52 protein-coding genes, 1 tRNA gene and 1 pseudogene (1 of these 54 running past the window's edge) are annotated in these 57,671 nt (G+C 66.4%); 41 read left to right on the top strand and 13 right to left on the bottom strand.

What is annotated here, in order from left to right:
• The 15 genes and pseudogenes from ACK5NO_RS05920 to pyk form a co-directional block, all read left to right on the top strand.
• A pseudogene (locus ACK5NO_RS05920) lies at window positions 1-183 on the top strand (IS30 family transposase); the annotation flags it as partial.
• A 107-nt stretch (window positions 184-290) separates the two neighbouring features.
• Complete coding sequence (locus tag ACK5NO_RS05925; RefSeq protein ID WP_416811739.1) at window positions 291-905, top strand: hypothetical protein; 615 nt, start codon at window positions 291-293, stop codon at window positions 903-905.
• 185 nt (window positions 906-1,090) lie between these two features.
• The gene (locus ACK5NO_RS05930) at window positions 1,091-1,972 is read left to right on the top strand and encodes a hypothetical protein (protein WP_416811740.1); all 882 of its coding nucleotides are present in this window, start codon (window positions 1,091-1,093) and stop codon (window positions 1,970-1,972) included.
• Window positions 1,973-2,105: 133 nt separating this feature from the next.
• Window positions 2,106-2,507, top strand: a complete 402-nt coding sequence (hisI, locus tag ACK5NO_RS05935; RefSeq protein WP_416811741.1) for a phosphoribosyl-AMP cyclohydrolase — start codon at window positions 2,106-2,108, stop codon at window positions 2,505-2,507.
• Window positions 2,504-4,051, top strand: a complete 1,548-nt coding sequence (locus ACK5NO_RS05940; protein WP_416811742.1) for an anthranilate synthase component I — start codon at window positions 2,504-2,506, stop codon at window positions 4,049-4,051. The genes hisI and ACK5NO_RS05940 overlap by 4 nt, the downstream gene beginning before the upstream one ends.
• Window positions 4,052-4,081: 30 nt before the next feature.
• Window positions 4,082-4,318, top strand: coding sequence for an HGxxPAAW family protein (locus tag ACK5NO_RS05945; RefSeq protein WP_416811743.1), 237 nt, complete (start codon window positions 4,082-4,084; stop codon window positions 4,316-4,318).
• 32 nt (window positions 4,319-4,350) lie between these two features.
• Window positions 4,351-4,674 (top strand): DUF4190 domain-containing protein, encoded by a 324-nt coding sequence (locus tag ACK5NO_RS05950; RefSeq protein WP_416811744.1) that lies wholly within the window; start codon window positions 4,351-4,353, stop codon window positions 4,672-4,674.
• Between the two features lie 2 nt (window positions 4,675-4,676).
• A complete protein-coding gene (locus ACK5NO_RS05955) occupies window positions 4,677-5,105 on the top strand; it encodes a DUF2752 domain-containing protein (RefSeq protein WP_416811745.1) in 429 nt (142 codons plus the stop codon).
• Window positions 5,106-5,175: 70 nt separating this feature from the next.
• A complete protein-coding gene (gene trpC / locus ACK5NO_RS05960; protein WP_416811746.1) occupies window positions 5,176-5,985 on the top strand; it encodes an indole-3-glycerol phosphate synthase TrpC in 810 nt (269 codons plus the stop codon).
• Window positions 5,982-7,190 carry a tryptophan synthase subunit beta gene (gene trpB, locus ACK5NO_RS05965; RefSeq protein ID WP_416811747.1) on the top strand — a complete coding sequence of 403 codons (1,209 nt, stop codon included), beginning with the start codon at window positions 5,982-5,984 and terminating at the stop codon, window positions 7,188-7,190. Before trpC ends, trpB begins: the two co-directional genes overlap by 4 nt.
• Window positions 7,187-7,987: a tryptophan synthase subunit alpha gene (gene trpA / locus ACK5NO_RS05970; RefSeq protein WP_416811748.1), complete on the top strand. Its 801-nt coding sequence runs from the start codon at window positions 7,187-7,189 to the stop codon at window positions 7,985-7,987. The genes trpB and trpA overlap by 4 nt, the downstream gene beginning before the upstream one ends.
• Window positions 7,987-9,009 (top strand): prolipoprotein diacylglyceryl transferase, encoded by a 1,023-nt coding sequence (gene lgt / locus ACK5NO_RS05975; RefSeq protein WP_416811749.1) that lies wholly within the window; start codon window positions 7,987-7,989, stop codon window positions 9,007-9,009. The genes trpA and lgt overlap by 1 nt, the downstream gene beginning before the upstream one ends.
• A gap of 118 nt (window positions 9,010-9,127) precedes the next feature.
• Entirely contained in the window at window positions 9,128-13,663 is a 4,536-nt protein-coding gene (gene gltB / locus ACK5NO_RS05980) for a glutamate synthase large subunit (protein WP_416811750.1), read from the top strand.
• Window positions 13,656-15,122, top strand: a complete 1,467-nt coding sequence (locus ACK5NO_RS05985; RefSeq protein ID WP_416811751.1) for a glutamate synthase subunit beta — start codon at window positions 13,656-13,658, stop codon at window positions 15,120-15,122. The genes gltB and ACK5NO_RS05985 overlap by 8 nt, the downstream gene beginning before the upstream one ends.
• A 42-nt stretch (window positions 15,123-15,164) precedes the next feature.
• The gene (gene pyk, locus ACK5NO_RS05990) at window positions 15,165-16,583 is read left to right on the top strand and encodes a pyruvate kinase (RefSeq protein WP_416811752.1); all 1,419 of its coding nucleotides are present in this window, start codon (window positions 15,165-15,167) and stop codon (window positions 16,581-16,583) included.
• Between the two features lie 174 nt (window positions 16,584-16,757).
• Here the strand turns inward: pyk and ACK5NO_RS05995 are convergent, their stop codons facing one another.
• Window positions 16,758-17,213, bottom strand: a complete 456-nt coding sequence (locus ACK5NO_RS05995) for a methylglyoxal synthase (protein WP_416811753.1) — start codon at window positions 17,211-17,213, stop codon at window positions 16,758-16,760.
• Between the two features lie 60 nt (window positions 17,214-17,273).
• A tRNA-Leu gene (locus ACK5NO_RS06000) sits at window positions 17,274-17,346 on the bottom strand.
• 113 nt (window positions 17,347-17,459) lie between these two features.
• On the opposite strand from ACK5NO_RS06000, the gene ACK5NO_RS06005 reads away from it, so the two are divergent.
• Both ACK5NO_RS06005 and ACK5NO_RS06010 read left to right on the top strand, forming a co-directional pair.
• A complete protein-coding gene (locus ACK5NO_RS06005; protein WP_416811754.1) occupies window positions 17,460-18,083 on the top strand; it encodes an ANTAR domain-containing response regulator in 624 nt (207 codons plus the stop codon).
• A gap of 200 nt (window positions 18,084-18,283) precedes the next feature.
• Window positions 18,284-19,558 carry an ABC transporter substrate-binding protein gene (locus ACK5NO_RS06010; RefSeq protein ID WP_416811755.1) on the top strand — a complete coding sequence of 425 codons (1,275 nt, stop codon included), beginning with the start codon at window positions 18,284-18,286 and terminating at the stop codon, window positions 19,556-19,558.
• 144 nt (window positions 19,559-19,702) lie between these two features.
• Here ACK5NO_RS06010 and ACK5NO_RS06015 read toward each other — a convergent pair whose 3' ends face one another.
• The 5 genes from ACK5NO_RS06015 to ACK5NO_RS06035 are packed head-to-tail and all read right to left on the bottom strand — an operon-like array spanning window position 19,703 to window position 23,758.
• Entirely contained in the window at window positions 19,703-20,434 is a 732-nt protein-coding gene (locus ACK5NO_RS06015; protein ID WP_416811756.1) for an ABC transporter ATP-binding protein, read from the bottom strand.
• Window positions 20,434-21,273, bottom strand: coding sequence for an ABC transporter ATP-binding protein (locus tag ACK5NO_RS06020; protein ID WP_416811757.1), 840 nt, complete (start codon window positions 21,271-21,273; stop codon window positions 20,434-20,436). The genes ACK5NO_RS06015 and ACK5NO_RS06020 overlap by 1 nt, the downstream gene beginning before the upstream one ends.
• Window positions 21,266-22,240 carry a branched-chain amino acid ABC transporter permease gene (locus ACK5NO_RS06025; protein ID WP_416811758.1) on the bottom strand — a complete coding sequence of 325 codons (975 nt, stop codon included), beginning with the start codon at window positions 22,238-22,240 and terminating at the stop codon, window positions 21,266-21,268. The genes ACK5NO_RS06020 and ACK5NO_RS06025 overlap by 8 nt, the downstream gene beginning before the upstream one ends.
• Window position 22,241: 1 nt before the next feature.
• The gene (locus ACK5NO_RS06030) at window positions 22,242-23,309 is read right to left on the bottom strand and encodes a branched-chain amino acid ABC transporter permease (protein ID WP_416811759.1); all 1,068 of its coding nucleotides are present in this window, start codon (window positions 23,307-23,309) and stop codon (window positions 22,242-22,244) included.
• 41 nt (window positions 23,310-23,350) lie between these two features.
• Window positions 23,351-23,758 carry a PaaI family thioesterase gene (locus ACK5NO_RS06035; protein WP_416811760.1) on the bottom strand — a complete coding sequence of 136 codons (408 nt, stop codon included), beginning with the start codon at window positions 23,756-23,758 and terminating at the stop codon, window positions 23,351-23,353.
• An 18-nt stretch (window positions 23,759-23,776) separates the two neighbouring features.
• On the opposite strand from ACK5NO_RS06035, the gene polA reads away from it, so the two are divergent.
• Both polA and ACK5NO_RS06045 read left to right on the top strand, forming a co-directional pair.
• Window positions 23,777-26,443 carry a DNA polymerase I gene (gene polA / locus ACK5NO_RS06040; protein ID WP_416811761.1) on the top strand — a complete coding sequence of 889 codons (2,667 nt, stop codon included), beginning with the start codon at window positions 23,777-23,779 and terminating at the stop codon, window positions 26,441-26,443.
• Between the two features lie 10 nt (window positions 26,444-26,453).
• The gene (locus ACK5NO_RS06045) at window positions 26,454-27,473 is read left to right on the top strand and encodes a 6-phosphofructokinase (RefSeq protein ID WP_416811762.1); all 1,020 of its coding nucleotides are present in this window, start codon (window positions 26,454-26,456) and stop codon (window positions 27,471-27,473) included.
• 90 nt (window positions 27,474-27,563) lie between these two features.
• Here the strand turns inward: ACK5NO_RS06045 and ACK5NO_RS06050 are convergent, their stop codons facing one another.
• On the bottom strand, window positions 27,564-28,841 hold the full coding sequence (locus ACK5NO_RS06050) for a CDP-glycerol glycerophosphotransferase family protein (RefSeq protein ID WP_416811763.1): 1,278 nt from the start codon (window positions 28,839-28,841) through the stop codon (window positions 27,564-27,566).
• Between the two features lie 68 nt (window positions 28,842-28,909).
• Here ACK5NO_RS06050 and ACK5NO_RS06055 point away from each other — a divergent pair, with 68 nt between their 5' ends.
• The 5 genes from ACK5NO_RS06055 (at window position 28,910) to ACK5NO_RS06075 (ending at window position 34,816) form a co-directional block, all read left to right on the top strand.
• The gene (locus ACK5NO_RS06055; RefSeq protein WP_416811764.1) at window positions 28,910-29,308 is read left to right on the top strand and encodes an adenylyltransferase/cytidyltransferase family protein; all 399 of its coding nucleotides are present in this window, start codon (window positions 28,910-28,912) and stop codon (window positions 29,306-29,308) included.
• Window positions 29,309-29,442: 134 nt separating this feature from the next.
• The gene (rpsA, locus tag ACK5NO_RS06060; RefSeq protein WP_416811765.1) at window positions 29,443-30,924 is read left to right on the top strand and encodes a 30S ribosomal protein S1; all 1,482 of its coding nucleotides are present in this window, start codon (window positions 29,443-29,445) and stop codon (window positions 30,922-30,924) included.
• 98 nt (window positions 30,925-31,022) lie between these two features.
• Entirely contained in the window at window positions 31,023-31,622 is a 600-nt protein-coding gene (coaE, locus tag ACK5NO_RS06065) for a dephospho-CoA kinase (protein WP_416811766.1), read from the top strand.
• Window positions 31,623-31,657: 35 nt separating this feature from the next.
• Window positions 31,658-33,730 carry an excinuclease ABC subunit UvrB gene (gene uvrB / locus ACK5NO_RS06070; protein WP_416811767.1) on the top strand — a complete coding sequence of 691 codons (2,073 nt, stop codon included), beginning with the start codon at window positions 31,658-31,660 and terminating at the stop codon, window positions 33,728-33,730.
• A gap of 9 nt (window positions 33,731-33,739) precedes the next feature.
• On the top strand, window positions 33,740-34,816 hold the full coding sequence (locus ACK5NO_RS06075) for a TerC family protein (RefSeq protein ID WP_416811768.1): 1,077 nt from the start codon (window positions 33,740-33,742) through the stop codon (window positions 34,814-34,816).
• A gap of 77 nt (window positions 34,817-34,893) precedes the next feature.
• Here ACK5NO_RS06075 and ACK5NO_RS06080 read toward each other — a convergent pair whose 3' ends face one another.
• Window positions 34,894-35,196 (bottom strand): YciI family protein, encoded by a 303-nt coding sequence (locus tag ACK5NO_RS06080; protein WP_416811769.1) that lies wholly within the window; start codon window positions 35,194-35,196, stop codon window positions 34,894-34,896.
• A gap of 121 nt (window positions 35,197-35,317) precedes the next feature.
• Between ACK5NO_RS06080 and uvrA the strand changes: the two genes are divergently transcribed.
• The 11 genes from uvrA (at window position 35,318) to ACK5NO_RS06135 (ending at window position 47,307) form a co-directional block, all read left to right on the top strand.
• The gene (uvrA, locus tag ACK5NO_RS06085) at window positions 35,318-38,167 is read left to right on the top strand and encodes an excinuclease ABC subunit UvrA (protein ID WP_416811770.1); all 2,850 of its coding nucleotides are present in this window, start codon (window positions 35,318-35,320) and stop codon (window positions 38,165-38,167) included.
• 5 nt (window positions 38,168-38,172) lie between these two features.
• Window positions 38,173-40,056: an excinuclease ABC subunit UvrC gene (gene uvrC, locus ACK5NO_RS06090; RefSeq protein WP_416811771.1), complete on the top strand. Its 1,884-nt coding sequence runs from the start codon at window positions 38,173-38,175 to the stop codon at window positions 40,054-40,056.
• On the top strand, window positions 40,053-40,976 hold the full coding sequence (rapZ, locus tag ACK5NO_RS06095; protein ID WP_416811772.1) for an RNase adapter RapZ: 924 nt from the start codon (window positions 40,053-40,055) through the stop codon (window positions 40,974-40,976). The genes uvrC and rapZ overlap by 4 nt, the downstream gene beginning before the upstream one ends.
• Complete coding sequence (locus ACK5NO_RS06100; RefSeq protein WP_416811773.1) at window positions 40,973-41,959, top strand: gluconeogenesis factor YvcK family protein; 987 nt, start codon at window positions 40,973-40,975, stop codon at window positions 41,957-41,959. The genes rapZ and ACK5NO_RS06100 overlap by 4 nt, the downstream gene beginning before the upstream one ends.
• Before the next feature lie 4 nt (window positions 41,960-41,963).
• Window positions 41,964-42,947 carry a DNA-binding protein WhiA gene (gene whiA / locus ACK5NO_RS06105; RefSeq protein WP_416811774.1) on the top strand — a complete coding sequence of 328 codons (984 nt, stop codon included), beginning with the start codon at window positions 41,964-41,966 and terminating at the stop codon, window positions 42,945-42,947.
• A gap of 160 nt (window positions 42,948-43,107) precedes the next feature.
• The gene (gap, locus tag ACK5NO_RS06110) at window positions 43,108-44,112 is read left to right on the top strand and encodes a type I glyceraldehyde-3-phosphate dehydrogenase (protein WP_416811775.1); all 1,005 of its coding nucleotides are present in this window, start codon (window positions 43,108-43,110) and stop codon (window positions 44,110-44,112) included.
• An 83-nt stretch (window positions 44,113-44,195) separates the two neighbouring features.
• Window positions 44,196-45,386, top strand: coding sequence for a phosphoglycerate kinase (locus tag ACK5NO_RS06115; protein WP_416811776.1), 1,191 nt, complete (start codon window positions 44,196-44,198; stop codon window positions 45,384-45,386).
• Between the two features lie 3 nt (window positions 45,387-45,389).
• A complete protein-coding gene (tpiA, locus tag ACK5NO_RS06120; protein WP_416811777.1) occupies window positions 45,390-46,181 on the top strand; it encodes a triose-phosphate isomerase in 792 nt (263 codons plus the stop codon).
• Between the two features lie 84 nt (window positions 46,182-46,265).
• On the top strand, window positions 46,266-46,511 hold the full coding sequence (secG, locus tag ACK5NO_RS06125) for a preprotein translocase subunit SecG (RefSeq protein WP_416811778.1): 246 nt from the start codon (window positions 46,266-46,268) through the stop codon (window positions 46,509-46,511).
• Between the two features lie 19 nt (window positions 46,512-46,530).
• Complete coding sequence (locus ACK5NO_RS06130; protein ID WP_416811779.1) at window positions 46,531-46,902, top strand: RNA polymerase-binding protein RbpA; 372 nt, start codon at window positions 46,531-46,533, stop codon at window positions 46,900-46,902.
• A gap of 180 nt (window positions 46,903-47,082) precedes the next feature.
• On the top strand, window positions 47,083-47,307 hold the full coding sequence (locus ACK5NO_RS06135) for a SelT/SelW/SelH family protein (protein ID WP_416811780.1): 225 nt from the start codon (window positions 47,083-47,085) through the stop codon (window positions 47,305-47,307).
• A 7-nt stretch (window positions 47,308-47,314) separates the two neighbouring features.
• Here ACK5NO_RS06135 and pgl read toward each other — a convergent pair whose 3' ends face one another.
• From pgl to tkt, 4 genes are all read right to left on the bottom strand, one after another.
• Entirely contained in the window at window positions 47,315-48,037 is a 723-nt protein-coding gene (gene pgl, locus ACK5NO_RS06140) for a 6-phosphogluconolactonase (RefSeq protein WP_416811781.1), read from the bottom strand.
• A 29-nt stretch (window positions 48,038-48,066) separates the two neighbouring features.
• Entirely contained in the window at window positions 48,067-48,975 is a 909-nt protein-coding gene (locus ACK5NO_RS06145) for a glucose-6-phosphate dehydrogenase assembly protein OpcA (protein ID WP_416811782.1), read from the bottom strand.
• The gene (gene zwf / locus ACK5NO_RS06150) at window positions 48,972-50,489 is read right to left on the bottom strand and encodes a glucose-6-phosphate dehydrogenase (RefSeq protein ID WP_416811783.1); all 1,518 of its coding nucleotides are present in this window, start codon (window positions 50,487-50,489) and stop codon (window positions 48,972-48,974) included. Before zwf ends, ACK5NO_RS06145 begins: the two co-directional genes overlap by 4 nt.
• A gap of 73 nt (window positions 50,490-50,562) precedes the next feature.
• Entirely contained in the window at window positions 50,563-52,635 is a 2,073-nt protein-coding gene (gene tkt / locus ACK5NO_RS06155; RefSeq protein WP_416811784.1) for a transketolase, read from the bottom strand.
• Window positions 52,636-53,436: 801 nt separating this feature from the next.
• Between tkt and ACK5NO_RS06160 the strand changes: the two genes are divergently transcribed.
• The 6 genes in view from ACK5NO_RS06160 to ACK5NO_RS06185 are tightly spaced (at most 32 nt apart) and all read left to right on the top strand, a layout consistent with a single transcriptional unit that may run on beyond the window.
• Complete coding sequence (locus tag ACK5NO_RS06160; protein WP_416811785.1) at window positions 53,437-54,402, top strand: heme o synthase; 966 nt, start codon at window positions 53,437-53,439, stop codon at window positions 54,400-54,402.
• Between the two features lies 1 nt (window position 54,403).
• Entirely contained in the window at window positions 54,404-55,315 is a 912-nt protein-coding gene (locus ACK5NO_RS06165) for a site-specific tyrosine recombinase XerD (RefSeq protein WP_416811786.1), read from the top strand.
• Window positions 55,316-55,347: 32 nt separating this feature from the next.
• On the top strand, window positions 55,348-56,163 hold the full coding sequence (locus ACK5NO_RS06170; protein ID WP_416811787.1) for a ParA family protein: 816 nt from the start codon (window positions 55,348-55,350) through the stop codon (window positions 56,161-56,163).
• A 5-nt stretch (window positions 56,164-56,168) separates the two neighbouring features.
• Window positions 56,169-57,008, top strand: coding sequence for a segregation and condensation protein A (locus ACK5NO_RS06175; RefSeq protein ID WP_416811788.1), 840 nt, complete (start codon window positions 56,169-56,171; stop codon window positions 57,006-57,008).
• Window positions 57,001-57,546, top strand: coding sequence for an SMC-Scp complex subunit ScpB (gene scpB, locus ACK5NO_RS06180; RefSeq protein WP_416811789.1), 546 nt, complete (start codon window positions 57,001-57,003; stop codon window positions 57,544-57,546). Before ACK5NO_RS06175 ends, scpB begins: the two co-directional genes overlap by 8 nt.
• On the top strand, window positions 57,546-57,671 hold the 5' end (the start) of the coding sequence (locus ACK5NO_RS06185) for a pseudouridine synthase (protein ID WP_416811790.1). The gene runs 624 nt beyond the window's last position; only the first 126 of its 750 coding nucleotides appear in the window; the start codon lies at window positions 57,546-57,548; the stop codon falls past the right edge of the window. The genes scpB and ACK5NO_RS06185 overlap by 1 nt, the downstream gene beginning before the upstream one ends.

The raw sequence follows: 57,671 nt of genomic DNA on the forward strand, positions 1-57,671 counted from the left end.
AACACCAACCGCCTGCTACGCCACTGGTTCACCAAAGGCACCGACCTATCAGTGTGGACACCAGAGCAACTACGCGACGTCGCCGCAAGCCTGAACGCCCGACCCCGACCCACCCTGGACTACCTCACCCCAGCCCAAGCCCTCCAAGCACTCCTCACCAGCACCGACGCAACCACCACTTGACTCCGCCGATCCATTTGGCTTGTGAAGGGCCGATGCGGGTGTGGGGTTTGTCCACAGTGTGGGGGTTTGCTCTGGCGGGGTGGGGGTGGGCTCGCTAGGGTCGCGTCATGACTCGACGCGGGTGGGGCGTGGGAATCGTTGGCGCTTTCGTGTGCCTGGTGGTGGCTGCTTGTGGCGGTGACCCGGAGCCGGTGGTGACACCGAGTCCTTCGGTGACGCCTACTGAAGTGGCGGCGACGGTGTCGCCGTCGCCAAGCCCGACGCCGAGCCCGAGCGCGACGGCGCTAACGGAAGAGGAAGTCCTTGCGGCGATCCCGGAGGATGCCCGGTATGAGGACTACCCGTCATCGGTGGCGTTCGCTGAGTTCTTTCTCGCCAACTACCAGAACTGGGCGGATGAAGACCCGCAACTGTTCAGTGCTCTGTCGGAGCCCAGTTGCGCGTTCTGTGCCAACGTCGTCGACCAGTACGAGGCGGCGAACGCTGCTGGAGAGTCCTACGAGGGTGGGGGTGTGGTTGCCGATATCGGCTCGGCAAGGGGAGGGGTCCAGCTCAACGGAACGTGGGGCGTCGAAATGCTCATCGATGTCGGCCCGGTGGTCCGTCGCTCGAGTGGTGGCACGCTGGTCGATGAGTCGCCAGGGGGCGCAGGTGAAGTGCGTATGGTGATGGCTTTCAGTGGCCACTGGAGAGTGCTTGAGGTTGTGGCAACCCGATCATGATGCCTGTTCTGACCAGCGTGGTGATGTCGGGGGCAATCGCGATGGGTGCTCTGGATGCGGAGCCGACCCCCGCGCCCTCGCCGACGTGTGATGCCGAGCATGGATATGACATCTATGGTCAGACTTGTGGGAGTGTCATCGAGATTGTGACCGCGGGTGCTGGCCCGGGAGAAGGCGGCACTGTGGTGCATACCGGCGCTACGCCGGTGGTTGCTCGCTACCAGCGTCACGACATTTGTGTTGACTGGTTCAGTACGCCTGAGGCCTCAGCCAATGGTCTGTCGTGGGAGTTTGAGATTCCGTCGTGTGAGGAACTTCCTGGGTATCTCGATACCTATTGTCCCGACGGGGCGCAGCCACTTGCTCCGTGGTGGCGTTCGGTCGAGCAGGCGGGTGGTTCGTGGGGTCCTTGGAGGCTCGCTGGTGACTACACCTGCCCCGTTGACCCGCTTCCTCCGGCGATCTTTGCTGCGTGGGAGCAGATGGTCATCGACCCGTCGCATGTGGCGTTCTATCCGGACAACGGGTGGGCGATCGCGGGGTTCGGGATCGTGCCCGAGATTGTTGAGGATCCGCAAGCCGAGCAGGTCACGGTGTTGGGTACCGACGTGATCCTGCGGGCCACGCCCACCGGGTATAGCTGGTCCACCTCGGATGACACTGCACTGTCGATCGGTGCCACGGGCAAGGGCACGGAAGACAATGCACTGAAGTTCGCTCGCAACCAACACCGGGCCACCATCTCCGTCACCACCACCTGGGAAGGCCACTACAGCCTGGATGGTGGCACCACGTGGCGGGAGGCGCCGGGAGAGGCGACCACCGCATCGGCCCCGGTGGAGATTCATGTCCTCGCACCCCGAGTCCGCCTGGTGGACTGTGACCTGGAAGGCCGGTGCGGTTCAGGAAGAGCCGCCCCGAAGTCCACGTTCACGCTGACCGACCCGGATGCTGACGGCATCGACAACCACACGATCCCGTCAGACCAGATCGAGGACTACCTCGACACCAGGGAACGCGACCGCACCTGGCGCAAGAGCGAACGAGTCGACCTCACCGACCGCTAACCGCGAACCGCCAACCCCTTTCACGATGAAAATGGATCCATTTGACCGTCGGCGGCAGCTCCGAGACCGAGCAAATGGATCCATTTGACGGGAAGGGGGAGGGGGATGTGCGCGCATCTGGAAGGATGTGGCCATGCCGCTGAACGACACTGTTGCCGCACGCCTCAAGCGCACCGCCGACGGGCTGGTGTGCGCCGTGGTCCAGGACCGAGACACCAAGGACGTCCTGATGGTCGCGTGGATGAACGACGAGGCTCTTGACCTGACGCTGACCACGGGCCGCGCCGTGTACTGGAGCCGGTCCAGGGGAGAGCTGTGGCGCAAGGGAGATACCTCGGGCCACATTCAGGATGTCCACGCGGTCGAGCTTGACTGCGACGGCGACGCGCTGTTGTTGAGCGTGACGCAGCACGGCCCCGCGTGCCACACGGGCAAGCGTCGTTGCTTTGACGAGGGCGGCGACCTTGGCGCCGTCGATGCGGATACGCTCGCTGCCGATGCCAGCAGCGCCGATGCGCCAGGAGAGCACGCATGAGTGTGGCGGCTTCGGTGCAGTGGGGTCAGACGTGGCCGAGCCTCGAGGACTTTGTTGACATAGGCGCCAGCCGCCGCGTGGTGCCGGTGGTGCGCCGTGTGCTTGCCGACGGGATCACCCCGGTTGCCGTGTACCGCGCCTTGGCTGGCGACCGGCCTGGCACCTTCATTCTTGAGTCCGCGGAGCCCGACGGTTCGCGGGGCCGGTACTCGTTTGTCGGCGTCCATTCGCGTGCCGCTCTCACGGTGGACGGCGATGAGGCGCGCTGGTCTGGCGACGTTCCCGTCGGGCTTGCCGATGGCGCCCCTCTCGAGGTCATCCGTGCGGCGCTGAAGGAGTTGCAGTCTGAGCCGATCGCGGGCCTGCCGCCGCTCACGGGCGGCCTGGTGGGCGTGATTGGGTGGGACATTGTGCGGCAGTGGGAGCCCACCCTCGCGCAGAAGGCCCCGCGAGACATTGACGTGCCAGACGCGCACCTGCTGCTCGCGACGGACATCGCCGCTATTGACCATCACGACGGTTCGGTGTGGTTGATCGCCAATGCTGTCAACGCCAACGCCCAGGCCAGCGGCATCGAGGCCGCCTACGCCGATGCGGTGGCACGCGTGGACGCGATGCAGACTGCCCTGGTCCACGCACCCGTGGGTGAGGTCTCCGGGATCGACGACTCGGCAGGGGAGCCGGCGATGCGCCTGCGGTCAGCCCCTGGTGAGTATGAAGAGATGGTGCGGTTCGCCAAGGAAGCCATCCGCGACGGCGAGGTGTTCCAGATGGTGCCAGCCCAGCGCTTCGATCTAGACTGCGACGCCTCGGCGATCGACGTCTATCGGGTGCTGCGCACACTCAACCCCAGCCCGTACATGTATTGCTTCCAGCTCGAAGACGACCTGGGACGGTCGTTTGCGGTGGTGGGCGCGAGCCCCGAGTCACTGGCCGCTGTGCACCGGGGCCGCGTGTCGACGTTCCCGATCGCTGGTTCGCGGCCGCGCGGAGCCACCGACGAGCGTGACAAGGAACTCGAGCTTGATTTGCTGGCAGACCCCAAGGAGATCGCCGAGCACGTCATGCTCGTGGACCTTGCACGCAATGACCTGGTCAAGGTGTGTACGCCGGGCACTGTCGAGGTGCTCGAGTTCATGAAGGTCAACCGCTACTCGCACATCATGCACATCTGCTCGACGGTGGTGGGCGACCTGGAGCCGGCCTACGGTCCCGTAGACGTCTTCGCCGCGACCTTCCCCGCCGGCACGCTGTCGGGAGCGCCCAAGCCCCGCGCGATCGCGCTCATCGACGAGATCGAACCGGCACGGCGTGCCTTCTACGGCGGCGCGGTCGGGTACTTCGACTTCGCGGGCGACATGGATATGGCGATCGCGATCAGAACCTCGCTCATCGAAAACGGTGTGGCGCACGTGCAGGCCGGCGCGGGAGTCGTCGCCGACTCGGTCCCCGCCAAAGAGGAACAAGAGACCCGGGACAAGGCTGCCGCGATGATCCGCGCCATTACCTTGGCCTCACGCTTGAAGCCGCTCGGTCGTCGCTAGACTGACCACCACTGTCATACGAGGAGAGACATGTCGAGCATTGAAATCGCACCGGAGGACCTTCCGGAGGTGGCCCACGCGAACCACGGAAAGACCACGGCCGCGTGGGTGACGAACATCGGCCTGACCATCGCGGCCTTGATCGCGTCTGTTGGTATTGCGGTCACCGCCTGGCCCGTGGTGTGGGTGGGCGTGGGTCTCGCGGTGGTGTCGCTTGCGGCCGGCGCCGCGCTGCGTGCGCTCGGGCACGGCCAGCCACTCCAGTAGTCCACCTATCCCACTCTTGACGAGGAGTCTCGATGAGCGACCTGACCCCACCTCCGCCTCCGCCGCCGCCTGGTGGCCAGTTCTACGGTGCGTATCCGAGCGAAGAGAAGAACTCTCTTGGCGTGTGGGCGCTAGTGCTGGGAATCCTGGCGATCGTGTGTAGCTGCGGCCCGTTCACGGGTATCCCGGCGATCATCCTTGGCAAGAAGGCCAAGGAAGCGCAGGAACAGGCCCTTGCCACTAATGGCTCGCTCGGCACCGTGGGCATGGTCCTCGGCATCGTCGGCACCGCACTGTTCGGTATCGGTCTGGTGTTGTACTTCGCTGTCGGAGGTCTCGCGCTGGCCCAGGCCTGAGCATGAGCCACGACACTTCGACGGTCGCCGCCGCGGCGAGGTCCCGATGGGCCTCGCCCGTGGCCGCGGCCGTCGTCGTGTGTGCGGGGGCGGCTTACACGTGGGCCGCCAATCCCTACGCCGACGACCCGTTTGTGCCGTGCGTTTTCCTGGCATTGACGGGGTCCTACTGTCCCGGATGCGGAGGGACGCGGGCCGTGCACTCACTGCTGCACGGTGACCTTGCGGCGGCGCTGGAGATGAATGTGCTCGCGGTCCTGCTGGTGGTTCCGGGCACGGTTGGCCTACTCATGGCGTGGTTCAGGGCCGCGGCCCGTGGCAAGGTTGCCCCGGCGGTTCCCATGTGGATAGCGATCGGTGTCCCGGTGGCTTTCGCCGCGTTCGGCGTGCTGCGCAACGTCCCTGGGCTCGCCCCGTTCTTGGCTCCCTGAGGGGCCCGGCGGGGCCGTCATTCGGGCTCCGCGGCGGCGGTACGATGGTCGCATTGGACGGGGGTTGTGAATGAGCGTTCTGGAAAGTATCGTCGCCGGCGTGCGCGAAGACCTGGCTGTGCGCCAGACGGGCACGTCGATGGACGCGCTGAAGGAAAGGGCATCCCGTTTGCCGGGAGCGCTCGATGCGCGCGCCATGCTCGCCTCGCCCGAGGTATCGGTGATTGCTGAGGTCAAGCGGTCGAGCCCGTCAAAGGGTGACCTCGCCCCGATTAGCGACCCGGCGTCGCTGGCGACCGAGTACGAGGCCGGCGGTGCGACTGTCATCTCCGTCTTGACGGAGGAGCGCCGCTTTGGCGGATCGCTCACCGATCTCGACGCGGTGCGCGCCAAGGTGGACATTCCCATCCTGCGCAAGGACTTCATCGTCACCCCGTACCAGGTGTGGGAGGCCCGCGCTCACGGCGCCGATGTGGTGCTGCTGATCGTCGCGGCGCTCGACCAGATGGCGCTCGAGAGCCTCGTGGAGCGGGTCCACTCGTTGGGCATGACGGCGCTCGTTGAGGTCCACGACGAGGAGGAGGTTCGCCGCGCGGCCGATGCCGGTGCGAGGGTCATCGGCGTCAACGCACGCAACCTCAAGACTCTCGAAGTCGACCGTCACACCTTTGCCCGCGTCGCGCCACACATTCCTGCGGGCATCGTGCGCATTGCTGAGTCGGGGATCCGCGACTCCCACGATGTGGTCGAGTACGCCCGCATGGGCGCCGATGCGGTGCTCGTGGGCGAGGCGCTCGTCAAGGACAAGGACCCGCGCACCGCGGTCGCCGAGATGGTCGCCGCGGGCGCCCACCCCGCACTGCGAGCGGTGCGCCCGTGACGGAATCGCTCCAGCAGGCACCGGGGCCCTTCTTCGGTGAGTTTGGCGGCCGCTTTGTGCCTGAAGCACTCATGGCGGCGCTCGACGAACTGACCGACGCCTACGACAAGGCCAAGGTCGACCCCGAGTTTGATGCCGAACTCGCCCGACTCGCGCGCGACTACACGGGCCGCCCGAGCATCATCAGTGAGGTTCCCCGGTTCGCTCGTCACGCCGGCGGAGCAACGGTGTTCCTCAAGCGCGAGGACCTTAACCACACCGGCTCTCACAAGATCAACAACGTCCTGGGTCAGGCGCTGCTCACCAAGCGCATCGGCAAGACGCGAGTCATCGCCGAGACGGGAGCGGGCCAGCATGGCGTCGCGACCGCGACGGCCGCCGCTCTCATGGATCTCGAATGCGTGATCTACATGGGCGAAGAGGACACCGAGCGCCAGGCGCTCAACGTCGCCCGCATGAAACTGCTAGGCGCCGAGGTTGTCGCAGTCAAGACCGGGACCCGGACCCTGCGCGACGCCATCAACGAGGCCTTTCGCGACTGGGTCGCGAACGTCGAGACCACCAACTACGTCTTCGGCACTGCCGCCGGCCCCCACCCATTCCCCGCGATGGTGCGTGACCTGCAGCGCGTGATCTCGGTGGAATCCCGCGAGCAGATGCTCGCGCTCGGCGGCCTGCCCGATGCGGTGCTCGCTTGTGTCGGTGGCGGTTCCAACGCCATCGGTTCCTTCGACGCCTACCTGGACGACGCCTCGGTGCGCCTGATTGGCTGCGAGGCGGCAGGCGACGGCGTCGACACGGGTCGCCACGCGGCAACGCTGACGGCCGGCCGTGCGGGAGTGCTGCACGGTTCGCGCTCGTACATCCTTCAGGACGACGAGGGCCAGACCCTGCCGTCCCACTCGATCTCGGCAGGCCTGGACTACCCGGGTGTGGGACCGCAACACTCGCACCTGGCGGAGATCGGCCGCGCCGAGTACTGGCCCATCACGGACGCCGAGGCGATGGAGGCCTTCAGCCTGCTCAGCAGGACCGAGGGCATCCTGCCTGCGATCGAGTCCTCGCATGCCCTTGCGGGTGCGATCAAGCTCGGGAGGGAACTCGGTCCCGGGGCGACCCTGCTGGTGACGCTTTCCGGACGTGGCGACAAGGATGTCGAGCAGGCCGCGAGGTGGTTCGACATGCTTCCGGAGGAGGGTCAGTGAGTGCGCTGAGCGAGCGTCTCGACCAGATCGAGGCAGAAGGGCGCGCGGCACTCATCGGCTATCTGCCCGTGGGATTCCCCGATGTCAATACCTCGATTCGCGCCATGGTCGCCATGGTCGAGGAGGGGATGGACATCGTCGAGGTGGGCCCGCCCTACTCGGATCCCGTACTCGATGGCCCGGTGATCCAACTGGCGGTGGCACGCGCGCTTGAAGGCGGGGTGCGGCTCGCGGACACGTTCCGTGCCGTCAATGCCATCGCCGATGCGGGTGCTGTGCCCGTGGTGATGTCCTACTACAACCCCATGTTGCAGTTTGGGCTTGAGCGCTTTGCCACGGAGATCGCCGCCGCCGGGGGAGCGGGCGTCATCACGCCTGACCTCACGCCCGACGTGGGGCCCGAGTGGATTGACGCGGCGCGCGCCGCGGGCGTCGACACGATCTTCCTGGTCGCCCCGTCGACCACCAAGGAGCGCATGCACCTGACGGTGGGCGCTTCGACTGGCTTTGTCTACGCGACCCCGGTCATGGGTGTCACGGGCGAGCGCGCGACGGTCGGCGAGGCCGCCGAACGCGTGGTCCGCGAGGCGCGCGAAGCAGGCGCCGCTCGCGTGTGCGTCGGCGTAGGTGTTTCGACCCGCGAGCAGGCCGCGCAGATTGGCCGCTTCGCCGACGGCGTGATCGTCGGCACCGCTCTACTACGTTGCCTGACCGAAGCCGCGACCCCCGACGAGGGCATCGAGGCCCTGCGCGTACGCGTGCGTGAGCTCGTTGCAGGAGTGCGAGAGGCACGCTGATGCGAACGTTTATCCCGAGCCCGCCCGCCGAGTGGCAGTCGTTTTCCGTGGGACCGCTCACGATCCACGCCTACGCGCTGTTCATCCTCGCGGGCATCATCTTCGCCCTGTGGCTGACGACGCGCCGCTGGGTTGAGCGCGGGGGAGACCCCGATGTGGTGGGCGAGATTGCCATTTGGGCCATTCCGTTCGGAATCATCGGCGGGCGTCTGTATCACGTGATCTCGACGCCCGGCCCCTACTTTGGGCCGAACGGGGACCCGTGGGCGGCGTTCGCGATTTGGCGCGGCGGGCTGGGCATTTGGGGCGCGATCGCGCTGGGTGCCGTGGGTGCCTACATCGGAGCGCGCCGTAACGGCGCGTCGTTCACCGCTTTTGCCGATGCGGCAGCGCCGGGCATCCTTGTCGCCCAGGCGATCGGCCGGCTGGGCAATTGGTTCAACCAGGAGCTCTTTGGCGGACCCACCGAGGTCGCATGGGCGCTCGAGATTGATCCGGCGTTCCGACCCGAAGGCTACGAGCATTTCGCAACCTTCCACCCGACGTTCCTGTACGAGGCCGTGTGGAACTTGGTCGGCGCCGCGTTGATCGTGTGGCTCGACCGTAAGTACGACTTGCGCGGCGGCCGCACCTTCTGGCTGTACGTGATGGTCTACGTCTCGGGGCGACTGTGGATTGAGATGGTCCGCATCGACACTGCGGTGACCATCGGCGGCCTGCGCATCAACGTGTGGGTGTCCATCGGCGTCCTTGCTCTCGCGATTGCGATGTTTACCTTCATGGGAGTGCGGCAGCGATCAATCGCTCAGCCCGTGCCCCGTCACCTTCTTGCCGCCCCTGCGGCGGCCGCCGAGTCCGACGGGGATGCCCCGCAGGACTCGCTCGATGCTCAGGCGACCTCTGCTGAGCAGCTCGACAGCGCATCGGCCGACGGCGATCCCGTCGTGCCCGTTGCGGACCAGGAACAGGCCGTTGACGGTTCCGCGGACAATGACGCGGACGCTCAGGAGCAGCAGCGCTAGGGCAATTACGTCCTCAGCGCAACACGCGGTAGTCTGTCTACCCGTGTGATAACCGGGCGACGGCGCCCCGCAACCAGGTGTGCTCGGAGAGCTCCGAGCGCCAGCGAAGGACGGTGTGATGGCCGCGCAGATCGGCGTCAGCGAGCCCGGAAATGGGCTCTACAACCCCGCATATGAGCATGACGCGTGTGGAGTGGCATTCGTTGCCACGCTCCGCGGCACGCCCGGTAGGGATATCGTCGATGCGGGCCTGACCGCGCTGAAGAACCTGGAGCACCGTGGCGCCGTTGGCGCAGAGACCGAGACGGGCGACGGCGCAGGTATCCTTACGCAGATTCCCGACCGCTTCCTTCGCTCGGTGGTTGATTTCGACCTTCCGCAGGTGGGCTCGTATGCCGTCGGCATTGCGTTCCTGACCCCTGGTGAGGACGAGGCTCAGGTGCGCGCGTTCGAGGACGCTGCGCGCTCGGAGCACGTGCGGATCTTGGGATGGCGTGACGTTCCGGCGAACCCGGCGTCACTGGGCCCGTCTGCCCGGGCGGCGATGCCGCTCTTCCGGCAGGCGTTCGTCTCGGCGGACGGCTTGTCCGGCCTTGACCTCGACCGCCGTGTCTACAGGGTCCGCAAACGCGCAGAGGGCGCGGGCGGACCCTTTTTTGCGTCACTGTCTAGTCGCACGCTGACGTACAAGGGCATGCTGACCACCTACCAACTCGAGCAGGTCTTTCCCGATCTCAACGACGACCTGTTTGAGTCGGAGCTCGCGCTGGTACACTCGCGCTTCTCCACCAACACCTTCCCGTCGTGGCCGCTCGCGCAGCCCCTGCGCGGCATTGCGCACAACGGCGAGATCAACACCGTGCAGGGCAACCGCAACTGGATCACGGCACGCCAGGGGACCATGTCCTCCGACCTGCTCGGCACCATGGCCGACCTCATGCCGATCTGCACCCCGTCTGCCTCGGACACTGCGTCGTTCGACGAGGTGCTCGAGTTGCTCGTGCTCGCGGGCCGCTCCATGCCGCACGCGGTGCTGATGATGATGCCTGAGGCGTGGCAGAACAACCACGACATGGACCCGGCGCGACGCGCGTTCTACGAGTACCACTCGACCCTCATGGAGGCGTGGGACGGTCCGGCGGCACTGCACTTCACCGACGGCACCCTCATTGGTGCGACGCTCGACCGCAACGGGCTTCGCCCGGGACGTTTCTGGTTGACCGACGACGGCATGGTGATCGCCGGATCCGAGGCAGGCCTGCTCGACATCGACCCTGCCAAGGTCGTGCGGAAGGGCCGCTTGCAGCCGGGCCGCATGCTCCTGGTCGACACGGCCGCAGGCAGGATCATTGAGGACGAGGAGATTAAGTCTCAGCTCGCCTCGGAGCACCCGTACGCCGAGTGGGTGCGTGACAACGCCGTACGCCTGGCCGATGTGCCGGATCGTGAGCATGTGGTGCACTCCCGTGCCTCGGTCAAGCGCCGCCAGCGCGCCTTTGGCTACACCGAGGAGGAGCTGAAGAAGCTCCTCACCCCGATGGCGCGCGACGGCGTTGAGCCGCTGGGTGCCATGGGCTCCGACACTCCGATTGCGGTGTTGTCTGGGCGCCCCCGCCTGCTTTTCGACTACTTCACACAGATGTTCGCGCAGGTGACCAACCCGCCGCTGGACGCGATCCGTGAAGAGATTGTGACGGCCATCGGCGGAGCGATTGGTCCCGAGCCGAACCTGCTGGAAGCCACCCCCGAACACGCACGCAAGATCCTGCTCGAGTTCCCCGTCATCAACAACGACGAACTCGCGAAGATTCTGCATATTGACGCGGACCCGCGCCTCAAGGGCGTGTTCTCGTCGCGCAAGGTCCGGGGCCTTTACCCCGTGCGTGCCGGTCAGGAGGGTCTGCAGACTCGTCTCGAGCAGATCTTCGAGGAGGTCGACGAGGCGATCGCGGAGGGCGTGTCGTTCATCGTCCTGTCCGACCGCGACTCGAACCAGGACCTCGCGCCGATTCCGTCGCTGCTGCTGACCGCGGCGGTACACCACCACTTGGTGCGCAACCACACCCGCACCAAGGCCTCGCTCATTGTCGAGGCGGGCGACGTGCGCGAGGTGCATCACGTGGCGCTGCTCGTGGGCTACGGCTGTGCGGCCGTCAACCCCTACCTCGCGATGGAGACCGTCGAGGACCTCGCGACGCGCGGGTTCCTCGGTGATATCTCCGGCGACAAGGCCGTGCACAACCTCATTAAGGCGCTCGGTAAGGGTGTCCTGAAGATCATGTCGAAGATGGGTATCTCGACCATCGCCTCCTACCGTGGGGCGCAGGTATTTGAGGCGTTGGGCTTGTCTCGCGACCTTGTTGCCCAGCACTTCACGGGGACCCCGAGCCAGATCGACGGCGTGGGCCTGGAGGTGATTGCCGAGGAGGTGGCGCGACGCCACGCTGACGCATATCCCGCCTCGGGCGACCTGCCCTTCCACCAGCGGCTCAACACCGGTGGTGAGTACCAGTGGCGCCGTGATGGCGAGGAGCACCTGTTCGACCCGCAGACGGTCTTCAAACTCCAGCACGCGACTCGCACCCGCCAGTACGACGTGTTTCGCGAGTACACGGACCGCGTCGATGACCAGGCCAAGCGTCTGATGACGCTGCGCGGGCTGCTCGAGTTCTCCTCCGACCGCGACCCGATCGACATCGACGAGGTCGAGTCGGTCAGTGAGATCGTCAAGCGCTTCAACACGGGCGCCATGTCGTACGGCTCGATTTCCGCCGAGGCTCACGAGACGCTCGCGATCGCGATGAACCAGCTCGGTGCGCGCTCGAACACCGGCGAAGGCGGCGAGTCGCCTGATCGGCTCTACGACCCCGAACGTCGCAGCTCGATCAAGCAGGTGGCCTCCGGTCGCTTTGGTGTGACGAGCGAGTACCTGGTCAACGCTGATGACCTGCAGATCAAGCTCGCTCAGGGCGCCAAGCCAGGCGAGGGCGGCCAACTGCCGGGCAACAAGGTCTACCCGTGGGTGGCCGAGACGCGTCACTCGACGCCTGGCGTGGGCCTGATCTCCCCGCCGCCGCACCACGACATCTACTCGATCGAGGATCTCAAGCAGTTGATCCACGACCTGAAGAACGCGAACCCCGTCGCGCGTATCCACACCAAGTTGGTGTCAGAGGTGGGCGTCGGCACCATCGCGGCGGGCGTCGCCAAGTGCAAGTCGGACGTGGTGCTGATCTCGGGTCACGACGGTGGCACCGGTGCAAGCCCCCTCAACTCCCTTAAGCACGCTGGCGCGCCGTGGGAGATCGGACTCGCGGACACCCAGCAGACGCTCGTGCTCAACGACCTGCGCGACCGCATCGTGGTGCAGGTCGACGGCCAGCTCAAGACGGGCCGCGATGTCGTGGTCGCTGCCCTCCTGGGCGCGGAAGAGTTTGGCTTCGCGACGGCTCCGCTTGTGGTCGAGGGCTGCATCATGATGCGCGTGTGTCATCTCGACACGTGCCCCGTGGGCGTCGCCACACAGAACCCTGAGCTGCGTGCGCGCTTCTCCGGCAAGGTCGAGTTCGTCGTGACCTTCTTCGAGTTCATTGCCCAGCAGGTGCGTGAGCACCTCGCCGCGCTTGGTTTCCGCACGATCGCCGAGGCGGTCGGTCATGTTGAGGTGCTGAACGCGCGCTCGGCGATCGACCATTGGAAGGCCAAGGGCCTTGACTTGTCTCCCGTCCTCGCACGCCCCGAGCCCGGACGCGCGATCACCAGCGCGATCGAGCAGGAGCACGGGCTTGAGCACGCGCTCGACCAGGAACTCATCGCCCGTAGCGAGGCCGCGCTCGAGCGCGGCGAGCGCGTGACCTTCGAGGTCCCGGTGCGCAACGTCAACCGCACGGTTGGCACCATGCTCGGCTACGAAGTCACCCGCCGCTACCGAGGCACGGGCCTTCCTGACGACACCATCGACATCACCTTCAACGGCTCGGCTGGTCAGTCGTTCGGAGCCTTCGTTCCACGCGGCATCACGCTGAGGCTCGTGGGCGACGCCAACGACTACGTTGGCAAGGGGCTGTCGGGCGGCAAGGTGATCGTGCGTCCGCACCGCGAGTCGATGATGGATGACTCGAAGGACGTCATCGCCGGCAACGTGATCGGTTACGGCGCCACCGGCGGCGAGATCTACCTGCGAGGGCAGGTGGGCGAGCGGTTCTTCGTGCGCAACTCCGGCGCATCGGCCGTCGTGGCGGGCGTGGGCGACCACGCCCTGGAGTACATGACGGGTGGAACTGCGGTGATCATCGGCCGCACGGGACGCAACCTCGGTGCCGGAATGTCGGGCGGCACGGCGTATGTGCTGGACTTGCGTCACGAGCGCGTCAACGCCCAGGCACTCGCCGCAGGCGAACTGACGCTCGGCCCGCTCGATGCGGAAGATGAGGTGATCGTGCGCTCGCTGCTGGAGCGTCACGTCGAGCACACCGAGTCTCCACGCGGCAAGGAACTCCTCACCCACTGGGACGAGTCCCGCACGCGCTTCACGCGCGTGCTGCCCGCCCAGTACGCCCGTGTCCGTGACGCCCTCGCTGAGCTTGAAGCGAGTGGTGGAGACCTCCGCGCTCCTGGCGCGTGGGCTGACTTCTTGGAGGTGACCCGTGGCTGATCCGCGCGGATTCCTCAAGCACCGGGAGCGCGAGACTCCTTCGTATCGGCCCGTGCCGGTGCGCCTGCTCGACTGGAAGGACGTGCGTGACGAACTCACGCGCGATGAAGCCACCCTCCGTCGCCAGGCGAGCCGATGCATGGATTGCGGTATCCCGTTCTGTCACCAGGGTTGCCCGCTGGGCAACTTGATTCCCGAGTGGAACGACCTCACCCGCGAGGGCCAGTGGTCCGATGCGATTGACCGGCTCCACACCACGAACAACTTCCCCGAGTTCACGGGGCGCATCTGCCCCGCGCCGTGCGAGACGTCGTGTGTGCTCGGTATCAACCAGCCCGCCGTGACCATTAAGTCCATCGAACTGGAGATCATCGACCAGGCCTTCGAACGCGGCGACGTGGTGCCGCAGATTCCTCAGCGTCAGACGGGTCGCACCGTCGCGGTGGTTGGCTCGGGGCCTGCCGGTCTCGCCGCAGCCCAGCAACTGACGCGGGCGGGACACACGGTGCGCGTGTACGAGCGCGACGATCGACTGGGGGGCTTGTTGCGCTACGGCGTCCCGGACTTCAAGCTCGAGAAGATCCACATCGACCGCCGGATCGTCCAGATGGAAGCCGAAGGTACTCGCTTCCACACCGGCTTTGAGGTGGGCAAGGACCTCACGTGGGACCAGTTGCGTGCACGATACGACGCGGTGCTGGTCGCGACGGGTGCCCCGCTTCCTCGTGACTTGCCCATCCCCGGCCGCGACCTCGACGGCATTCACTACGCGATGCCGTACCTGCACCAGGGCAACCAGGCCGCCGCGGGCGACGAGGTTGCGGACCAGATCGACGCGGCCGGCAAGCACGTCATCGTGATCGGTGGCGGCGACACCGGCTCGGACTGCATCGGCACCGCCTTGCGTCAGGGTGCAGCGTCTGTCACGACCCTCGCGATCGGCAAGCAGCCGCCGGTGTCGCGTCCCGACTCGCAGCCGTGGCCTACGGACCCGCGCGTGTTCGAGGTCTCGTCATCCCACGAAGAGGGCGGTACGCGGGACTACCTTGCGTCGACCGTCGAGTTCGTCGGCGATGACAGCGGTCATGTGCGCTCGCTCAAGGTCGCGACCACTCAATACAACGCCGATGGATCCCGCACCCCGACCGCGGGCACGGAGCGTGAGATCCCCGCAGATCTGGTGCTGATCGCGATGGGCTTCACCGGCCCGGACACCACCGATTTGTCCCACCAGGGTGGCGTAGCGGTGACCGACCGGGGCCAGATTCAGCGCGGCGGCGACTATGCGACTAACGTGGATGGCGTGTTCGTGGCAGGCGACGCAGGCCGTGGCGCATCCCTCGTCGTGTGGGCCATCGCCGAAGGGCGTGCGGCCGCCGCTGCCATCGACCAGTACTTGCTCGGACAAACCGAGCTGCCTGCACCAGTATCAGCACACACCCAGGCCATCCGGGCCTAGATACCCAGGCGCAACCCCGCAAGACACACTAAGTTGGAGAACATGCGAAACGCGAAGATCGTCTGCACTATTGGCCCCGCCACGGCCCCCATCGAGAACATGCGCCAGCTGGTGGGCGCCGGGATGGACGTGGCCCGCATCAACCGCTCGCACGGCAGCGCCGAAGAGCACGAGCAGGTGTACCGGAACATCCGTCAGGCCGCTGAGGAGGCGGGACGCAACGTCGCCGTCCTCGTCGACCTGCAGGGACCCAAGATCCGCCTTGAGAAGTTCGAGAATGGCCCCCACGACCTCGCTGTCGGGGATGTCTTCACCATCACCACGCGTGACGTGATCGGTACCAAGGACATCTGCGGCACTACCTTCAAGGGCCTGCCCGGCGACTGCTCGGTGGGTGACACCCTGCTGATCGACGACGGCAAGGTGCGCCTGTCCGTGACCGAGGTCACCGACACCGACGTGGTTACCACCGTCGTCGTGCCCGGCCCCGTGTCGAACAACAAGGGCATCAACCTGCCCGGCGTCGCCGTCTCGGTGCCCGCGCTGTCCGACAAGGACGAGGAGGACCTGCGCTGGGCCCTGCGCCTCGGCGCCGACTTCATCGCCCTGTCGTTCGTGCGTTCCGCCGCGGACTACGAGGACGTCGCCCGCATCATGGCCGAGGAGGGCGTGACCCTCCCCGTCGTCGCCAAGGTCGAGAAGCCGCAGGCCGTCGAGAACCTCGAAGAGATCGTGGACGCCTTCGACGGCATCATGGTTGCCCGCGGTGACCTCGGTGTCGAGCTGCCCCTCGAAGAGGTGCCGCTGGTCCAGAAGCGCGCGATTGAACTGTGCCGTGCGAACGCCAAGCCCGTCATCGTCGCGACCCAGGTGCTCGAGTCCATGACTCACTCGCCCGTGCCGACCCGTGCAGAGACGTCCGACTGCGCCAACGCCATCCTCGATGGCACCGACGCTGTCATGCTCTCTGGCGAGACCTCGGTGGGCGACTTCCCGATCGTCACGGTCGAGACCATGGCGCGCATTGTGCGCAACACGGAGGAGAAGGGCTTTACCCGTATCGCCCCGTTCCTCACCACGCCCAAGACGCGCGGTGGCGCTGTCACGCACGCTGCGGCCGAGATCGCCAACGTGCTCGACATCAAGTACATCGTGACCTTCACCCAGTCGGGTGACTCGGCGCTGCGCATGGCGCGTCTGCGTCCGAGCGTGCCGATGCTGGCCTTCACCCCGGACCCCAAGACCCAGAAGCGCCTTGCGCTGAGCTGGGGCGTCGAGGCCCGCGTGGTGGACCGCGTGGAGACCGCCGACGACATGGTCGACATGGTGGACAAGGCACTCAAGGACGAGGGACGGGTTGTCGACGGCGACTACGTCGTGGTCGTTTCGGGTACCCCTGTGGGCATTCCCGGCACCACCAACTCGATCTTCGTGCACAAGGTGGGCCAGACCCGCGACTAAGTCGCGTTAAGCCAAAGAAGAGCGGCCCGTCCTCGCAAGAGGACGGGCCGCTCTTTGTGTCTCGCGTGAGACCCGCATCGTCCCTTCACGAGCCAAATGGATCCATTTGACGCACAAGTCTCGTCCCTTCACGAGCCAAATGGATCCATTTGACGCACGAAAAAAGGGGGGGGGCTAGTGGTCGCGTCGAGGCGCGAACTGTGCGGGGTCGCGCGGCGCGTGGCCGGGGACGGCGCGCTTGTAGTCCTCGTGGAACAGGGGAGAGGAGATCAGGAAGTCTGCCGTGGCGACATTGGAGGCCATGGGGATGTTCCAGACCGTTCCCAGCCGCAGCAGCGCCTTGACGTCGGGGTCGTGGGGCTGGGGCTCAAGCGGATCCCAGAAGAACACGAGCATGTCGATGCCGCCTTCAGCAATGCGCGCACCGATCTGCTGATCGCCTCCTACGGGGCCCGACAGGAAGCGGCGTACGGGAAGTCCGAGCTCGCGCTCAAGCAGACCACCGGTGGTGCCTGTGGCGTAGAGGTGGTGGGCGGACAACGAGCCCTTGTTGAACAGCGCCCATTCGAGCAGTTCAGGCTTCTTGTTGTCGTGCGCCACGAGGGCGATGTGCCGGGCTGTCGTAGGCATGTGGTGGCTCCGTTCGTCATGACTGTGCGCGCGGTAGCCACGCGCAGTAGCGCGCATGCGTGCCCCGAGTGGGATTCGAACCCACACTGGAACGGGTTTGAGCCGTTTGCCTCTGCCGTTGGGCTATCGGGGCGGCGAGTCAAGGTTAGCGGTTCGCGGACGGGCCGGGCGACACGATGCGCCGGTGACGAGAAAACGCGGCGCAGAAGTTGAGAACCAGGGCCTTGCGGACAGTAGGGTAGGGGGGTGACTGACGTGAACGACACCGCCGCTGAGCCCACCGCCGCCAAGAAGCGCCGCGCGGTGGTCGCCGAGGATGAGGCTCTCATCCGTATGGACATCGTGGAGACCTTGACTGAGGCCGGCTACGACGTCGTCGGTGAAGGAGCCAACGGCGAGGAGGGCGTTGCCCTCGCGCTCGAGCACAAGCCCGATGTTGTCGTCATGGACATCAAGATGCCCGTCATGGACGGCATCACGGCAGCAGAGAAGATCGCCGCCGAGCGCGTCGCCCCCGTGGTCCTGCTGACGGCCTTCAGCCAGACGGAACTCGTGGAGCGTGCGCGCGACGCAGGCGCCATGGCCTACGTCGTCAAGCCCTTCACCCCCGCAGACCTGCTGCCCGCGGTCGAGATCGCTGCGTCGCGCTTTGCGGAGATCCGCGCGCTCGAGTCTGAGATTGCCGACATCACTGAGCGCATGGACACCCGCAAGAAGGTGGAGCGCGCCAAGGGTCTGCTGATGGAGAACATGCGGCTGAACGAGCCCGAGGCCTTCCGGTGGATCCAGAAGACCTCGATGGACCGTCGACTGACCATGCGCGAGGTGGCAGAGGCCGTCATCGACCAAATGGGCGGGGCCAAGAAGTAGTCCCGAGGTCGCGCCGGATTCGTGCGCGACACCACTACACCAGGGCGTTTTGTGCCCTTTGATCCCCGAGAGGTCACGAAATTGTGATGATCGGGACCCACATCGGAAACGTCGTTTCGCTAGCGTGACCACAAGGCGACCGGGGAGAGTCCCTGGGGTCTATGGACTGGCGGAGGTTTCGCCGGTGTGGAGGAATCAACATGGCAAGGTGGAATTCCATCGGCCGCGGCGTCGGACTCGCCGCAGTTGCGGCCCTTACCCTCGCAGCGTGTTCTAGCGATCCCAGTGACCCCGCGACGAGCGATGACCCCGGCAATGCAGCGTCGGGTGACCCGCTCAAGATCGGCACCTTCCTGCCCATCACCGGAACGCTGGCCTTCCTTGGTCCTCCTGAGATCGCAGGCGTCCAGGTGGCCATCGACGAGATCAATGAGGCGGGCGGCATCTTTGGCGCCGATGTCGAACTGCTGTCGACCGACTCGCACGATGCCAACAACCCGTCGATCGGTGACCAGTCCATCCAGGAGCTCATCAACGCTGAGGTCTCGGCGATCATCGGGGCGGCTTCGTCCGCCTCGACGTCGCTCGTGATCGACGACGTTGACGCCGCTGGCATCGTCATGGTGTCGCCTGCGAACACGTCGACTTCGCTCAGTGGCTACTCCGAGTACTACTTCCGCACCGCGCCGCCGGACACCGCTCAGGGTGCCGCCGTGGCCGACCTGATGATGTCCGAGGGCGCGCAGAACATCGCAATCCTCGTGCAGGGCGACGACTACGGCGTTTCGTTCCGTGACGTCGTGAAGGAGACCGTTGAGGCAGCGGGCGGCACCATCACGTACGGCAACTCCGGCGAGGAGGTCGACCCGGCAGGTGGCAACTTTGCTGCCAACGTCGAGGGGGCGCTCGCCACGAACCCGGATGCCATCTTGATGATCGCGTTCGATGTGACGGCTCAGATTGTTCCTCAGATCGACGCCGCCGGCTATGACATGACCAAGGTGTACATGTCCGACGGCAACACCTCCGACTGGTCCGAGGCGTTCGAGCCCGGCACCCTCGAGGGAGGCAAGGGCACCATCCCTGGTTCCGCCCCGACGGAAGAGTTCAAGGCCCGCCTGGACGAGGCACACGGCGACGTCCTCACCGACGTGTCGTACGCCAACGAGTCCTATGACGCGGTCATGTTGGTCGCGCTGGCGGCGCTCAAGGGCGGCTCGTCCGACCCCGACGTCATCAAGGACAACATGGCGGCCGTCTCGGGCACGAACGGTGGCACTGAGTGCACCGGTTGGGTCGAGTGCTCCGAACTCATCGAGGCCGGCGAGGAGATCGACTACAACAGCCTGTCCGCGTCTGGCCCATTTAACGAGGACAACGACCCCACGACCGCCATCATCGGTGTGTGGCAGTACGACGAGAACAATGTCCCGCAGCGCGTGGACGAGGTGTTCTGGGAGGCAGCCGCTGAGTGAGCTGAGGCTCTGAGCGACTGAGAACGACTGGCCCCCTCGCCCATCAGGGCGAGGGGGCCATTTCTCGTGTGTCAGGGACAGGCAAGCGAGAGGGCCGATGCGCGAGGGGCTTCCCGCGCATCGGCCCGTTGTCGTGTGGGGCTGTCAGGCCCCCAGGGTGCCGAGGTAGAGCTCGATCACCTTGGGGTCCTTGAGGAGTTGCTGCCCAGTCGCGGTGTAGGCCGCAGTGCCCTGATCGAGGACATAGCCCCGGTCGCAGATTTGCAGGCAGCGACGGGCGTTCTGCTCGACCATGATCACTGTCACGCCGGTCGCGTTGATGGCGCGCGTGCGCACGAAGGTCTCGTCTTGGCGAGCGGGGGACAGGCCGGCGCTGGGCTCGTCGAGCAGCAGCACCTTGGGATCCATCATCAGCGCGCGGGCCATCGCGACCATCTGACGTTCGCCGCCCGATAGCGAGCCAGCGCGTTGGCTCTTGCGCTCGATGAGCACGGGGAACAGGTCGCCGATGACCTCGAGGCGCTCCTTGAACGACTTGGGACGCTGGTAGGCGCCCATCTCAAGGTTCTCCTCGATGGTCAGCGACGGGAACACATTGTTGGTCTGCGGCACGAAGCCGATGCCGCGCTTCACCAACTGGTCGGCGCGCAGGCCCGTGATGTCGTCGCCGTCGAGGGTGAAGGCCCCCGACGTGACGGGCACCAGCCCAAACAGCGCCTTCAGCAGCGTCGACTTGCCGGCACCGTTGGGGCCAATAATGCCAATCAGCTCGCCCTTGGCGACCTCGAGCGAGCAACCGTTGAGGATGCTCACTCCAGGGATGTACCCAGCGAACACGTCCTTGGCGACGATCAGGGGGCCGTCAGTCGGTGCCATCAGCGCTCCTCCGAGAGATCAGTGTCATGGTGCTCGCCAAGATAGGCGTCTTGGACTGCGGGGTTCTGCATGACAACGTCAGAAGGGCCCTCGGCGATGAGCTTGCCCTGCGCCATCACGGCCACCCAGTCGGAGATGCGCCGGACCATGTGCATGTCGTGTTCCACGAACAGGACTGTCATGCCTTCGTTCTTGAGCTCGATGATGTGATCGAGCAGCGACTCGGTGAGTGCCGGGTTCACGCCCGCCATAGGCTCGTCGAGCATGACCATCTCGGGCTTGGACATCAGGGCCCGTGCCATCTCGAGCAACTTGCGCTGGCCGCCTGACAGGACCCCGGCCGACTCATCGCGCTTGTCATAGAGCTTGAAGCGGTCCAGCAATTCGTGTGCCTGCTCGGTGATCTCCTTTTCCCGCTTGGTCCACAGGGGAGGCACAAAGGCCGTCAGCAGGCTCTCGCCCGGCTGCTGTTGTGCGCCAAGGCGCATGTTCTCCATGACGGTCATGCCTTGGAGCGCCTTGGTGAGCTGGAAGGTACGTACCATGCCCATGCGCGCGACCTTGTGAGGCTGCACTTTGCGCAGCGGCTTGCCGTTGAAGGTGCCGGAGCCCTCTTGCGCCTGGTCGAAACTCGTGAGCAGGTTGAAGAAGGTGGACTTGCCTGCACCGTTGGGGCCAATGAGCGCGGTGATGGTGTGGCGCTGGACCTCGAAGTGGTTCACGTCGACCGCGGTGAGGCCGCCAAAGCGGCGCACCACGCCGTTGGCGACCAAAATGGGGTCGCGCTTGGCCACGCCGGACTCGTGTGCGACGTCGACGAATGCAGTGGGATCAAGCATGGAACGCCAGCTCCTTCTTGTTGCCGAGGATGCCTTGCGGTCTGAACACCACGAGCAGGATCAGGCCGACGCCCACGAGCGTGAGCCCGAACGGCTCGATCACCGTGGCAGGCATGATGCTCTCCGGGATGAAGGCCTTGGCGAGGGCCCTCACGAGCGACAGCGCGGACCAGAAGACGATGGATCCGACGACGGGCCCCAGCACGGTGGCGGCCCCGCCGAGCAGCAGGATGGTCCAGATCCAGAAGGTCGTGGGGCGTCCCATCGAGTCCGCGACCACAGCACTGCCATGGGCCCAGATCACGCCGCCTAGCGCACCAATGACGCCACCAATGATGAGCGCCTGCATCTTGTACCAGTACACGTTCTTGCCGAGCGAGCGGACGGCGTCCTCGTCTTCGCGGATGCCCTTGAGCACCCGACCCCACGGAGAATTCGACAGCCGCCAGAAGATCGCGAGCAGGAGGAACACGAGGCCCCACGCCACGACTCGCAACCACCAGGAGTCAGATGACGTCCCGTGGTACGTGAATGGACCAACCGTCAAGCGTTCGTCGGGGAAGGGAGACAGCGCCTCGAACGGATCCTTGTAGTCCCGGCCTTTGATGCCGAGCGAGCCTCCCGTGACATTGACCAGCGTGTTGGAGCGACCGGCGTAGCGCACGATCTCCGCGGCGGCGATCGTGACGATCGCCAGATAGTCGCCGCGCAGTTTGAGGGTGGGCCATCCCAGCAGCAAGCCAAAGACGATGGCGGCGCCCATCGCCACGAGAAGTGCGGCCCACATGGGAAGGCCCTCGCGGACGGAGATGGCGTAGCCGTACATGCCCAGGAGCATGAAGCCCGCCTGGCCCATGTTGAGCAGGCCCGTGAGTCCAAAGTGGAAGTTCAGCCCGATCGCTGCGATGGCGAAGGCCGCCGTCGCGGGGGTGAACATCTGGTCGAGGGCGTTGATGAGAATGTCCATGTCAGCCCACCCGCTCCTTCTGTCCCAAGATTCCTTGAGGTCTGACAAGCAACACGATGATGAGGATGGCGAGGGCAGAGGCGTAGCGCATGTCGGGTGCGATCACGACGGTCGAGACCTCTGCGACCACCCCCACCACCAAGGCACCCACGAGCGCGCCAAAGGCCTGGCCAAGGCCGCCCAGGGTGACGGCGGCGAACATCAGCAGCAGAATGCGCGCGCCGGAGTCGAATCCGACGCCCTGGTCGAACAGCGCGAGCAGGATGCCGCCGAGCGCCGCGAGGGCGCAGGCCATGACCCACACGAGCCGGATGATGCCGTCCACGCGGATGCCCGAGGCCGCGGCGAGGGCCGGGTTGTCGGCGATGGCACGGGTGGCGCGACCGCGGCGGGTGTAGAGCAAGAACAGCGCCACACCCAGCAGCGCGATGGCAGCGATGACCACGGACATCAGTGTCTGGGTTCCGATGTAGAAGTCACCAAAGGTGATGCGCCCGCCCGTGCTGGTGGTCAGGCGGTGACGGCTCGCGCCCATCCACCACTGCCACAGGTTCAGCAGTGCGAGTGAGAGGCCGATGCTGACGATCATCTGCTGGATCACGGCGACGCGGCGTCGGCGAAGAGGGTTCCACAAGAACCGATCTTGGAGCCATCCTGTACCGCCGGCGATGATGATCGCCACCACTGCCGCGATGGGCAGCGGCCAGCCGATGGTGAAGGTGCCGGGCACCAGAGGGATACTCACCTCCTGGGTGGTGCTCAAGAAAAAAGTGAGCAGGCCACCGAATGTGACCTGCTCACCGTGGGCGAAGTTGCTCAGCCCTGTTGTTCCGTAGATCAGCGACAGCCCTACCGCGGCGAGCGCGAGGAGCACCCCGAACGCGAGCCCGTTGATGGTGTTCTGAATCACGAGCACCGACGTGGGCGTACCCGCGGGCACGGCGGGGGTAGTGACCTCCGCCGCTGCGGGGGCATCGCCCAGGACGAATGTCGCGACAATGAACGCTGCGGCGCAGATCAGCAGCAGCGCGGCGCCCCTGATCAGGCGCTTATCGGGTTTCGTGATCACCGTTGTCCCCTCCGTTTGGGCGTCACTGTAGACCCCGTGTGTTACCGGGATGTTTTCAACATGCACGTCAATCGAGCAGTAGCGACCAGTTGGTCCTGATCGTCGGAAATGGTGATGCTGTAGGTCGCGATAGACCGTCCCAGGTGCAGCGCCGTGGCCACTCCACGGACGGCGCCCTCGCGTACTGAGCGGTGATGCGTGATGTTCAACTCCACGCCGACCGCGATGCCGTCTGGCGCGGCGCGGGCGACGGCGGCATACGAGCCGAGCGTCTCCGCGAGCACCGCAGAGGCGCCGCCGTGGAGCAGTCCATACGGCTGGGTGTTACCCGCGACGGGCATCGTCCCCTCGGCCCGCTCGGCGGTCACTGACTCCAGGGTGATACCCATGCGTTCCAGCAGGGTGCCCGCCGTGGAAGCGGCGAGCGACACATCGTTGTTGTCGGCCATAGGGGATAGGTTGGCACAGTGAGTGCACAAGACAGGCCAACACTGCTGCTGATCGACGGATTGTCCATGGCCTTTAGGGCCTTCTTCGGTTTACCAGTCGAGAATTTCGCGACCTCCACCGGCGTGTCGACCAACGCGGTGTACGGATTCACGAGCATGCTCGCGACCCTGATGCGCGACCATCAGCCCACCCACGTGGCAGTTGCTTTCGACCTGCCCGGAGGAACGTTTCGCACCGAGCAACTGCCCAGCTACAAGGGCACCCGCGACGAGACGCCGCCCGAGTTCGAGCCGCAAGTCCCGCTGATCCGGGAGGTGCTCACGGCGCTGGGCGTCGCGGCCGTGGACAAGCCGCGCTACGAGGCCGACGACCTGCTGGCGACGTACTCCACGCTGGGGCGCGCCGCAGGCATGCGTGTGCTCGTCGTGTCCGGCGACCGCGACACCATTCAGCTGGTCAACGGGGACGTGACCTTGCTGTACCCCCGCAAGGGGGTCTCCGACCTGGTCCATTTCACTCCCGAGGCGGTGCAGGAGAAGTACGGAGTGCGGCCCGAGCAGTACCCGGACCTCGCGGCGCTCGTTGGCGAGACCTCGGACAACCTTCCCGGAGTGCCAGGGGTCGGGCCCAAGACAGCCGCGAAGTGGATCGGGATCTACGGTGGCTTGCCCCAGATTCTCGACAGCGCCGAGGACGTTCCCGGCAAGGCAGGACAAAGCCTGCGGGATCACCTCGACCAGGTGCGCCTGAACCGTGAACTCAATCACTTGCTCACCGACCTCGAGGTGCCGCTGACGGTCGACGAGCTCGAGTTCCGGGGCGGCGATGCCGCGGCGATCCACGAGGTGTGCGATGCGTTGCAGTTCCGCACCCTTCGCGACCGGCTGCTGCCGTTCGTGGCGGGCGGGGGAGCGCAGGGCCAGGATCAAGCGCCGCCCGCCGACGGGGCCATTGAGGTGGTCACCGAGGGCGCCGTCGAGGCCGTGACCGGACTGACAGGGCCGGTGGTCCTTCACGTCGACGGCAAGATCGGTGCCGATGCGGACGCGTGGGGCCTGGGTGTTGCCACTGACGCGGGGGTGTGGGGCATCGATCTCGCAGGCCTGAGCGCCGCGCAGGAGTCTGCGCTCAAGGGCTGGCTCGAGGACGCCACGGTGGAGAAGACTCTGCATGGTGCCAAGGACGCCTGGCATTCGCTCCAAGCGCGGGGGATCAACCTCGCAGGAGTGGTCGGCGACACCCAAATTGCCGCGTTCCTCGTCAACGCCGACCAGCGGGGCTTCGACCTCGACTCCGTGCTTCAGCGCTTCCTCGGTGTGCCGGCGGGCGCTGAAACAGGTGGCGGCGAGTTGGACCTCGGCCTTGGCGGTGGCGTTGCGCTCAGCGCTGGCACGACAGCCGCGCAGGTCGCTCTCCTGGCCACCACCCTCACGACAGAGGTCGACGAGCGCGGCATGGGCGACCTGTACCGGGAGATTGAGATCCCGTTGATCGGAGCCCTGGCCGGCATGGAGCACGCGGGCGTCGCGATCGATCGCACGCACCTGGGGTCGCTTGCCGATGCGGCGCGGGCACGGGCGGATCAGGCCGCCGCAGCGGCCTACGAGGCGATCGGGGGCGACGAGGTGAACCTCGGCTCGCCCAAGCAGTTGCAAGAGGTGCTGTTCGTCCGCCTGGGGATGCCCAAGACCAAGAAGATCAAGACGGGGTACACGACCGACGCCGCATCGCTCGTTGAGCTCCAGGCAAAGAGCCCTCACCCGTTCCTTGAGGCGCTGCTTGCGCACAGGGACGCGGCCAAGCTCGGTCAGATCATCGACACGCTGAATCAGGCCATCCGCGATGACGGGCGCATTCACACGACGTTCTCCCAAGTGGTGGCGTCGACCGGACGGCTCAGCTCCAAGGACCCCAACCTGCAGAACATCCCGATCCGTACCGAGGAAGGCCACCGCATTCGCGAAGCCTTCGTCGTCGGCGAGGGGTACGAGACGCTGCTGACCGCGGACTACAGCCAAGTTGAGATGCGCATCATGGCTCACCTGTCCGGTGACGAGGGGCTGATTGAGGCGTTCAAGGCGGGGGAGGACCTGCACCGCTTTGTGGGCGCGCGGGTGTTCGGAGTCGAGCCGCAAGACGTCAGCGCTGAGATGCGCTCCAAGGTCAAGGCCATGAGCTACGGCCTTGCGTACGGGTTGTCTCCCTACGGCCTCGCGCGTCAGCTATCGGTGCCGGTGGGAGAAGCCCAGGCCCTCATGGACGACTACTTCCATCGTTTTGGCGGTGTGCGCGACTACCTCAAGACTGTGGTGGACAGGGCCCGAGAGGTGGGCTACACCGAGACGATCCTTGGCCGCAGGCGCTATATCCCTGATCTCAACTCGACCAACCGCCAGCGCCGGGACATCGCTGAGCGCGTGGCGCTCAATGCCCCCATTCAGGGAAGCGCTGCGGACCTCATCAAGAAGGCAATGCTCGGCGTCGACAAGGCGCTGAGGGACCAACGTCTCGCGTCGCGACAGCTCCTTCAGGTGCATGATGAACTCGTGGTCGAAGTCGCGTCAGGCGAGGCAGATGCGGTCGAAGCCATTCTCGTCGAAGAGATGCACGCTGCCGGTGACCTGTCCGTGCCCCTTGACGTGAATGTCGGCCGGGGCAAGGACTGGCGATCGGCCGGACACTAGAGTTGGAGCCATGCGCGTAGGAATCCTCACCGGAGGCGGAGACTGCCCCGGCCTGAATGCTGCTATCCGAGCCGTCGTTAAGCGCGGCACTGCCGAACACGGAATGTCCATCGTGGGCTTCCGCAACGGTTGGCAGGGGGTCATCGACGGTGACGCCGTGCCGCTGACGCGGGACGACGTGAGCGGCATCCTCGTTCACGGCGGCACCATGCTGGGCACGGCACGCTGCCACCCTCACAAGGTCGACGGCGGCATCGAGGCCGTTCAGCAGACCGTTGCTGACGAGAAGCTCGACGCTCTGATCTGCATTGGAGGCGACGGCACTCTGCGTGCGGCCTCCAAGGTCAACAAGTCCGGCGTCCCCGTGATCGGCATCCCCAAGACGATCGACAACGACGTGGTGGGCACCGACGCCTCGATCGGCTTCGACACCGCCGTCACGATCGCCACGGAGGCGATTGACCGCTTGCATTCGACCGCTGAGTCGCACAACCGCGTCATGGTGGTCGAGCTCATGGGCCGGCACTGCGGTTGGATTGCCGTCACGGCAGGTATCGCCGGTGGTGCGGACATCGTGCTCGCCCCCGAGTCGCCGTTCGACATCGAGCAGATCGGCCGCAAGATCCGTCACCGCCACCGCTACAAGAACTTCTCGATCGTCGCGGTGGCCGAGGGTGCCGTGCCGGCCGAAGGCAGCGCCTGGGACGCCTCCGAGACCCTCGACGAAAAGGGCAACCCCATCGCAGGTCAGGTGGGCATGCAGGTCACGCGCGCGATCGAGCGCATCACGGGCTTCCCGAGCCGCCTGACGACCCTGGGCTACGTCCAGCGCGGTGGCGTGCCCACGGCGGCCGACCGCCTGCTGGCCACGCGGTTTGGTGTGGCGGCTATCGACGCTGCGGCTGAGGGCAACTTCGGCACCTACTCAGCGCTGCGTGGCGAGCACATCGAGATGCTCGACTTTGACGTCATGGCAGGCAAGACCAAGTACGTGCCCAATGAGCTGCTGCAGACGGCCTGGGGACTGTAAATATTGATCGACTGACGCCGTCCGTGCCGCCGCGAGGTGGCCGGGCGGCGTTGTCGTTTCCTTGGCGGAAGCTCGGCCGAGCGCGCCACCCTAGTGGTCGGTCGAGTCCGGCCGCACGGGAGGGTGCGTGGTCCAACCTGCGGGATGAGTCGCGGTGGGTGGGGGAGCGATCCAGGGGCCAGGACTCTCGCCAAGCAACGCGATCCGCACGATGGCTTCGGCGGCGGTCCCGCCTTCGTAGGTGGCGAACCGCTCGCGGAACGATGCGCGTCGCTGAGCGTACTGGCGAGCCGCAAAGGTGCCGGAATCGAGCGACTCGACCAGCGCATCGGCCGTCATGACGACCTGGCCGGGGGCGTCCGCGGTGATGTCAAAGTACGCTCCCCGCGACTGTCGGTAGTCGTCCCAGTCGTCGCACAGCAGCACGATGGGCCGGTCCAGCAGGCAGTAGTCGAACATCGCCGATGAGTAGTCGGTCACCAGCGCATCGGACGCGAGATAGAGGTCCTCGACTTGCCAGCCCTCGGACACGTCGGTGACCTTGTCCGAGGCCAGGTCGCGGCGCGTGTGGTCGTGGTAGTAGTGGTCGCGCACCAAGAGCTTCAGGTGTGCGGGAAGCGCCGCAGCGACGGCCTCGACGTCGAGGCCCTGTTCGCGGACGCCGGCGCGATCACGCCACGTGGGCATATAGAGAACGGCGACGTCGTCCTCGCCGAGCCCAAGCCGTGCGCGTGCTTGCGCGCGGTCGTTGTCGGTGGCGCTCAGCAGTCGGTCGTTGCGAGGAAAACCGGTGGCGAGCATGGTCGCGTCGCAGGCGTACGCGCGCTGCCACACCTCGGTCAGATACTCGCTGGTCGAGAGGCTGTAGGTCCAGCGCTGGCAGCGCCGGTGCATGGTCGTGATGGTCTCGTTCGCGGGGCAATCCCCGGAATAGGTGCGGTCGGCCCCCATGTACTTGAGCGCGGTGCCGTGATGGGTCTGGACGTAGACCTGACCGCGGGGTGCGCGGACGCTCCAGTACGGACTCGAGTCGTCGATGATGGCGCGGGCGGTGGCTTCGACCTTCAGGGCCGCGAGCGTTCGAGGCCGTACATGGGTCACGCCAGCGGGAACCAGATGTTCGTCCTCGGCGCGCACGATCCACACCGCACGGAACTCGGGGGCAAGCCGCTGCTGCGCCTCGAAAACTGCGAGCGGATTGCCGCGGGGCGCGCGATGCCAGCCGCTCGTATAGGCCACCAAGGAGGGATCGAGGGGAAGTCGGGCGTAGTACCAGCGGCCGAGCGTGCGGTCCTGGACGGCCCGGCCCACGCGGGTTGCCGAGGAACTCAGGCGACGGATCGCGCTGGTGAAGGGGCCGGTACGCACGTCGCGAGTATAGGTCTGGCGCAGGGGAGATGACGGAGAGGTGAACGCGTACGCCTATCCTTGGGGCCATGACTCGCGTGCTGACCTTCGGTACCTTCGACCTGTTCCACATCGGCCACGTCAACGTGCTCATGCGCGCGGCGTCGCTCGGCGACCACCTGACGGTGGGGGTGTCCTCCGATGCGCTCAACTACTCCAAGAAGGGCCGCAACCCCGTTTACCGGGAAGAACACCGCATGGCGATTGTGAAGTCGCTGGCCTGTGTCGACGAGGTGTTCGTGGAGGAGTCGCTCGAACTCAAGGGCGAGTACATCAAGGAGCACCAGGCTGACGTGCTCGTCATGGGCGATGACTGGGCCGGAAAGTTCGACCACTACAAGGAGCTGTGCGAGGTGGTGTACCTGCCACGCACGGCCGAGGTGTCGACGACGGATATCATCCAGAGCATCCGCGAAGATCTCGACTGAGTAACAGTCCGCACCACTGCCTTTGTGTGCTGGGCGTTCGCCCGGTAGGATGAACGTCGGTCTCGTGCGCCCGCGCGCGGTTCCGCAAGTACATTTCCATTCCTTCATCCACCATCCATCGGAGCTACTCCTTAATGTCCGTATCCACCCCCGAGTCCACCCCCATCGCCGTCAACGACATCGGCTCGAGTGAGGACTTCCTCGCCGCCATTGACGCGACTATCAAGAACTTCGACGACGGTGACCTCGTCGAGGGCACCATCGTCAAGGTTGACCGTGACGAGGTCCTGCTCGACATCGGCTACAAGACCGAGGGCGTCATCCCCGTTCGCGAGCTGTCGATCCGCCACGACGCCGACCCCGACGAAGTTGTCACCGTGGGTGACACCGTCGAGGCCCTCGTTCTCCAGAAGGAGGACAAGGAAGGCCGTCTGATCCTGTCCAAGAAGCGTGCGCAGTACGAGCGCGCCTGGGGCTCGATCGAGAAGATCAAGGACGAGGACGGTATTGTCACCGGTTCCGTGATCGAGGTCGTCAAGGGTGGTCTGATCGTGGACATCGGTCTGCGTGGCTTCCTTCCCGCTTCGCTCGTCGAGATGCGCCGTGTGCGCGACCTCGGCCCCTACATCGGTCAGCAGATCGAGGCGAAGATCATCGAGCTCGACAAGAACCGCAACAACGTGGTCCTGTCGCGCCGTGCCTTCCTTGAGCAGACGCAGTCTGAGGTGCGTTCGAGCTTCCTCACCGCGCTGGCTCCCGGCCAGGTGCGCAAGGGTGTCGTGTCGTCGATCGTCAACTTCGGTGCGTTCGTCGACCTGGGCGGCGTTGACGGCCTCGTGCACGTCTCCGAGCTGTCCTGGAAGCACATCGACCACCCCAACGAGGTTGTCTCCGTGGGCCAGGAGGTCGAGGTCGAGGTTCTCGACATCGACATGGACCGCGAGCGTGTCTCCCTGTCGCTCAAGGCGACGCAGGAGGACCCGTGGGAGGTCTACGCCCGTACCCACGCGATCGGCCAGATCGTTCCGGGTAAGGTCACCAAGCTGGTGCCGTTCGGTGCGTTCGTGCGCGTCTTCGACGGCATCGAGGGCCTGGTGCACATCTCCGAGCTCGCCGTGCGTCACGTCGACCTGCCCGAGCAGGTTGTCGCTGCTGACGAAGAGGTCTTCGTCAAGATCATCGACATCGACCTCGAGCGTCGTCGCATCTCGCTGTCCATCAAGCAGGCCAACGAGGGTGTCGACCCCGCGGGCGAGGACTTCGACCCCGCGCTGTACGGCATGACCGCCGAGTACGACGAGCAGGGCAACTACAAGTACCCCGAGGGCTTCGACCCCGAGACCCAGGAATGGCGCGAAGGCTTCGACGAGCAGCGCGAGGCCTGGGAGGCGGAGTACGCCAAGGCTCACGAGCGCTGGGAGGCGCACAAGCAGTTCGTCGCCAAGCAGGACGAGCAGGCCGCCGAGGCCGAGTCGACCGGTGCGGCGCCGCGCAAGCGCGGTGCGAAGGGTGAGGCCACTGCCTCGTACTCCTCGCACGACGAGTCCTCCGACGCCGGCACGCTGGCCTCGGACGAGCGTCTCGCCGCTCTGCGCGAGAAGCTGACGGGCAACTAGCAGCAACTGACAACAGGGCCGCGATCCGCGAGGGTCGCGGCCCTGTTGCATGTCCGGGGACTGGCGCGCGGGCCCCTCCGGGTGTGAGACTCTGTGCCATGTTGCGTATTGGCCTCACAGGAGGCATCGCCGCTGGCAAGTCCACGGCTTCCGCCAGGTTTGCTGAGCTGGGCGCTGTGGTGGTCGACCACGACCACCTTGCGCGCAGGGCCGTCGCGCCTGGATCGGCGGGCCTCGTCGAGATCGCCAGGGCGTTCGGTGATCGCGCGGTGCGGGAGGGGGCACTCGACCGGGCGGCGCTCGCTGCGATCGTGTTCAGCGATCCGGTCGCGCGGGCGCAGTTGGACGCCATCGTCCACCCCTACGTGTTCGCCATGGCGAGGGCGGCCGACAAGGCCGCGAGGGCAGACGGTGCGAGCGTGGTCGTCCACGACATCCCGCTGCTCGTCGAGGCCGCGTCTGATCACGACTACGACCTTGTAGTCGCGATCGCCGCCGACGAGTCGACGCGACAGAACAGGCTCGTCACGTCGCGGGGCATGAGCCTGGCCGATGCGCGGGCCAGGATCGCATCGCAGGCGTCAGATGGGGAGCGGGCGGCCCTCGCGGATGCGGTGCTCGACGGTAACGGCAGTGCAGACGAGTTGCGCGCACAGGTCGATGAGTTCTGGAACCTGACGGTGCCCTCGGCGCCGTGACGCCGTTGTCGGAGGGGACGCGTAGCGTAGAGCCCATGTCCGAAGACCTCCGCCGCAGCAACGCCCCCTTCGAGGTCGTCTCGGAGTACAAGCCATCGGGCGACCAGCCCAAGGCCATCGACGACCTCGCCGCTCGCCTCAAGGCGGGGGAGCAGAACGTCGTGCTGCTGGGCGCCACGGGTACCGGTAAGTCGGCGACCACTGCGTGGCTCGTGGAGCGCTTGCAACGGCCCACGCTCGTGATGGCCCACAACAAGACCCTCGCCGCGCAGCTCGCCACGGAGTTCCGCGAACTGCTCCCTCACAACGCTGTCGAGTATTTCGTCAGCTACTACGACTACTACCAGCCCGAGGCGTACGTGCCGCAGACGGACACCTTCATCGAGAAGGACTCGTCGATTAACGAGGAGGTCGAGCGGCTGCGGTACTCGGCGACGAACTCGCTACTGACGCGCCGGGACGTCGTGGTGGTCTCGTCTGTGTCGTGCATCTACGGCCTGGGAACGCCTGAGGAGTACATCCAGGGCATGGTGGTGCTCGGCGTCGGGGATGTGCTCGACCGCGACGGACTGCTGCGTGAGTTCGTGCAGATGCAGTACAGCCGCAATGACCTGGCCTTCACCCGCGGCACCTTCAGGGTCAGGGGCGACACCGTCGAGATCATCCCGGTCTACGAGGAACTGGCGATCCGCATCGAGTTCTTCGGTGATGAGGTGGAGGCCATCTACACCCTTCACCCCCTGACCGGTGCCGTGATCGAGCGCCGTGAGCAGGCGCACATCTTCCCGGCATCCCACTACGTGGCGTCCGTAGAACGCATGAACAAGGCGATCTCCACCATCGAGCTCGAACTCGAGGAGCGACTCCAAGAACTCGAGCGTCAGAACAAGCTCCTGGAGGCGCAGCGGCTCAAGATGCGCACCACGTTTGACCTCGAGATGATGCGCTCCGTCGGCACCTGCTCGGGCATCGAGAACTACTCGCGGCACATCGAGCAGCGCGCCGTCGGGACGCCACCTCACACCCTGCTGGACTACTTCCCGGACGACTTCCTTCTTGTCATCGACGAGTCCCACGTGACGGTGCCGCAGATTGGCGCGATGTACGAAGGCGACGCCTCGCGCAAGCGCACCCTCGTCGAGCACGGCTTCCGGCTGCCTTCGGCGCTCGACAACCGTCCCCTCAAGTGGGGCGAGTTCCAAGAACGGGTCGGTCAGACGGTCTACCTCTCGGCTACGCCCGGGCAGTACGAGCTTCAGCGTGCAGACGGCGTGGTCGAGCAGATCATCCGCCCCACCGGCCTGGTGGACCCCAAGGTGGTCGTCAAGCCCACCGAGGGCCAGATCGACGACCTGCTCGAGCAGATCCGCCAGCGTGTCGAGCGCGACGAGCGGGTGCTGGTGACGACGCTCACCAAGAAGATGGCCGAGGACCTCACGGAGTACCTGTCTGATCGTGACGTGCAGGTGGAGTACCTGCACTCCGACGTGGACACGTTGCGCCGCGTGGAGTTGTTGCGTGAACTGCGCATGGGCCGCTTCGACGTCCTGGTCGGCATCAACCTGTTGCGCGAGGGCCTCGACTTGCCGGAGGTCTCGCTGGTGGCGATCCTCGATGCCGACAAGGAGGGGTTCCTGCGCTCGGGAACCTCGCTCATCCAGACCATCGGACGCGCAGCGCGTAACGTGTCCGGCGAGGTCCACATGTACGCCGACACGATCACCGACTCGATGGCGACCGCCATCGAGGAGACCAACCGTCGTCGCGACATGCAGATCGCGTACAACACGGCGAACGGGATTGACCCGACGCCCCTTCGCAAGCGGATCGGCGACATCACGGAGATGCTCGCCCGCGAGGATGCCGACACGGCGTCGACTCTTGAACGGGCGGGTCGCTCTGCCAAGGGCAAGAGCGGGACCGCGGCAGGCGCATCGGCCATGGCCGGGCGGCCAGCAGAGGAACTCAGCGAATTGATCGAGAGCTTGTCCGAACAGATGCATGAGGCGGCCGCTGAACTCAAGTTCGAGCTCGCGGGGCGCCTGAGAGACGAGATCGCTGAACTGAAGAAGGAACTGCGACAGATGATTGACGCGGGGAGCGCCTAGTATTGCCGGGTGACTGATCCCCTCGTCTGGACCGTGACGATCGCCTTCATCGTCGCCCTGTTCGTCTTCGATTTCGCGGTAGTGATCCGCAAGCCCCACGAGCCCTCGTTCAAGGAGTCGGTGGGCTGGTCGGTGTTTTACATCGCCATCGCGCTGCTGTTTGGCGTGGTGTTGCACATCTGGCACCACGATTTCCCCACGATGGAGTACCTCGCGGGCTACATCACTGAGAAGTCGTTGTCTGTCGACAACCTCTTTGTGTTCCTCGTCATCATGACGAGGTTCGCCGTGCCGCCCAAGTACCGTTCGCGCGTGCTGTTGGTCGGCATCGCGGTCGCGCTGATTCTGCGCGCGATCTTTATCGCCGCAGGCGCCGCGGCGCTCGACGCGTTCTCCGCGCTGTTCTACATCTTTGGCGCGTTCCTCATCTACACGGCGTGGGGACTGGCGAAGGAATCCGAAGAGGACACTGCAGGCAAGGAGTACGAAGAGGGCCGCCTGGTGCGCTTTGTGCGACGTCTCTACCCGGTGACCGACGGCTATCGCGAAGGTCGCGTGACGGTCAAGGAAGCCGGCCAGCGCATGGTGACCCCCATGCTGCTCGTCATGGTCGCCATCGGCTCGACCGACGTCCTCTTTGCGCTGGACTCGATTCCCGCCATCTTTGGTCTGACGCAAGACCCGTTCATTGTCTTCACGGCAAACGCCTTCGCGTTGCTGGGCCTGCGCCAGCTGTACTTCTTGGTGCAGGGCCTGCTGCAGCGCCTGGTGTACCTGCACTACGGCCTCGCGGCGATCCTGGCCTTCATCGGCGTCAAGCTCGTCTTGCACGCTCTGCACGAGAACAACCTGCCGTTCATCAACGGCGGCGAGCACGTGAGCGTGCCCGAGGTCTCCATCGGCCTCTCGTTGAGCGTCATCCTGGCGATCCTCGTGGTCTCCACCGTCGCGAGCCTGCTCGCGACCAGGGGTGGAGGCAAACTCGATGCGGACCTCGAGGCCGAGCGCGGCACGGCTCTCGAGCACGTCACCGGAGAGCTCGAGATCAACGGTGAGGTGACCTCGGACGACCGCAAGCCCGAGTAGCCCACCACGGCAAGACGGCCGGGGACCGCTGAGAGCGAGAGCGCCACGGTTCCCGGCCGTTGTCGTCGGCAGGCGTGTCAGTCGGCGATGCGCTCGCGCAGCCCGGGGCCCCACACGGCCGGCCAAATCCGGATGCGGTGGTCGACCACGAGGCCGAGCGTGACGTAGGGGTCGGCGGCGATCATCGCCTCGACCTCGGCTACGGACTGGGCCTCACACACGAGCAAAGCGCCTGCGGGTGCGTCGTCGTCGTAGCGGCCGTACGCGAGCATGCGGCCCTGCTCGGCGAGCGAGGCGAGGTAGGCCCGGTGTTCGGGGCGGTGCGTGTTGCGCTCGTCGGCGCGGTGGTCGTAGGCGTATTCGATGGTGAAGGTCGTCATGCGGCCATCCTTGCAGGTCAACGTAGAGTCGAGGTCGGGACTGTCGCCTCAGGTTTGGCCCGAATACGCGACACGCGCAATCGAACATGCGTTCGAACGCGAATCCACGTAGCATTGCCCTGTGAATGACCGACTCATCGTCCGTGGTGCCCGCGAACACAACCTCAAGGGTGTCGACCTCGACCTCCCACGCGACGCGCTGATCGTCTTCAGCGGCCTGTCCGGCTCGGGGAAGTCCTCGCTCGCGTTCGACACGATCTTTGCGGAAGGGCAGCGGCGGTACGTCGAGTCGCTGTCGGCATACGCGCGCCAGTTCCTGGGGCAGATGGACAAGCCCGATGTCGACTTCATCGAGGGCCTATCGCCGGCCGTGTCGATCGACCAGAAGTCGACCAACCGCAACCCGCGTTCGACGGTGGGCACCATCACCGAGGTGTACGACTACCTGCGTCTGCTGTACGCGCGTGTCGGAACCCCACATTGCCCGGTGTGTGGTGAGCGCATCCAGGCGCAGACGCCGCAGCAGATCGTTGACTCGGTGCTCGAACTGCCCGAGGGCACCCGGTACCAGGTGCTCGCTCCGGTGGTGCGCGGGCGCAAGGGCGAATACCAGGACTTGTTCGAGGAGCTCCAGCAGCAGGGCTTCGCGCGAGCACGCGTCGACGGCGAGACGGTGCAGCTCAGCGAGCCCCCGCAGCTCGAGAAGAAACTCAAGCACACCATCGAGGTCGTGGTCGACCGATTGGTCGCACGTGACGGCGTCCGTCAGCGTCTTGCTGACTCGGTCGAGACGGCACTGCGCATCGCCGACGGGCTCGTCATCATCGATCCCGTTGACGGGGAGATTGAGCCGCGGCGGTACAGCGAGAAGCGTGCTTGCCCCAACGACCACGTGCTGGGACTCGAGGAGATCGAGCCGCGGACGTTCTCCTTCAACGCGCCCTACGGTGCGTGCCCCGAGTGCACCGGCATTGGCGTGCGGCTCGAGATCGATCCCCTGCTCGTGGTGCCGGACCACTCGTTGAGCCTGCGTGAGGGCGCGGTCGCGCCGTGGTCGTCGACCTCGACCTCGTCGGAGTACTTCGCGCGGATGCTGACGGGTCTGTCGCACGACCTCGGGTTCTCGATGGACACCCCGTGGGAGGACCTGCCGGAGAACATCCGGCAGGCCGTGCTCGTGGGCAACGACTACGAAGTCCACGTGAAGTTCCGCAATCGCTTTGGGCGTGAGCGCCAGTACACGACGGGCTTCGAAGGCGTGCTGTCGTGGATCGAGCGGCTCCACTCGCAGACCGAGTCCGAGTGGTCGCGAGAGAAGTACGAGTCGTACATGCGCGAGGTCCCGTGCCCCGTATGTGCGGGCGCGCGCCTCAAGCCCGAGGTACTGTCCGTGACGATCGGCGGTCAGTCGATCGCGCAGGTCTGTGACATGTCGATCGCCCAGGCGCGCGACTTCCTGCTGACCGCCGAACTCGACGAGCGTGGCCGCCAGATCGCGGTCCAGGTGCTCAAGGAGATCGATGCCCGCCTGGGCTTTTTGCTCGACGTGGGACTGGACTACCTGACGATGTCCCGCGCCGCTGGCACGTTGTCGGGCGGAGAAGCGCAGCGCATTCGCCTCGCGACGCAGATTGGTTCGGGGCTCGTAGGCGTGCTGTACGTGCTTGACGAGCCGAGCATCGGCCTGCACCAGCGTGACAATCGCCGACTCATCGACACGTTGACCCGCCTGCGCGACCTGGGCAACACCCTGATCGTCGTCGAGCACGACGAGGACACCATTCGCACCGCCGACTGGGTCGTTGACATCGGCCCTGGCGCGGGTGAGCACGGGGGAGAGGTGGTCCACTCCGGCACCTACGAGGACCTGCTGACCAACGAGCGGTCCATCACGGGCGCGTACGTGGCAGGTAGGCGAGGCATTGACCTCCCCGAGCAGCGCCGCGAGATCGACCCCCAGCGGCAGATCACCGTGGTGGGCGCGCACGAGCACAACCTGCGCAATATCGATGTGTCGTTCCCGCTGGGAGTGCTGACGGCCGTGACCGGTGTGTCCGGCTCGGGCAAATCAACCCTCGTGAACTCGATCCTGTACACGTCGCTCGCGAACACGCTCAACCGGGCGCGCCAGGTGGCCGGCCGCCACAAGCGCATCACTGGCACCGACCAGCTCGACAAGATTGTCCACGTTGACCAGGGGCCCATCGGTCGCACGCCGCGTTCGAACCCTGCGACCTACACGGGGGTGTGGGACAAGGTCCGCAAGCTCTTCGCGGAAACCACCGAGGCGAAGGTGCGCGGCTACGGGCCCGGGCGTTTCTCCTTCAACGTCAAGGGCGGCCGATGCGAGTCCTGCTCCGGCGACGGCACGTTGAAGATCGAGATGAACTTCCTGCCCGACGTGTATGTGCCCTGCGAGGTCTGCAAGGGTGCCCGGTACAACCGCGAGACGCTCGAGGTGCACTTCAAGGGCAAGACGGTCGCCGATGTGCTGGACATGCCCATCGAAGAGGCGGCGGACTTCTTCGAGGCCATTCCCGCGATCTCGCGGCACTTGCGCACGCTTGTCGACGTCGGCCTGGGGTACGTACGTCTGGGCCAGCCCGCACCCACCCTGTCCGGCGGCGAGGCGCAGCGCGTCAAACTCGCTTCTGAGCTTCAGCGCCGGTCGACGGGACGCACCATCTACGTGCTCGATGAGCCCACCACCGGCCTGCACTTCGAGGACGTGCGCAAGCTTCTCGCGGTCCTGCAGGGCCTGGTGGACAAGGGCAACACAGTCATCGTGATTGAGCACAACCTCGACGTCATTAAGAGCGCCGACTGGGTGATCGACATGGGCCCTGAGGGTGGTTCCGGAGGCGGCATGGTGGTCGCCGAGGGAAGTCCCGAAGAGGTAGCGGCGGTGGACGCGAGCCACACGGGTATGTTCCTGCGCGAGATCCTCGAGGCTCCCGCGCGCGTAGGCTGACGCTCGTGAGCGACCCCGCGGACTACCGGCCCGCACCCGGCACCATCCCCACGGAGCCGGGCGTGTACCGATTCCGTGACCCCCACGGCCGCGTCGTCTACGTCGGCAAGGCCAAGAACCTACGGTCGCGCCTGTCGAACTATTTCCAGGACCTGTCCGCACTGCACCCGCGCACGCGGATGATGGTGACGACCGCGGCCTCGGTCGAGTGGACCGTGGTGCGCAACGAGGTCGAGGCTCTCATCCTCGAGCACACCTGGATCAAGGAGTACGACCCGCGTTTCAACGTCGTGTTCAAGGACGACAAGTCCTACCCGTATCTCGCGGTCACCATGAACGAGGAGTTCCCGCGCATTCAGGTCATGCGAGGGGAGCGGCGCAAGGGCGTGCGCTACTTCGGTCCGTACGCGAGGGCGTGGCAGATCCGAGAGACCGTCGACACTCTCGTGACGGCACTACCGGTGAGGACCTGCGCACCGGCGGTGTTTCGCAAGGCGGAGCGACAGGGCCGGCCCTGCCTGCTCGGCTACATCGACAAGTGTTCGGCGCCGTGCGTGGGGAGGATCTCGCCGGAGGATCACAGAGCTCTCGCAGAGCGCGTGTGCGCCGTGCTGGGCGGTGATGCCAAGGGAATGATCCGCGACCTCACCCAGGCCATGACCGATGCCGCACAGCGCCAGGACTTCGAGGCCGCGGCCCGTGCCCGTGATCGTCTCCACGCCCTGCGGGATGTGCTGGACCGCAACGCGATCGTGCTCGCCCCGGACACGGACGCGGACATCTTCAGCCTTGTGGACGAGGAACTGGAGGCGGCCGCGCACGTGTTCTACGTGCGCGACGGGCGCATCACAGGTGAGCGTGGCTGGGTCGTGGACAAGCCCGAGCCGCTCGATCAGGCGGGCATGATCGCGCAGCTGATCCAAGAGGCCTACGGAGACGTCGCGCCGGAAGAAGTGCCGCTCGAGGTGCTGGTGCCGGTGCTTCCCGACGGTGCTGAGGCTATCCGTGCTTGGCTTCGCGGTCTGCGCGGCGGCGCGGTGTCCATCAAGGTTCCTTCGCGCGGTAAGAAGGCAGAGTTGGCGGGTACCGGCCTCCAAAACGCGCACCAGGTGTTGCAACAGCACCGACTCAAGCGCGCATCTGACCTGACGACCCGGTCGGCGGCTCTCCAGGAGTTGCAAGAAGCGATCGGCATGACGCAGGCGCCGTTGCGCATCGAGTGCTACGACATCTCTCACACCGGCGGCACCAACCAGGTGGGCTCCATGGTGGTGTTCGAGGACGCGCTGGCTCGCAAGGCGGAGTATCGCCAGTTCTCGATTGCCGACGGAACGGACGACACGGCCGCGATGCGGCAGGTACTCACCCGCAGGTTCTCTCGCTATCTCGAAGAGTCTCAGTTGCCCCCGGAGGAGCGGGAGAGCGCTAAGTTCGCGTATCCACCGCAATTGGTGGTGGTTGATGGTGGCCTGCCGCAGGTGGGGGTGGCGCGATCGGCGCTCGATGACCTCGGACTGACCGACATCGCCGTGGTGGGGCTCGCAAAGCGCCTCGAGGAGGTGTGGGTTCCGGGTGACGAGTTCCCCGTCATTCTGCCGCGCGGCTCGGAGGCGCTGTTCCTGCTTCAACGGCTACGCGACGAGGCCCACCGTTTTGCCATCACTCGTCACCGGGGCAAGCGCGGGAAGGCGATGAAGGCGTCGGCTCTCGACGACGTCCCCGGCGTGGGCCCCGAGCGGGCCAAGGCGCTGATCCGTCACTTTGGCTCACTGGCCAAGGTGAAGGAGGCCTCGGTCGAGCAACTCGTCCTCGTCCCGGGAGTGGGGGCTGCGACTGCCAAGGCCATCCTCCGGGCGCTCAGCAAGTCCGATGGCATGCTGGAGCCATGACCGAGGAGCCTCCTGCCGTCACGTACCCCTCCGGCATTGTGCGCCCGCAGTTCGAGCAGCTCGCGAAGGTGCCGGAACTGTTGGTGCTCACCGGCATGTCGGGTGCCGGGCGCACCAAGGCGGCTGCGGTGCTGTCCGATCTTGGCTGGTACGTGGTGGATAACCTGCCGCCGCATCTGCTCAGTGGCCTGGTCACGGCACACGTCGCGGGCGATACCCAGCGGCCGCTGGCCGCAGTGGTGGATGTCAGGGGAGGCCGGTATTTTGCGGACCTTGAGCCGGTCATCGACGACCTCGAGTCCAAGGGCGTGCCCGTGCGCATGCTGTTCCTGGACGCCGACGACCTCGCGCTCGTGAAGAGGTTTGAGGAGGCTCGGCGGCCGCATCCTCTCCAGGAGGACGGCACCATTCTTGAAGGCATCGCCCGTGAGCGAGCCGTGGTCGAGGACGTCCGCGATCGTGCCGATCAGATCATCGACACCACCGACCTCAACGTGCACCAACTGCGTGAGCTCGTCACCGCCGAGGTGGCCGAGGAGGTCCCCGCGCTCCAGGTCAATGTGATGTCTTTCGGGTTCAAGAACGGCGTTCCTGCGGACGCGGACTTTGTGGCCGACGTGCGTTTTCTCGACAATCCCCATTGGATCCCCGACCTGCGCCCCCTCACGGGCCTCGACGAGCCCGTCAGGGATCATGTGCTGCGCTCTCAGGGAGCGCGGGAGTTCATCGAGGGCTATGCGACGGTGATCGGCTCGGCCTTGAGTCTGTATCGCGCGCATGACAAACCGACGGTGAGCATCGCCGTCGGCTGCACGGGCGGCAAGCATCGTTCGGTGGCGGTGTCCGAGGCCTTAGGAGTGGCGCTGCGTGACCAAGGGTTCGCGGTGCGGCTCACGCATCGCGATCGGGTCGCCACATGAGCGCGACGGCACGGTTTGCTGCTCCGGCGCGCGTCGTCGCGCTGGGGGGCGGACACGGCCTGTACGCCTCGCTTACGGCGCTGCGCGGCCTGACACCCGACCTCACCGCCATTGTCACTGTCGCGGACGACGGCGGTTCATCGGGTCGCTTGCGCGCCGAGCTCGGCGTGGTGCCGCCGGGCGACCTGCGCATGGCACTGAGCGCGCTGTGTGCCGACAACGAATGGGGGCGGACCTGGCGCGACGTGCTCCAGTGGCGGTTTCGTTCCGACGGGCCCTTGGACGGGCACGCGCTGGGAAACCTCCTGATCGCGGCGCTGTGGGACCGTACGGACGACATCGTCGAGGGTCTCGCGTGGGTGGGGCAACTGCTCCAGTCTCACGGCCGGGTGCTGCCGCTGTCGTCGGACCCTCTCGAGGTGTGTGCCCGGGTGCGCCTGGGCGACCAGGTGCGAGACATTGTGGGCCAGGTGGCGGTTGCCACCGCCGAGGGAACCATCGAGGAGGTCTCCCTCCGGCCCGCCCGCCCTACCGTCCCTCACCAGACAGTGGCCGCCATCGACGATGCCGACATGGTGGTCCTCGGGCCCGGCAGTTGGTACACGTCGGTGCTCACACACTTTTTGGTGCCCGATGTGGCGGATGCCCTGGTGCGCGCCTCGTCGCGTTCGGTGTTGGTGCTCAACTTGGGCCACGACGACGAAGAAACGGCGGGCATGTCACGCGCCCACGACGTGGCCGCTCTGCGGCGCGCGGCACCGGCCTTTGTCCCGGCCGACGTGATCGTTGACGTCGAACATGCGGGTGAGCCGGGCCTGGCCGATGCGGTGGCTCGGTGGGGTGCGCGGCTCCAGGTGGCAGCGGTCAGGGCACCGGTGGAGCGGCCCGTACACGACGAGCGCGCCCTGCGCGCCGCGTTGGCGCAGGTGGCAGCGAAGAGGGGGTTGACCGTCACCGCTGCGGGCGTGTCGGTGGCAGGATAAGCCCATGGCTTTGACGGCACAGGTGAAGGATGAACTCGCGCGAGTGGCGGTCGACAGAACGTCGGCACGCAAGGCGGAGGTGGCGACGACTCTGAGGTTCGCGGGGGGACTGCACATTGTCTCCGGGCGCATTGTCATTGAGGCTGAGCTGGACACCGCTGCCGCCGCTCGCAGGCTGCGCGCCTTCATCTATGAGGTCTTCAACCTCATGAGCGAAATCATCGTGGTCTCTGGTGGTGCACTCAAGAAGGGCAATCGCTACGTGGTGCGCGTGGTCAAGGAGGGTGAGGCTCTCGCCCGCCAGACGGGACTGCTCGACCACAGGGGCCGTCCCGTCCGCGGACTGCCGCCGCAGGTGGTGTCCGGCTCGATCGAGGACACCGTCGCCGCGTGGCGTGGCGCGTTCCTCGCGCACGGGTCGCTGACGGAGCCTGGGCGCTCGAGTTCGCTCGAGGTCACCTCTCCCGGGCCAGAGGCCGCACTGGCGCTCGTGGGTGCCGCCCGCCGCCTGGGCATCAGCGCCAAGTCGCGCGAGGTGCGGGGCGTTGACCGCGTGGTGATTCGTGACGGAGACTCCATCGCGCAACTGCTGACGCGGTTGGGTGCTCATGACTCGGTCATCGAGTGGGAGCAAAAGCGCACCCGACGCGAGGTGCGCGGTACCGCGAACCGGCTCGCCAACTTTGACGACGCGAACCTGCGCCGGTCCGCGCAGGCAGCTGTTGCGGCGGGCGCACGCGTGCAGCGGGCCTTCGAAATCTTGGGCGACGATGTGCCCGACCACCTCGTGGAGGCCGGGAAACTGCGCCTGGAGAACAAGGAAGCGTCGCTCGAAGAACTGGGCAAACTGGCTGATCCGCAACTCACCAAGGACGCCGTGGCGGGTCGAATTCGGCGCCTGCTGGCGACGGCGGACAAGCGTGCCGAGGAGTTGGGGATTCCCGACACCGAGGCTGGTATTACGCCTGAGATGCTCGATCTGGACTGACACGGATCAGGACTTTCGTACCGCGTGCGGTTCGAGCGGTTAGTAGTAGGCTGACAGAAGTGGCCCGTCCAAGACGTGGCCCCAATGCGCACGTAGAGGTGCGCGCAAGCATCCATCCACAATCGCGCCGGTGTGCCGGCGCAAGTCGAGGAGATCTACTGTGACCATCAAGGTCGGTATCAACGGTTTCGGCCGTATCGGACGCAACTTCTTCCGTGCTGTGCTCGCTTCGGGCGCGGACATTGAGATCGTGGGAATCAACGACCTCACGGACAACGCGACGCTCGCGCACCTGCTGAAGTACGACTCGATCCTGGGCCGCCTCGGCGTGGACGTGTCCTTCACCGAGGACAGCATCACCGTGGATGGCAAGACCTTCGCGGCCTCCGCCGAGCGTGACCCCGCCAACCTCAAGTGGGCTGACCTGGGCGCCGACATCGTCATCGAGTCGACCGGTTTCTTCACCGACGCGACCAAGGCTCAGGCGCACATCGACGCCGGTGCCAAGAAGGTCATCATCTCCGCTCCGGCGAAGAACGAGGACGCCACGTTCGTCATGGGTGTGAACCACGAGGACTACGACCCCGCGAACCACCACATCATCTCGAACGCCTCTTGCACGACCAACTGCCTCGCGCCGCTGGCCAAGGCTCTGAACGACGGCATCGGCATCGAGAAGGGTCTGATGACCACGATCCACGCCTACACCGCGGACCAGAACCTGCAGGACGCTCCTCACAAGGACCTCCGTCGTGCGCGTGCCGCCGCCCTGAACATCGTTCCCACCTCGACCGGCGCCGCCAAGGCTGTCGCGCTCGTTCTGCCCGAGCTCAAGGGCAAGCTGGACGGCTACGCCCTGCGCGTTCCCACGCCGACCGGCTCCGCCACCGACCTCACCTTCACTGCTTCGCGTGAGACCTCCGTCGAGGAGATCAACGCGATCGTCAAGGCCGCGGCCGAGGGTGCCATGAAGGGCTTCCTGGTCTACACCGAGGACCAGATCGTCTCGAAGGACATCGAGACCGACCCCGCCTCCTCGATCTTCGACGCCGGCCTCACCAAGGTCATCGGCGACCAGGTCAAGGTCGTGTCGTGGTACGACAACGAGTGGGGCTACTCGAACCGCCTCGTGGACCTCTCGGTCCTCGTGGGCGAGAAGCTCTAACTTCTCTAGGTGTCACAGTGACGACGCCCGCGCACGCGCTGCGTGTGCGGGCGTCGTCATGTCATAGATGCGAGGAATGAAACATGAAGACGATTGACTCCCTGGGCGACCTCACCGGTAAGAAGGTGCTGGTCCGCTCCGATCTCAACGTGCCGCTCGACGGCACGACGATCACCGACGATGGTCGCGTGCGCGCCTCCGTGCCCACCATCCAGAAGCTGCTGGACGCTGGCGCATCGGTCATCGTGACCGCGCACCTGGGCCGCCCCGGCGGCGAGCCCAACCCCACCTACTCGCTGGCGCCGGCCGCTGCTCGCCTCGCCGAGCTGCTCGAGCGTCCCGTCACGCTGGCCGACGACCTCGTGGGCGAGTCCGCGAAGGCGACCGTCGCCGCGCTCGAGCCCGGTCAGGTGGCCATGCTCGAGAACGTGCGCTTCGACGCCCGCGAGACCTCCAAGGTCGACGAGGAGCGTGCTGAGCTGGCCAAGGAGCTCGCGGCCCTGGCCGACGCGTTCGTCTCTGACGGCTTCGGTGTGGTCCACCGCAAGCAGGCCTCGGTCTACGACGTCGCGCAGATCCTGCCCGCCGCTGCCGGTCTGCTGGTGCAGAAGGAGGTCGAGTCGCTCTCGCGCGCGACGACCGACCCTGAGCGCCCCTACGCCGTGGTGCTGGGTGGCTCGAAGGTCTCCGACAAGCTCGGTGTCATCGGCAACCTGCTGACCAAGGCGGACCGCCTGCTGATCGGCGGAGGCATGGTCTTCACATTCCTCAAGGCCAAGGGCTACGAGGTCGGCTCTTCGCTGCTCGAAGAGGACCAGATCGACACCGTCAAGGGCTACCTCGCGACCGCTGAGGCCAACGGCGTCGAGATTGTCCTGCCTACGGACGTCGAGGTGGCGGACAAGTTCGCGGCCGACGCCGAGCACAAGACCGTTGCTGCCGACCAGATCCCGGCCGGCTGGATGGGTCTCGACATTGGCCCCGACTCGGGCGCCCTGTTTGCCTCGAAGATCGCCGACGCCAAGACCATCGTCTGGAACGGCCCCATGGGCGTGTTCGAGTTCGAGGCCTTCGAGGGCGGCACGCGTGCCGTCGCGCAGGCCATGATCGACGCTGACGGATTCTCCGTCGTGGGTGGCGGTGACTCGGCTGCTGCCGTGCGTCGCCTGGGCTACGACGAGGCTGGCTTCAGCCACATTTCCACGGGCGGCGGCGCGTCGCTCGAGCTGCTTGAGGGCAAGGTCCTGCCGGGCCTGGCCGTACTGGAGGACTGACACATGGCACGTACCCCCCTGATTGCGGGTAACTGGAAGCTCAACCTCGATCACCTCGAGGCCACTCACACGGTGCAGAAGCTCGCGTGGCTGTTGCGCGACGCCAAGCACGACTTCGAGGACGTGGAGGTCGCCGTCCTGGCGTCGTTCACCTCGATTCGTTCCGTGCAGACGCTCGTCGACGCAGACCAGCTCGAGCTCAAGTACGGTGCGCAGGACATCTCGCAGCACACCTCGGGTGCCTACACCGGTGAGGTGTCGGGCACGCAGCTCGCCAAGCTCGGCGTGTCGTACGTGGCCGTGGGCCACTCGGAGCGTCGCGAGTACCACGGTGAGTCCGACGAGGTCGTAGCGGCCAAGACCGCTGCTGCTTTCGCGGCAGGCATTGTGCCGATCGTGTGTGTGGGCGAGGGCCTGGACATCCGCAAGGAGGGCCGTCACGTCGAGTACACCCTCGAGCAGATCGATGGCGCTCTCAAGGACCTGCCTGCTGACAAGGCCAAGGACGTCGTCATTGCCTACGAGCCCGTGTGGGCCATCGGCACCGGCGAGGTCGCCACGCCCGAAGACGCGCAGGAGGTCTGCGCTGCTATCCGCGGTCGCCTTGCGGAACTGTACGACGAGGAACTCGCCGCTGGCGTGCGAGTCCTGTACGGCGGCTCGGTCAAGTCGAGCTCGATCGCTCAGCTCATGGCGCAGCCCGATGTGGACGGCGGCCTCGTGGGCGGCGCGAGCCTCGACCCCGAGGAGTTCGCGAAGATCGTCCGTTTCCGTGCACACCAGGTGGGCATCTAGTCTCATCAGGCGAGCGAGCCGTCCCTCAAGGGCCTGCTCTTCGCGTATCCTGATACCCGTTCGACCGCGATCTGAAGGAGAACTGTGGAGATTCTCGAGACCTCACTGTGGGTGCTGCTGGTGATCAGCAGCCTCATCCTGATTGGTCTGGTCCTGATTCACAGGGGCCGTGGCGGAGGCATCACCGACATGTTCGGCGGTGGCTTGTCCTCGGGCATCCAGTCCTCCGCTGTGGGTGAGCGCAACCTTTCGCGCGTCACCTGGATCACGGCCGGTGTGTGGGTGATGGTGATCGTTTTGCTCGGTCTCATCAGCCGCTTCGCTGTGTAGAGGGACAACGAGGGGAATCATGGCCGCTGGAAATGCGATCCGAGGCTCGCGCGTAGGCGCGGGACCGCTGGGCGAGGACGAGCGCGGCGAGTCCGCGCCGCGTCAGACCGTTCACTACTACTGCGCGCGTGGTCACATCACGTCGCCCAGCTTTGCGTTGGGTGACGAGACGGACACGCCCGAGATTCCGCTCGAGTGGGACTGCCCCAAGTGCGGTTTCCCGGCGGGCCTGGACCAGGACAACCCTCCTGAGCCCGTTCGTAGTGAGCCTTACAAGACGCACCTCGCTTACGTGAAGGAGCGACGCACCGACGAGGAGGGCAAGGCTCTGCTCGACGAGGCGTTGTCGGAGCTGCGCGCTCGGCGCGAGGCACTCGCTGCGGTGGACTAAGTCTCATAGTGACGAAGGCCGCCCTCCCCACTGGGGGAGGGCGGCCTTCGTGCATTCCCGACCCACGCATCGGCCCGGCGGGAAGTCTCCGTGCAGGGCCGATGCGTTGGCTGGCCCTGTCAGCCGGGCCAGGTAGGGTCGTGTGAACGCCGGGAACGGCTCGGCCAACGAAGGAGAGTCATGCTGATCGAGATCGAGTACTGCGTCCCCTGCGGCTACCTTGACCGGGCGATCGAGGCGCAGCGCGCGCTGTTGACGACGCTGGGTCAGGCGCTGGGTGGCGTCACGTTGAAGCCTGGTGACAGTGGCGTGTTCACTTTCCGGGCCGACGGTGACGTGATCTATTCGAAGCCCGATGAGTTCGACATCACGACCATCGTCGAGACCGTCAAGGCTCGCCTGTAGCGCAGAGTTAGATGCGGGTCGCGGCCGCGGCGTCGATGAGCCACCTGGTCGATTCGCGGCCGCGCACTGCGCCACCGGGGATCGCCAGGTCGCCACGCACGCCCTGGGCGACAACCTCGGCCTTGGCCGCGCCCGCTGCGATCACCCAGACCTCACGCGCGCGGTTGATTGCGTCAAGCGTGAGGGACACGCGAGTCGGCGGAGGCTTGGGGGAGTCATGCACCGCGATCGCGGGTGCGTCGCCCTGCGAGGCATCCTCATAGCCGGTGTGGCCGGGGAACAGGCTCGCGACGTGGCCGTCGGGGCCCAAGCCGACCATGAGCACGTCCCACGCGGGAATGCCGGCGGCCTCGATCTGGTGGACGTAGTCCTCCGCTGCCTCCTGGGCCGTGGCGAAGGTGGTCGACGAGCCCATCCGGTGGATGTTGTCCTCCGGCAGCGGCAGGCGACTCAGGAGCGCCTCCTGGGCTTGGCCCTCGTTGCGGTCGGCATCGCCATCGGCAACGAACCGCTCGTCTCCCCACCACACGTGCACGGACGTCCAGTCGATCGCCGACGCCAGGGGAGAAGCTGCCGCGGCCTCGAGCGTGGCGATTCCCACCGTGCCGCCGGTGAGCACCACGTGTGCCACCTCTCGGTGCGCGAGCGTGTCGCCGATGCTGAGCAACAGCCGCGCGGCGGTCGCCTGGGCGAGCGCATCGGCGTCGGAGTAGACGATGACCTCAGGCATGGTGGCTCCCAAATGCGTGGTGGTGAGTGCTAGGCGGACTGGGCGTAGCGGGCGAGCGACTCGCCGTACACCGGGTCCTCGTCGAGACGGCGCAGTTCCTCCGCCAGGCAATCGCCCAGCGAGCGCACCGGCAAGGCGATGGTGTGATCGGGCTGACCAGGCTGCGTCAGGGTCGCGTTGTGCCCATCGGGGCGTGCGATACCGATCTCGCCCGAGGGGGTCTCGAGGACGATCGACTGCAGGCCACGCACGGTGTCGTCGTAGGTGGCCTCGACCTCGCAGCCCAGGGCGTTCTGCAGCCAGGCACCCAGCAGCAGAATGGACGGGCTACCGGTGTCGCCGTGAAGGCGTGCGCGAGTCACGCGGCGATCCTCGACCTGCTCGAGTGCAGAGGCGAGCAGCGCGCGCCAGCGGGTCACGCGGGTCCATGCGAGGTCCGTGTCACCGGGCTGGTAACTTGCCGCGACCTGGCGCAGCAAGGCGTCTGCGTCGTCCTCACCCTTGGTGTCGATGATGCGGCGAGCGGCCATCTGGCCAATACCGGACGATCCCGCATCGGCCGGAACAGCCGCGGGCCACCAGGCGACGATGGGCGCATCGGGCAGCAACAGGGGAGTGACCAGGGTGTCGGCGTGGGCGGTCTGCTCACCGGAGGGGCGCAACACCACCACTTCCGAAGCGCCCGCGTCGCCGCCGACGCGCAACTCGGCGTCGAGACAGTCATCACCTTGCTCTGCGGGAGCAATCACGATGATGCGGCAGGGGTGCTCGCGGGAGGCCACGTTGGCGGTCTCGATCGCATCGTCCGCGTCGGCACCGGTGGCGTCGATGACGAGGGTCATGACCCGGCTGAGCGACAGCACGCCGCCCTCTTTGCGGGCCTTGACGAGCGCATTGTTGATCTCGGAGACCGTGGTCTTGGGCAGGTTGATGATCATGGGCGCCTCCAGACGCGGCCGTCCTTGGCGAGCATCGCATCAGCCGAGGCTGGACCCCAGGTACCCGAGCGGTACTGCTCGGGCTGGCCCTGCGAGGCCCAGTGAGACGTGATGGGGTCGAGCAGTTTCCACGACAATGCGACCTCTTCGTGGCGCGGGAACAGCGGCGGGTCGCCCAGCAGCACGTCGAGGATCAGGCGTTCGTAGGCCTCGGGCGAGGACTCGGTGAACGCATTGCCGTAGGCAAAGTCCATGGTGACGTCGCGCACTTCCATGGCGGCGCCGGGAACCTTCGAGCCGAACTTGAGGGTCACACCCTCGTCGGGCTGGACGCGGATGACGAGGGCGTTGTTGCCGACCTCGACGCCGTCGATCTCCTGGAAGTACGGGCTCGGGGCCTTCTTGAAGACGAGCGCGATCTCGGTCACGCGACGGCCAAGACGCTTGCCCGCGCGCAGGTAGAACGGCGTGCCCGCCCAGCGACGGTTGGGAACGTCGAGGCGGATCGCGGCGTAGGTCTCGGTGATCGAGTCGGGGCTGATGCCGTCCTCGTCGAGGAAGCCACCGACCTGCTCGCCACCGCGCCACCCGGCGGCGTACTGGCCGCGTGCGGTGTTGGCGTCAAGGTCGGCGGGCAGCTTGGCCGCGCGCAGCACCTTTTCCTTCTCATCGCGCAGGTCGTCGGCGTCGAAGGTCGCAGGCTCTTCCATCGCCGTGAGCGCGAACAGCTGCAGCAGATGGTTCTGGATGACGTCGCGGGCTTGGCCAATGCCGTCGTAGTAGCCCGCGCGAGAACCAATGCCGATGTCCTCGGCCATGGTGATCTGCACGTGGTCAACGAACTGGCTGTTCCAGATGGGCTCGAATAGCTGGTTGGCGAAGCGCAGCGCCAGCAGGTTCTGGACCGTCTCCTTGCCCAGGTAGTGGTCGATGCGGAACACCGAGTCGGCGGGGAAGACGTCCGAGACCACGGCGTCCAGGGCGTTCGCGGACTCGAGGTCGTGACCGAACGGCTTCTCGATGACCACACGGCGCCAGGCGCCCTCGCGAGAGTCCGACAGACCGGAGTCGCGCAACTGTGTCAGGACCTGGGGGAAGGCCGACGGAGGGATCGACAGGTAGAAGGCGTGGTTCCCGCCGGTGCCGCGGCGCTCGTCAAGTTCCTCAACGGTCTCGCGCAGTCGACGGAACGCATCCGGGTCGTCGAACGTGCCCTGCACGAACCGCACGCCCTCGGCGAGCTGACGCCAGGTCTCCTCGCGGAACGGGGTGCGTGCGTGCTTCTTGACCGACTCGTAGACCACCTCTTCGAAGTCCTGTCGGTCCCAGTCACGGCGGGCGAAGCCGGTGAGCGCGAAGGCCGGCGGCAACAGACCCCGGTTGGCGAGGTCGTACACGGCCGGCATGAGCTTCTTGCGGGCCAGGTCTCCTGTGACGCCGAACATGACAAGACCACAGGAACCCGCGATACGGGGCAGCCTGCGGTCTCGGGGATCGCGCAAAGGGTTGTTCACGAGCGGGGCCTCCGGGGATCGGGAGCGGTGCAGTGCGGTGCGCGCTACCGAAGTAACGCGCACCGCACTCTACTCACTTTGCTGCAGCGATGGATTCACGCGCGTGCGCGGCCACGTTGTCGGCGGTGAAGCCGAACTTCTCGAACAGCAGGTCGGCGTCTGCCGACGCGCCGTAGTGCTCGATCGAGACGATGCGTCCGGCGTCACCGGCGAGGTCGTGCCACGGCTGGGCGATGCCGGCCTCGACGACCACGCGGGCCTTGACAGCCGCGGGGATGACCGACTCGCGGTACTCCTCGTCCTGCTCGTCGAACCACTCGCGGCACGGCATGGACACCACGCGCGCCTTGATGCCGTCCTCGGCGAGCAGGTCGCGGGCAGCCACGGCGTGCTGGACCTCGGAGCCAGTGCCGATGAGCACCACGTCGGGAGTGCCCTCGGTGTCGGCGAGCACGTAAGCGCCCTTGAGGACGCCCTCGACTGCGCCGAACTGCCCGCGGTCAAAGGTCGGCACGTTCTGACGGGTCAGGATGATGCCTGCAGGGCGGTCGGTGCGCTCGAGAATGCCACGCCAGGCGTAGGCGGTCTCGTTGGCGTCGGCGGGGCGGACCACGTCGAGGCCGGGGATGGCGCGCAGCGCCGCGAGGTGCTCGATGGGCTGGTGGGTGGGGCCGTCCTCACCCAGGCCAATCGAGTCGTGGGTCCACACGAAGGTGCTGGGCGCCTTCATGAGCGCCGCGAGGCGCACCGCGGGACGCATGTAGTCCGAGAACTGCAGGAACGTGCCGCCGTAGGCGCGGGTGGGGCCGTGCAACACGATGCCGTTCAGGATCGCGCCCATCGCGTGCTCACGAATACCGAAGTGCAGGGTGCGTCCGTAGATGTTGCCCTGGAACTTGGCGGTCGAGCGACGCTCGGGAAGGAACGACGGTTCACCGTCCATCGTGGTGTTGTTCGAGCCGGCGAGGTCGGCGGAGCCACCCCACAGCTCGGGCAGGGTGTCGGCAAGGGCGCTCAGCACCTTGCCAGACGCCGAGCGGGTCGCGACCGAGGAGCCTGCCTCGAACACGGGCAGCGAGTCGGTCCAGTTCTCCGGCAACTCGCGTGCCTGCAGGCGAGCCAGCAGCGCGGCGCGCTCGGGGTGCTCGACCTGCCAGCGGGCGAGGTCGGCGTTCCACTCGGAGTGTGCTGCCTGGCCGCGCTCACGGACCTTGAGGGCGTGCTCGAGGACCTGCGGGTCCACGTCGAAGGACTTCTCGGGGTCAAAGCCGAGCGCCTCCTTGAGGCCCGCCAGCTCCTCGCCACCGAGCTTCGAGCCGTGGATGCCGCCCGTGTCCTGCTTGCCGGGCGAAGGCCAGCCGATGATGGTCGACAGCGCGATGAAGGAGGGCTTGCCGGTCTCGGCCTTGGCTTCCTCGATCGCGGCGAGCAGCGCGTCGACGTCCTCGACGTACGAGCCATCCTCCTGCTTCCACGACACGTGGTGGGTGTCCCAGCCATACGCCGCGTAGCGAGCGAGCACGTCCTCGGTGAACGCCACGTCAGTGTCGTCCTCAATCGAGATGCGGTTGTCATCCCAGATCACGACGAGGTTGCCGAGTTCCTGGGTGCCCGCGAGCGACGAGGCCTCGCCCGACACGCCCTCCTGCAGGTCGCCGTCCGAGGCGATCACGTACACGTGGTGGTCGAACGGGCTGGTGCCGGGGGCAGCCTCGGGGTCGAACAGGCCACGCTCACGACGAGCGGCCATCGCCATACCCACGGCGGTCGCCACACCCTGGCCGAGCGGGCCGGTGGTGGTCTCGACGCCATCGGTGTGCCCGTACTCCGGGTGGCCGGGGGTGCGCGAACCCCAGGTGCGCAACGCCTTGATGTCGTCGATGTCGACGTCGTAGCCGGAGGCGAACAGCTGCAGGTACAGCGTCAGCGACGAGTGGCCAGCCGACAGCACGAACCGGTCGCGGCCAATCCAGCGCGAGTCCGAGGGGTCGTGGCGCATCACGTTCTGGAACAGCAGGTACGCGGCGGGCGCGAGCGAAATCGCGGTGCCGGGGTGGCCGTTGCCCACCTTCTCCACTGCGTCAGCCGCGAGAACGCGGAGGGTGTCGACTGCGCGGCGGTCCGCGTCGGTCCAATTCACGGTCACAGAGATCTCCCGTTGGTGAGGATGTGGTTCTCGGTCAGCCTACCGGCGACCGGGTGCGGCACGACACCCCACAATTGGTTTCCCTGGCGGGCGTCGTTGACACACGGTGAACGTTAACATGCTCGCCGCGGGGGAGTGCGGTCACGCGCCGATCCGCCGGCAATCCACCACCGTCACCCGTCTTCGCACTCCACCGCTCGCTCCGCCGTCGACCGCCGCCGTCCACACCCCGCCGTCCACACCCCGCCGTCCACACCCCGCCGTCGACCCCCCCTCCGGTTGATACCCGTGTCGACAGGATTGAGCCAGCGCGTGCGTGCCTGATACCCGTCCCGACGCTTCACGCCACGTACTCGGGTGACAGCCACTGCCCGTGCCGGGCCGATGCGCGGGTGCCGGTGCGCGCCAGCTCACCTCCCGCATCGGCCGTGCTGACGGGTATCTGCCGTGCGCGCACTGCTCACCAAGCGTCGTGGCGGGTATCAACAGGACAGGTGAGTCATAGGGGCGAGGTGAGGGCGGCGGAGAGAGGTGAGGGTGGGGTCGGCGAGATCGCGACAGGCACCGCGCGCATGTCGGCACGCAGCGCTTCAGGACGCAGCCCTTCAGCACACAGTGCTTCAGCACCCAGCGCGTCAGCACGCAGCGCTTCAGCACGCAGCGCTTCAGCACACCTAGGTATCCAGCACGCACGCACCGCTCCCAGCACGAACGGACGGGTATCAACGGGGTGGGAGACAGGGACGGGGCGCGCTCGGCGGGCTAGGTCCTTGGCCCTGCGCACACGGGTAAGATGTGCGCATGTCCCACACCGTGCCCGCCTCTGCTGATGTGGCGAGCCCGACCACCGCACGCACCAACGAGCGCGGCCGCACCGTCAAGGGCTACATCGCCCTGACCAAGCCCCGCATCATCGAACTGCTGCTCGTGACCACGATCCCCACGATGGTGCTCGCCGCAGACGGCTGGCCGTCGTGGACGCTGTTGCTCACGACCCTCGTCGGTGGCGCGCTCTCGGCGGGCAGCGCGAACGCGTTCAACATGTATATCGACCGCGATATTGACGCGATCATGCACCGTACGCAGAACCGTCCGCTCGTGACGGGCGCGGTGAGCGAGCGCGGCGCGCTGGTGTTTGCGTGGACGCTCGGCGTCGTGTCGACTGCATGGTTTGCCTGGGTCGTGGACTCGCCGCTCGCGGCGCTGTTGTCCGTGCTCGCGATCCTGGGCTACGTCGTGGGCTACACGATGGTGCTCAAGCGCCGCACGTCGCAGAACATCGTCTGGGGTGGCGCCGCTGGGTGCATGCCGGTGCTCATCGGCTGGGCAGCCGTGACGCAGTCGGTCGCATGGACGCCCGTGTTGTTGTTCCTCATCATCTTCTTCTGGACCCCGCCGCACTACTGGCCGCTGTCCATGAAGTTCAAGCGCGACTACGCCAACGCAGACGTGCCGATGCTGCCGGTGGTCGCGACCACGCACAAGGTCGCCGCGGAGATGATCGCGTACTCGGTGGCGATGGTCGCCGTGACGCTCATCTTGGTGCCCGTGGCTCACATGACGTGGGTCTACGCGATCATCGCGGCTGGCTCGGGCGTATGGTTCACGGCCGGCTGCGTGAAGCTCTACCGGCGCTCGGAGCGCGGCGACACCAAGCTGCGCGAGATGCGCCTGTTCCGCGACTCGATCACGTACCTGACCATCGTCTTCGCGGCCATCCTCGTGGATCCGTTCTTGCCCGAGGTCCTCACCGCTTTCGGTTCCTGACGTGCTCGGCCGCGAGCGGGACGCGTACCTCGCCCACGTGACCGTGGAGCGTGGCCTCAGCACGCACACCGTCGCGGCCTATCGCCGCGATCTCACGCGCTACAGCGACTTCCTCACCTCCCGCGGAGTGGACAGCCTGGCCGATGCGACCCGCACCGACGTCGCGGAGTTCGCCCAGGCCATCGGCACGGGAGCCGACGGGGGCCGCTCGCTTGCGCCCGCATCGGCGTCACGGACCGTGGTGGCCGTCCGTGGCTGGCACCGCTTTGCGCTAGCGGAGGGGTGGACGCTCAACGACGTCAGCCACGAGGTCAAGCCACGTGCGATCCCCAAGCGTCTGCCCAAGGCGATCTCGACCGACGACGTCGCGCGCATTCTTGACAGCGTGGGTGATGGTGCGGCCGCGCTGCGCGACAGGGCGTTGCTGGAGGTCGTGTACGCCTCGGGCGCGCGTATCTCCGAGGCCATCGGGCTCGACGTCGATGACCTGAGCCTGGACCGCGCGGGCTCCGCCGTGCTGCTGCGCGGTAAGGGTCGCAAGGAACGGATCGTGCCCATTGGCGGCTATGCGGCCGATGCGCTCGATGCCTACCTGGTGAGGTCGCGCGGCGCGCTCGCTCAGGCGGGCAAGGGCACGCCTGCCCTGTTCTTGAACACCCGGGGCGGGCGGCTGTCGCGCCAGAGCGCGTGGGCGATTCTCAAGGCGGCGGCCGAACGGGCGGGCATTGAGGACGTGTCCCCTCACACGCTGCGGCACTCGTTCGCGACGCACCTGCTGACCGGTGGCGCGGACGTGCGCGTGGTCCAGGAGTTGCTGGGGCACGCCTCCGTCACGACCACGCAGATCTACCCCGCGGTGACGCAGGACACGTTGCGCGAGGTCTACGTCGCGGCGCACCCGCGAGCCCGCTGAGCATCGTGCCTGGCTCACGGTAATGTGGGCGCGTGAGTGATTTTCCCGTCCCGGCCCCCCTGAACGGCCATGGCCCAGCGCGCATCGTCGCCCTGTGCAACCAGAAGGGCGGGGTGGGTAAGACCACCACCACCGTGAACCTTGCGGCCGCGCTCGCCGAGTACGGCCGCCGCGTGCTCGTGGTCGACTTTGACCCCCAGGGAGCGGCCTCGGCCGGCCTGGGCATCAACCCCAACGAGCTCGACACGACCATCTACGACCTGCTCATGCGCACCGGCGTGAAGGCGGAAGATGTGATCCGCACCACCGCCGTCGAGGGGCTCGACCTGATCCCCGCGAACATCGACCTGTCGGCCGCCGAGGTGCAGCTCGTGGGAGAGGTGGCCCGAGAGTCGACGCTCGCCCGCGGCCTGCGTGGCGTCGCCGACGACTACGACGTGATCTTCATCGACTGCCAGCCGTCCCTGGGCCTGCTGACCGTCAACGCGCTCGTGGCCGCGCACGGTGTACTGATCCCGCTGGCGTGCGAGTACTTCGCAATGCGTGGAGTGGCGCTGCTGGTCGAGACCATCGACAAGGTGCAGGACCGCCTCAACCCGCGCTTGACCATCGACGCGATCATCCCGACCATGTACGACGGCCGCACCCTGCACGCGCAAGAGGTGGTCGAGCGCGTTCAGCAGCGCTTTGGCGATCAGGTCACGGAATCGATGATTCACCGCACGGTCAAGTTCCCGGATGCGACGGTCGCTGCGGAGCCGATCACGACGTTCGCTCCCAAGCACGCGGGCGCGGAGCAGTACCGCTCGCTCGCGCGCGAACTGATCGCCCGCGGCGTCGCTGCCTGAGCGCCATGAGCACCGCACCTGAGGCGGCGCCGCAGCGGCGAGGCTTCGAGGTCCATCTCGACAACTTCGAGGGGCCTTTCGACCTGCTGCTGTCACTGATCTCCAAGCATGAGATGGAGATCACCGAGGTGGCGCTGGCGCGGGTCACCGACGAGTTTCTCGCGACCATCGCGTCCCACGAGACGGACTGGGACCTGTCGCAGGCCAGCGAGTTCCTGGTGGTCGCGGCGACGCTGCTGGACCTCAAGACCGCCAGGCTGCTCCCGCAGGGCGCCGTGGAGGACATCGAGGACCTCGAGTTGCTCGAGGCCCGCGACCTGCTGTTCGCCCGCCTGTTGCAGTACCGCGCGTTCAAGCAGGTGGCGGGCACCTTCTCGCAGATGCTCGAGGCACCCCGACGTGTGGCCCGTGACGTGCCACTCGAACCGCATTTTGCGATGCTGCTGCCCGAGCTCGTGTGGCAGGTGACGCCCGAACAACTCGCGAGGCTCGCCGCCCACGCCCTCCAGCCCAAGCAGGCGCCGGCAGGGGTGTCGATCGCACACCTGCACGCTCCGGCGGTGAGCGTCCGTGAGCAAGCCGCGGTGCTCACCTCGCGGCTGCAGCGCGACAAGGCCGTGACGTTCCGTGCGCTCGTCGCCGATGCGGATCACGTCAACGTGGTCGTCGCACGCTTCTTGGCCCTGCTTGAATTGTTCAAGGAGGCGGTGATCGCCTTCGATCAGCTGCGCTCCCTGGGGGAGCTGACCGTCCGTTGGACGGGTGGCGACGAGGCAGTGGACATTGAGGTGTCCGCGGAGTTTGATGAGGCTGCGGCCCCACAGGAGAACGGTGACGATGACTGACGTGCACACCAGGGGAGCCGTCGAGGCGATCCTGATGGTCGTGGATGAGCCCGTGGCGGCGGCGGATATCGCGGCCGCCATCAACGCGACCGTGGACACGGTGACCGACGTCCTTCACGGACTCCGGGACGAATACGCCGACCCCGACGCGCCTCGCGGCTTCGAGTTGCGCGAGGTCGACGGCCGGTGGCGCATCTACTCCTCCCGTCTCTACGCCGATGCGGTGGGAGCCTTCGTGGTCGACGGCCAGTCCGCGCGCCTGTCGCAGGCGGCTCTCGAGACCCTCGCCGTGGTGGCCTACCGCCAGCCGGTGACCCGTGGACAGGTCTCTCAGGTGCGTGGCGTCAACGTCGACTCGGTGATGAAGACGCTCAGCGCACGCGGTCTGGTGACCGAGGTGGGCGAGATTGGCGGCGCCCTGCAGTACGGCACCACCACGGAGTTCCTTGAGCGAATGGGACTGTCCTCGCTGGATGATTTGCCCGAACTTGCCCCCTACCTGCCTGATCTGGCGGATGTCGACGGAGAGGGACGCTGATGGGTGACCTGGAGATTCATCGCCCGGAGGGCGTGCGACTGCAGAAGGTGCTGGCCGCAGCAGGGGTGGGCTCTCGTCGCAAGTGCGAGGTGCTCATTGAGCGCGGCCTGGTGAAGGTCGACGGC

It is taken from the genome of Demequina sp. (assembly GCF_047975725.1).
Lineage (GTDB): Bacteria > Actinomycetota > Actinomycetes > Actinomycetales > Demequinaceae > Demequina.

What these genes read in the sequence shown, in the direction of transcription:
- ACK5NO_RS06100 (WP_416811773.1), top strand. Translation starts at nt 40,973, where the DNA reads ATGAGCGCGACGGCACGGTTTGCTGCTCCGGCGCGCGTCGTCGCGCTG.
- ACK5NO_RS06025 (WP_416811758.1), bottom strand. Translation starts at nt 22,240, where the DNA reads ATGGACATTCTCATCAACGCCCTCGACCAGATGTTCACCCCCGCGACG.
- ACK5NO_RS06035 (WP_416811760.1), bottom strand. Translation starts at nt 23,758, where the DNA reads ATGGCCGACAACAACGATGTGTCGCTCGCCGCTTCCACGGCGGGCACC.
- ACK5NO_RS06145 (WP_416811782.1), bottom strand. Translation starts at nt 48,975, where the DNA reads ATGATCATCAACCTGCCCAAGACCACGGTCTCCGAGATCAACAATGCG.
- ACK5NO_RS06135 (WP_416811780.1), top strand. Translation starts at nt 47,083, where the DNA reads ATGCTGATCGAGATCGAGTACTGCGTCCCCTGCGGCTACCTTGACCGG.
- scpB (WP_416811789.1), top strand. Translation starts at nt 57,001, where the DNA reads ATGACTGACGTGCACACCAGGGGAGCCGTCGAGGCGATCCTGATGGTC.
- ACK5NO_RS06010 (WP_416811755.1), top strand. Translation starts at nt 18,284, where the DNA reads ATGGCAAGGTGGAATTCCATCGGCCGCGGCGTCGGACTCGCCGCAGTT.
- tpiA (WP_416811777.1), top strand. Translation starts at nt 45,390, where the DNA reads ATGGCACGTACCCCCCTGATTGCGGGTAACTGGAAGCTCAACCTCGAT.
- ACK5NO_RS05950 (WP_416811744.1), top strand. Translation starts at nt 4,351, where the DNA reads ATGAGCGACCTGACCCCACCTCCGCCTCCGCCGCCGCCTGGTGGCCAG.
- lgt (WP_416811749.1), top strand. Translation starts at nt 7,987, where the DNA reads ATGCGAACGTTTATCCCGAGCCCGCCCGCCGAGTGGCAGTCGTTTTCC.
- rpsA (WP_416811765.1), top strand. Translation starts at nt 29,443, where the DNA reads ATGTCCGTATCCACCCCCGAGTCCACCCCCATCGCCGTCAACGACATC.
- ACK5NO_RS06115 (WP_416811776.1), top strand. Translation starts at nt 44,196, where the DNA reads ATGAAGACGATTGACTCCCTGGGCGACCTCACCGGTAAGAAGGTGCTG.
- whiA (WP_416811774.1), top strand. Translation starts at nt 41,964, where the DNA reads ATGGCTTTGACGGCACAGGTGAAGGATGAACTCGCGCGAGTGGCGGTC.
- ACK5NO_RS06175 (WP_416811788.1), top strand. Translation starts at nt 56,169, where the DNA reads ATGAGCACCGCACCTGAGGCGGCGCCGCAGCGGCGAGGCTTCGAGGTC.
- trpC (WP_416811746.1), top strand. Translation starts at nt 5,176, where the DNA reads ATGAGCGTTCTGGAAAGTATCGTCGCCGGCGTGCGCGAAGACCTGGCT.
- ACK5NO_RS06015 (WP_416811756.1), bottom strand. Translation starts at nt 20,434, where the DNA reads ATGGCACCGACTGACGGCCCCCTGATCGTCGCCAAGGACGTGTTCGCT.
- coaE (WP_416811766.1), top strand. Translation starts at nt 31,023, where the DNA reads ATGTTGCGTATTGGCCTCACAGGAGGCATCGCCGCTGGCAAGTCCACG.
- ACK5NO_RS05995 (WP_416811753.1), bottom strand. Translation starts at nt 17,213, where the DNA reads ATGCCTACGACAGCCCGGCACATCGCCCTCGTGGCGCACGACAACAAG.
- hisI (WP_416811741.1), top strand. Translation starts at nt 2,106, where the DNA reads ATGCCGCTGAACGACACTGTTGCCGCACGCCTCAAGCGCACCGCCGAC.
- ACK5NO_RS06055 (WP_416811764.1), top strand. Translation starts at nt 28,910, where the DNA reads ATGACTCGCGTGCTGACCTTCGGTACCTTCGACCTGTTCCACATCGGC.
- pgl (WP_416811781.1), bottom strand. Translation starts at nt 48,037, where the DNA reads ATGCCTGAGGTCATCGTCTACTCCGACGCCGATGCGCTCGCCCAGGCG.
- ACK5NO_RS05940 (WP_416811742.1), top strand. Translation starts at nt 2,504, where the DNA reads ATGAGTGTGGCGGCTTCGGTGCAGTGGGGTCAGACGTGGCCGAGCCTC.
- ACK5NO_RS06160 (WP_416811785.1), top strand. Translation starts at nt 53,437, where the DNA reads ATGTCCCACACCGTGCCCGCCTCTGCTGATGTGGCGAGCCCGACCACC.
- ACK5NO_RS06045 (WP_416811762.1), top strand. Translation starts at nt 26,454, where the DNA reads ATGCGCGTAGGAATCCTCACCGGAGGCGGAGACTGCCCCGGCCTGAAT.
- uvrB (WP_416811767.1), top strand. Translation starts at nt 31,658, where the DNA reads ATGTCCGAAGACCTCCGCCGCAGCAACGCCCCCTTCGAGGTCGTCTCG.
- gltB (WP_416811750.1), top strand. Translation starts at nt 9,128, where the DNA reads ATGGCCGCGCAGATCGGCGTCAGCGAGCCCGGAAATGGGCTCTACAAC.
- ACK5NO_RS05925 (WP_416811739.1), top strand. Translation starts at nt 291, where the DNA reads ATGACTCGACGCGGGTGGGGCGTGGGAATCGTTGGCGCTTTCGTGTGC.
- rapZ (WP_416811772.1), top strand. Translation starts at nt 40,053, where the DNA reads ATGACCGAGGAGCCTCCTGCCGTCACGTACCCCTCCGGCATTGTGCGC.
- pyk (WP_416811752.1), top strand. Translation starts at nt 15,165, where the DNA reads ATGCGAAACGCGAAGATCGTCTGCACTATTGGCCCCGCCACGGCCCCC.
- ACK5NO_RS06020 (WP_416811757.1), bottom strand. Translation starts at nt 21,273, where the DNA reads ATGCTTGATCCCACTGCATTCGTCGACGTCGCACACGAGTCCGGCGTG.
- ACK5NO_RS05945 (WP_416811743.1), top strand. Translation starts at nt 4,082, where the DNA reads ATGTCGAGCATTGAAATCGCACCGGAGGACCTTCCGGAGGTGGCCCAC.
- ACK5NO_RS05955 (WP_416811745.1), top strand. Translation starts at nt 4,677, where the DNA reads ATGAGCCACGACACTTCGACGGTCGCCGCCGCGGCGAGGTCCCGATGG.
- ACK5NO_RS06130 (WP_416811779.1), top strand. Translation starts at nt 46,531, where the DNA reads ATGGCCGCTGGAAATGCGATCCGAGGCTCGCGCGTAGGCGCGGGACCG.
- ACK5NO_RS06080 (WP_416811769.1), bottom strand. Translation starts at nt 35,196, where the DNA reads ATGACGACCTTCACCATCGAATACGCCTACGACCACCGCGCCGACGAG.